The organism is Cupriavidus sp. GW823-FHT06D04 (assembly GCF_058795055.1).
In genome coordinates, this window is sequence record NZ_JBXAHL010000006.1 from 111,206 (window position 1) to 154,976 (window position 43,771).

Annotated in this window: 38 protein-coding genes and 1 pseudogene; 20 read left to right on the forward strand and 19 right to left on the reverse strand. The window is 67.6% G+C overall.

Annotation, left to right across the window (positions count from 1 at the left end):
- Positions 1 to 58: 58 nt before the first annotated feature.
- Entirely contained in the window at positions 59 to 163 is a 105-nt protein-coding gene (locus tag AC1Q7H_RS11280) for a hypothetical protein (protein WP_455423808.1), read from the forward strand.
- A 20-nt stretch (positions 164 to 183) separates the two neighbouring features.
- Positions 184 to 591 (forward strand): annotated as a pseudogene (locus AC1Q7H_RS11285) (DUF3158 family protein).
- Between the two features lie 780 nt (positions 592 to 1,371).
- Here AC1Q7H_RS11285 and AC1Q7H_RS11290 read toward each other — a convergent pair.
- Positions 1,372 to 2,388: an AraC family transcriptional regulator gene (locus AC1Q7H_RS11290; protein WP_013952827.1), complete on the reverse strand. Its 1,017-nt coding sequence runs from the start codon at positions 2,386 to 2,388 to the stop codon at positions 1,372 to 1,374.
- Positions 2,389 to 2,540: 152 nt separating this feature from the next.
- Here AC1Q7H_RS11290 and AC1Q7H_RS11295 point away from each other — a divergent pair, with 152 nt between their 5' ends.
- Genes AC1Q7H_RS11295 through AC1Q7H_RS11320 form a run of 6 tightly spaced genes read left to right on the forward strand, consistent with a single transcriptional unit; the run spans position 2,541 to position 8,776 of the window.
- Positions 2,541 to 3,674 (forward strand): acyl-CoA dehydrogenase family protein, encoded by a 1,134-nt coding sequence (locus AC1Q7H_RS11295; protein ID WP_010814121.1) that lies wholly within the window; start codon positions 2,541 to 2,543, stop codon positions 3,672 to 3,674.
- Between the two features lie 45 nt (positions 3,675 to 3,719).
- Positions 3,720 to 5,243, forward strand: a complete 1,524-nt coding sequence (locus tag AC1Q7H_RS11300; protein ID WP_013952826.1) for a CoA-acylating methylmalonate-semialdehyde dehydrogenase — start codon at positions 3,720 to 3,722, stop codon at positions 5,241 to 5,243.
- A 37-nt stretch (positions 5,244 to 5,280) separates the two neighbouring features.
- Positions 5,281 to 6,186 (forward strand): 3-hydroxyisobutyrate dehydrogenase, encoded by a 906-nt coding sequence (mmsB, locus tag AC1Q7H_RS11305; protein ID WP_492377988.1) that lies wholly within the window; start codon positions 5,281 to 5,283, stop codon positions 6,184 to 6,186.
- The gene (locus AC1Q7H_RS11310) at positions 6,183 to 6,953 is read left to right on the forward strand and encodes an enoyl-CoA hydratase (protein ID WP_492381313.1); all 771 of its coding nucleotides are present in this window, start codon (positions 6,183 to 6,185) and stop codon (positions 6,951 to 6,953) included. The genes mmsB and AC1Q7H_RS11310 overlap by 4 nt, the downstream gene beginning before the upstream one ends.
- Before the next feature lie 9 nt (positions 6,954 to 6,962).
- Positions 6,963 to 8,096, forward strand: coding sequence for an enoyl-CoA hydratase/isomerase family protein (locus tag AC1Q7H_RS11315; RefSeq protein WP_492377990.1), 1,134 nt, complete (start codon positions 6,963 to 6,965; stop codon positions 8,094 to 8,096).
- A gap of 14 nt (positions 8,097 to 8,110) precedes the next feature.
- On the forward strand, positions 8,111 to 8,776 hold the full coding sequence (locus tag AC1Q7H_RS11320; protein WP_013952822.1) for a Crp/Fnr family transcriptional regulator: 666 nt from the start codon (positions 8,111 to 8,113) through the stop codon (positions 8,774 to 8,776).
- Positions 8,777 to 8,825: 49 nt separating this feature from the next.
- Here AC1Q7H_RS11320 and AC1Q7H_RS11325 read toward each other — a convergent pair whose 3' ends face one another.
- The 11 genes from AC1Q7H_RS11325 to AC1Q7H_RS11375 all read right to left on the reverse strand — a co-directional run bounded on the left by AC1Q7H_RS11325 (position 8,826) and on the right by AC1Q7H_RS11375 (position 22,061).
- Positions 8,826 to 10,775, reverse strand: a complete 1,950-nt coding sequence (locus AC1Q7H_RS11325) for a putative Ig domain-containing protein (RefSeq protein ID WP_492377991.1) — start codon at positions 10,773 to 10,775, stop codon at positions 8,826 to 8,828.
- Positions 10,776 to 10,922: 147 nt separating this feature from the next.
- Positions 10,923 to 12,131 carry an alanine transaminase gene (gene alaC, locus AC1Q7H_RS11330; protein WP_013952819.1) on the reverse strand — a complete coding sequence of 403 codons (1,209 nt, stop codon included), beginning with the start codon at positions 12,129 to 12,131 and terminating at the stop codon, positions 10,923 to 10,925.
- A 121-nt stretch (positions 12,132 to 12,252) separates the two neighbouring features.
- Positions 12,253 to 12,645, reverse strand: coding sequence for a hypothetical protein (locus AC1Q7H_RS11335; RefSeq protein WP_013952818.1), 393 nt, complete (start codon positions 12,643 to 12,645; stop codon positions 12,253 to 12,255).
- 78 nt (positions 12,646 to 12,723) lie between these two features.
- A complete protein-coding gene (locus AC1Q7H_RS11340; RefSeq protein WP_013952817.1) occupies positions 12,724 to 13,551 on the reverse strand; it encodes a siderophore-interacting protein in 828 nt (275 codons plus the stop codon).
- Positions 13,552 to 13,629: 78 nt separating this feature from the next.
- Entirely contained in the window at positions 13,630 to 14,337 is a 708-nt protein-coding gene (locus tag AC1Q7H_RS11345; protein ID WP_013952816.1) for a PadR family transcriptional regulator, read from the reverse strand.
- A gap of 91 nt (positions 14,338 to 14,428) precedes the next feature.
- A complete protein-coding gene (locus tag AC1Q7H_RS11350) occupies positions 14,429 to 15,517 on the reverse strand; it encodes an MBL fold metallo-hydrolase (protein WP_013952815.1) in 1,089 nt (362 codons plus the stop codon).
- 156 nt (positions 15,518 to 15,673) lie between these two features.
- Positions 15,674 to 17,119 carry an FAD-binding oxidoreductase gene (locus tag AC1Q7H_RS11355; RefSeq protein WP_013952814.1) on the reverse strand — a complete coding sequence of 482 codons (1,446 nt, stop codon included), beginning with the start codon at positions 17,117 to 17,119 and terminating at the stop codon, positions 15,674 to 15,676.
- A 25-nt stretch (positions 17,120 to 17,144) separates the two neighbouring features.
- Entirely contained in the window at positions 17,145 to 17,954 is an 810-nt protein-coding gene (hpaI, locus tag AC1Q7H_RS11360; protein ID WP_013952813.1) for a 4-hydroxy-2-oxoheptanedioate aldolase, read from the reverse strand.
- A gap of 37 nt (positions 17,955 to 17,991) precedes the next feature.
- Positions 17,992 to 19,464: an NAD-dependent succinate-semialdehyde dehydrogenase gene (locus tag AC1Q7H_RS11365; protein ID WP_013952812.1), complete on the reverse strand. Its 1,473-nt coding sequence runs from the start codon at positions 19,462 to 19,464 to the stop codon at positions 17,992 to 17,994.
- A gap of 33 nt (positions 19,465 to 19,497) precedes the next feature.
- Positions 19,498 to 21,021, reverse strand: a complete 1,524-nt coding sequence (locus AC1Q7H_RS11370; RefSeq protein WP_013952811.1) for a UxaA family hydrolase — start codon at positions 21,019 to 21,021, stop codon at positions 19,498 to 19,500.
- 23 nt (positions 21,022 to 21,044) lie between these two features.
- Positions 21,045 to 22,061, reverse strand: coding sequence for a tripartite tricarboxylate transporter substrate binding protein (locus AC1Q7H_RS11375; protein WP_153953906.1), 1,017 nt, complete (start codon positions 22,059 to 22,061; stop codon positions 21,045 to 21,047).
- Between the two features lie 144 nt (positions 22,062 to 22,205).
- Between AC1Q7H_RS11375 and AC1Q7H_RS11380 the strand changes: the two genes are divergently transcribed.
- Entirely contained in the window at positions 22,206 to 23,147 is a 942-nt protein-coding gene (locus AC1Q7H_RS11380) for a LysR substrate-binding domain-containing protein (protein ID WP_211981267.1), read from the forward strand.
- Here the strand turns inward: AC1Q7H_RS11380 and AC1Q7H_RS11385 are convergent.
- A complete protein-coding gene (locus AC1Q7H_RS11385; RefSeq protein ID WP_211981266.1) occupies positions 23,144 to 23,899 on the reverse strand; it encodes a sulfite exporter TauE/SafE family protein in 756 nt (251 codons plus the stop codon). The two genes, AC1Q7H_RS11380 and AC1Q7H_RS11385, sit on opposite strands and share 4 nt — an antisense overlap.
- A 424-nt stretch (positions 23,900 to 24,323) precedes the next feature.
- Between AC1Q7H_RS11385 and AC1Q7H_RS11390 the strand changes: the two genes are divergently transcribed.
- From AC1Q7H_RS11390 to AC1Q7H_RS11400, 3 genes are read left to right on the forward strand one after another with little or no spacing between them, the layout of a single operon-like run.
- Complete coding sequence (locus AC1Q7H_RS11390) at positions 24,324 to 25,757, forward strand: cytochrome ubiquinol oxidase subunit I (protein ID WP_211981265.1); 1,434 nt, start codon at positions 24,324 to 24,326, stop codon at positions 25,755 to 25,757.
- A 4-nt stretch (positions 25,758 to 25,761) separates the two neighbouring features.
- A complete protein-coding gene (gene cydB / locus AC1Q7H_RS11395; RefSeq protein ID WP_035816234.1) occupies positions 25,762 to 26,769 on the forward strand; it encodes a cytochrome d ubiquinol oxidase subunit II in 1,008 nt (335 codons plus the stop codon).
- Positions 26,769 to 26,930, forward strand: coding sequence for a DUF2474 domain-containing protein (locus AC1Q7H_RS11400; protein ID WP_211981264.1), 162 nt, complete (start codon positions 26,769 to 26,771; stop codon positions 26,928 to 26,930). Before cydB ends, AC1Q7H_RS11400 begins: the two co-directional genes overlap by 1 nt.
- A gap of 25 nt (positions 26,931 to 26,955) precedes the next feature.
- On the opposite strand, the gene AC1Q7H_RS11405 is transcribed toward AC1Q7H_RS11400, so the two are convergent.
- The 5 genes from AC1Q7H_RS11405 to AC1Q7H_RS11425 form a co-directional block, all read right to left on the reverse strand.
- Entirely contained in the window at positions 26,956 to 27,720 is a 765-nt protein-coding gene (locus tag AC1Q7H_RS11405) for a fumarylacetoacetate hydrolase family protein (RefSeq protein WP_211981262.1), read from the reverse strand.
- A 92-nt stretch (positions 27,721 to 27,812) separates the two neighbouring features.
- Positions 27,813 to 29,261, reverse strand: coding sequence for an MFS transporter (locus AC1Q7H_RS11410; protein WP_211981254.1), 1,449 nt, complete (start codon positions 29,259 to 29,261; stop codon positions 27,813 to 27,815).
- 109 nt (positions 29,262 to 29,370) lie between these two features.
- Positions 29,371 to 30,897 carry an amidase family protein gene (locus tag AC1Q7H_RS11415; RefSeq protein WP_211981251.1) on the reverse strand — a complete coding sequence of 509 codons (1,527 nt, stop codon included), beginning with the start codon at positions 30,895 to 30,897 and terminating at the stop codon, positions 29,371 to 29,373.
- 93 nt (positions 30,898 to 30,990) lie between these two features.
- Positions 30,991 to 32,295, reverse strand: a complete 1,305-nt coding sequence (locus AC1Q7H_RS11420; protein WP_211981249.1) for an MFS transporter — start codon at positions 32,293 to 32,295, stop codon at positions 30,991 to 30,993.
- Positions 32,296 to 32,414: 119 nt separating this feature from the next.
- Positions 32,415 to 33,635 carry a pyridoxal-phosphate-dependent aminotransferase family protein gene (locus tag AC1Q7H_RS11425; protein WP_211981247.1) on the reverse strand — a complete coding sequence of 407 codons (1,221 nt, stop codon included), beginning with the start codon at positions 33,633 to 33,635 and terminating at the stop codon, positions 32,415 to 32,417.
- Between the two features lie 180 nt (positions 33,636 to 33,815).
- Here AC1Q7H_RS11425 and AC1Q7H_RS11430 point away from each other — a divergent pair, with 180 nt between their 5' ends.
- The 8 genes from AC1Q7H_RS11430 (at position 33,816) to AC1Q7H_RS11465 (ending at position 42,928) form a co-directional block, all read left to right on the forward strand.
- Positions 33,816 to 34,535: a GntR family transcriptional regulator gene (locus tag AC1Q7H_RS11430; protein ID WP_153953911.1), complete on the forward strand. Its 720-nt coding sequence runs from the start codon at positions 33,816 to 33,818 to the stop codon at positions 34,533 to 34,535.
- 177 nt (positions 34,536 to 34,712) lie between these two features.
- Positions 34,713 to 36,764 carry a hypothetical protein gene (locus AC1Q7H_RS11435; protein WP_492377993.1) on the forward strand — a complete coding sequence of 684 codons (2,052 nt, stop codon included), beginning with the start codon at positions 34,713 to 34,715 and terminating at the stop codon, positions 36,762 to 36,764.
- 83 nt (positions 36,765 to 36,847) lie between these two features.
- Positions 36,848 to 37,081: a hypothetical protein gene (locus AC1Q7H_RS11440; protein ID WP_211981243.1), complete on the forward strand. Its 234-nt coding sequence runs from the start codon at positions 36,848 to 36,850 to the stop codon at positions 37,079 to 37,081.
- Between the two features lie 50 nt (positions 37,082 to 37,131).
- Positions 37,132 to 39,288 carry a phosphocholine-specific phospholipase C gene (locus AC1Q7H_RS11445; RefSeq protein WP_211981242.1) on the forward strand — a complete coding sequence of 719 codons (2,157 nt, stop codon included), beginning with the start codon at positions 37,132 to 37,134 and terminating at the stop codon, positions 39,286 to 39,288.
- Positions 39,289 to 39,435: 147 nt separating this feature from the next.
- Positions 39,436 to 40,323, forward strand: a complete 888-nt coding sequence (locus AC1Q7H_RS11450) for a LysR substrate-binding domain-containing protein (RefSeq protein WP_013952795.1) — start codon at positions 39,436 to 39,438, stop codon at positions 40,321 to 40,323.
- Between the two features lie 124 nt (positions 40,324 to 40,447).
- Entirely contained in the window at positions 40,448 to 41,149 is a 702-nt protein-coding gene (locus AC1Q7H_RS11455; protein WP_211981241.1) for an HAD family hydrolase, read from the forward strand.
- A 4-nt stretch (positions 41,150 to 41,153) separates the two neighbouring features.
- Positions 41,154 to 42,176 (forward strand): M14 family zinc carboxypeptidase, encoded by a 1,023-nt coding sequence (locus tag AC1Q7H_RS11460; RefSeq protein WP_153953916.1) that lies wholly within the window; start codon positions 41,154 to 41,156, stop codon positions 42,174 to 42,176.
- On the forward strand, positions 42,173 to 42,928 hold the full coding sequence (locus tag AC1Q7H_RS11465) for an alpha/beta fold hydrolase (protein ID WP_153953917.1): 756 nt from the start codon (positions 42,173 to 42,175) through the stop codon (positions 42,926 to 42,928). The genes AC1Q7H_RS11460 and AC1Q7H_RS11465 overlap by 4 nt, the downstream gene beginning before the upstream one ends.
- Here AC1Q7H_RS11465 and AC1Q7H_RS11470 read toward each other — a convergent pair.
- Positions 42,914 to 43,501 (reverse strand): TetR/AcrR family transcriptional regulator, encoded by a 588-nt coding sequence (locus tag AC1Q7H_RS11470; RefSeq protein ID WP_492381314.1) that lies wholly within the window; start codon positions 43,499 to 43,501, stop codon positions 42,914 to 42,916. The two genes, AC1Q7H_RS11465 and AC1Q7H_RS11470, sit on opposite strands and share 15 nt — an antisense overlap.
- Between the last annotated feature and the right edge of the window lie 270 nt (positions 43,502 to 43,771).

A 43,771-nucleotide genomic window follows, 5' to 3' on the forward strand; every position in this document is an offset into this window, starting at 1 on the left:
TAGCCGAACACTGCCAGCTATCCCCAGGGGATAGCTGGCACAGCCGGCCTTCCAACGGCTGGAACACGTAGCCTACCTAAAAGGCCTTTTACAACCTTTTAAAGGTAAGGGAGAGTCTGGAGGCCTTGACCAGCCAATGACTTGGCGCTGCGCGCCAGCTTGATCGTCCTGGCACAGCGGCGCGTGCTGCCCCAGGCAAGCGCCTACCCATTTGACCTGCTCGATGTGCAACTGGCCACGAAAACCATTGGCGCAGGGACGACTCTCCTGCGCTGGCGCTATATTGACTGCTCATCCATGGGCGTGGCCTTGTGGGAGTCGCTGCTCGGCCGCCTCGTAATACCGGACTCGCTGATCGACGACGACCTGTATGTGATGTAGCTGTGGCGCATCGCGCTCAACATGCAGATAAGCCTGACCCACAGCATCGCCCGCCACGCCAAGGAATGCACTAGCAACATGGCACGGGCCGAGGCGATTCACCTGTGGCGTATCCTGGGCATCCCCTTGGGGGTAGTCTTACTGCGGTCCCACCGGGTTCCACCCGCCCTCGTGAGGCGAGTTTCTCGCCCCGCAGGCTGCCGCCATTGACGCTACCACTGCGGCAACCGTTTCCCATCGATCATAAGTCGGTATCCATGCCGTCCAGCTTTCTTGCTGCCGGTCTCATCCAAGGCATTCATGCTGTTGTGCATCCGATGAACTGCACATTTGCAAGAAGGCTTCATGCCCAGAGAAACCCACGCTGAAGATCTCGGAGAGGCAGCGCGGCACGTCGCGCAGGCGGCGTGCATCTTGCAGGTCATCATGACAGGTCACGCTGACGCCCACGAACCCGCGCCACGCCGGCTGTATTCGACGGCGGAGCCAAGCTCCCGCATCCCGCGGGATACGCCAGCGCATGTCACCTTCTGCAACGGTGCGCGCCTCGCGGTGCTGTCATGGACATGCGAGGCCAGAAGGCCAGCGGATGTGTGCCCACGGATGTCGACCCCAGCCACGATACGGGTCGAGTGCAACTGCTGGAGCAAACAGCTTTGACGACAGCCAAGGATTGCTACAGCCCACAGGTGGTGCCTTCGTCCAAGGCTGAGGGCTTCATGCTTTAGGCCTGTTGTTTTCTTGCCGGATAAGAAAGCGGCGCCGCGCCGGCGCAAGGCGGTACGGACACGATGCGGTTTGGCACGCGATCAGCGAGTTGCAGCGAAGTAATGAGCTTGGGCCGCACCGCGCTTGGACGTGTGGCGGACTGCGCTCGATCACCAGAGCCTCATCGGCCGAGACCACCCCAGCCCCGGCCCGCAGCAGGACCTTCAATCCCTCGAGGCCAAAGCCAGTTTAGCCCCGTCCACTTTGACCGATCGGCCGCGGTCAGGCTTCGTCCGCAAACTTACGGTAAGCGCCGGGGCGCGATCCGGTCCAGCGCCGGAATGCCCGGTGGAACGCGCCCGGCTCGGCAAATCCGAGTTCCGCCGCAATATCCGCCACGGGGCGCCCGGAGTGGCTCAACGCCTCGATGGCAAGGTCGCGCCGCAGCCCGTCCTTCAGGTCCTGGTAGCTCACGCCCTCGTCCATCAAGCGGCGCCGCAGCGATGAGGCCGACAGGTTCAGGCTGACCGCCAGCGCGTCGAAGGTGGGCCACAGCTCGGGCCGCTGGTTGCGCAGCAGCCGGCGCACCCGTGCGCCCACGCTGGCGCGGTCGGAGTACTTGACCACCACGTTGTGCGGCGCATCGCGCAGGAAGGCTTTCAGGCTGCGCTCGTCCTGGCGCACCGGCTGGTCCAGCAGCGCAGCGTCGAACACCAGCGCCGTGGCGGGCTGGTCGAAGGCCAGCTGGCGCGAGTACATCACGCGGTATTCGGCGCTGTACGGCGGCTCGTCGTAGTCGAAGGCCGCCAGCCGCACCGGCACGCGCCGCCGCAGCAGCCAGCTCATCAGGCCATGCAGCATGATCAGCATGGTTTCCTTGGCAAACACGCCGGGCTGCCGCCCCAGGTGCGCGCAGGGCGCGGTCAGCACCAGCGCGGCCTCATCGCCGTGGCGCTCCAGCCGCACGCCGATATCATCCAGCAGCAGCCGGAAGTACCGCGTGATGCGCTCCAGCCCCTGCGCAAGCGTGCGGCTACCGGCCACCGCGTGGCACAGCATGGCAAAGCTGCCGCATTTCATGCTGCGCGAATCCTGCCCGAAGAACTCATCGTCCAGCGCCGCCGCCACGGCCATCCACAGCTCACTGTAGCTGGCGGACGAGACGCGCGCCTGCGGCACCGCCAGTAGCGCCGGCGCAATGCCGGCGCTACGCAGCACCGGATCGGGGTCGATGCCACGCGCGCGCAGCCCCGCGATGGCGTGGTGGACGAAACAGATGGCGACACTGCCTTTTTCCATGGCGCTGGCGGGTGGCAAACGAGTTCAAGAAGATTGGCGGATTTTGGCATAGGAGCCCGCCCCCGGCGTTCCTACACTGCCCGCAGGTCAAACGCCAAGCGCGCATTCTGCCTGACTTGCCGCGCGGCTCAAAACGCCCACCCCTAACTGCCATGCACAGCGACTATACCGAAGAGCAAACCATGATCCGCGACAGCGCGCGCGCCTTTGCCAGCGAACGGCTGGCCGTGGGCGCCGCGCAATGGGACCGCGACGGCCGCCTGCCCGATGAAGTCGTCGCCGAAATGGGCGCGCTGGGGCTATTGGGCATGATCGTGCCCGAGGAATGGGGCGGCACCTATACCGACTACGTCGCCTATGCGCTGGCCATCGAAGAAATCGCCGCCGGCTGCGCCGCCTGCGCCACCATGATGAGCGTGCACAACTCGGTCGGCTGCGGGCCGGTCCTGCACTATGGCACCGATGCGCAGAAAGAACGCTACCTGGCGCGCCTGGCCAGCGGCGAGCTGATCGGCGCGTTCTGCCTGACCGAGCCGCAGGCCGGCTCCGAGGCGCACAACCTGCGCACGCGCGCCCGCTTCACCGACAACGGCTGGGTGCTCAACGGCAGCAAGCAGTTCGTCACCAACGGCCAGCGCGCCGGTGTCGCCGTAGTGTTCGCCTCGACCGAGCCCGAGCGCGGCAAGAAGGGCATCTCGGCCTTCCTGGTCCCCACAAACACCCCCGGCTTCATCGTCCACGCCCCCGAGAAGAAGCTGGGCATCCGAGCCTCGGACACCTGCGCGATCACGCTGGAAGACTGCACCGTACCGCACGACGCACTGCTGGGCGAGCCCGGCGAGGGCCTCCGCATCGCGCTGTCAAACCTGGAAGGCGGGCGCATCGGCATCGCCGCGCAGGCAATCGGCATTGCGCGCTCGGCCTTCGAGGCGGCGTGCCGCTATGCATCGGAACGCATCCAGTTCGGCCGCGCCCTGCGCGAACACCCGCCCATCGCCAACATGCTGGCCGACATGGCCACCGAGCTGAACGCCGCGCGCCTGCTGGTGCACCGCGCCGCGCGCATGCGCAGCGAAGGCGTGCCGTGCCTGTCCGAAGCCTCCCAGGCCAAACTGTATGCGTCGGAGCTGGCCGAGCGCGTGTGCTCCAAGGCGCTGCAGATCCACGGCGGCTACGGCTATCTCGAAGACTACCCGGTCGAGCGTCACTACCGCGACGCCCGCATCACCCAGATCTACGAAGGCACCAGCGAGATCCAGCGCATGCTGATCGCGCGCAGCCTGTAGTCCCACCATCCCTTGCCAACAGAACCAGACCTTCCGGAGACAACCATGACTGCCGTGCCCAAGACCGACAATGCCGTGCCGACCGTGCCGCTGCTGATCAATGGCGAATGGGTGGATTCGTCCGCCACCGAGTTCCGCAACGTGGTCAATCCCGCCACGCAGGAGGTGCTCGCACGCGTGCCGCTGGCCACAGCAAGCGAGGTCGCCGCTGCCGTGGGCGCCGCGCACCGCGCCTTTGCCACGTGGCGCCATACGCCCATCGGCGCGCGGCTGCGCGTCATGCTGCGCTTGCAGGCACTGATCCGCGAGCACAGCAAGCGTATCGCCGCCATCCTGACCGCCGAGCAGGGCAAGACCCTGGCCGATGCCGAGGGCGACATCTTCCGCGGGCTGGAGGTGGTGGAACACGCCTGTTCGATCGGCACCCTGCAGCAAGGCGGTTTTGCCGAGAACGTTGCCGCCACCGTCGACACCTACACGCTGCAGCAGCCGATCGGCGTCTGCGCGGGTATCACACCGTTCAACTTCCCGGCGATGATTCCGCTGTGGATGTTCCCGATGGCGATCGTCTGCGGCAATACCTTCGTGCTCAAGCCTTCGGAGCAGGACCCGCTGTCCACCGTGGAGCTGGTCAAGCTGGCGCTGGAAGCCGGCGTGCCGCCGGGCGTGCTGAACGTGGTGCACGGCGCCAAGGACGTGGTCGATGCGCTGTGCACGCACCCGGACATCAAGGCCGTGTCGTTCGTGGGCTCGACCGCCGTTGGCACCCACGTCTACAACCTGGCCGGCGCGCACGGCAAGCGCGTGCAGTCGATGATGGGCGCCAAGAACCATGCTGTCGTGCTGCCTGATGCGCACAAGGAGCAGACGCTGAACGCGCTGGCCGGTGCAGGCTTCGGCGCGGCCGGCCAGCGTTGCATGGCCACCTCGGTGATCGTGCTGGTGGGGGCGGCACGCGACTGGGTGCCCGACCTGGTCGAACGCGCCAAGACCCTGAAAGTCGGCGCCGGCGCCGAGGCTGGCACCGATGTCGGCCCCGTGGTATCGGTGGCGGCAAAAGAACGGATCCTCGGCCTCATCGCCGCCGGCGAGCGCGAAGGCGCGACGCTGGTGCTGGATGGCCGTGGCGTGGAGGTGCCGGGCTATCCGCAGGGCAACTTCATCGGCCCGACCATCTTTACCGATGTCCGGACCGACATGTCGATCTACACCGAAGAGATCTTCGGGCCGGTGCTGGTGGTGGTCGGCGTCGATACGCTTGACGAGGCCATCGCCCTGGTCAACCGCAACCCGTTTGGCAACGGCACCGGCGTGTTCACGCAGAGCGGCGCCGCGGCGCGCAAGTTCCAGAGCGAGATCGACGTGGGCCAGGTCGGCATCAACATCCCCATCCCGGTGCCGGTGCCCTACTTCAGCTTCACCGGATCGCGTGGCTCCAAGCTGGGCGACCTGGGTCCGTATGGCAAGCAGGTGGTGCAGTTCTATACGCAGACCAAGACGGTGACGGCGCGGTGGTTTGATGACGCGACGGTCAACGATGGGGTGAACACCACCATCAGCCTGAAGTAATCGGCCGACATTCAAGAACGACACGGAAGGAGACCCCATGCATATCGCCTTCATCGGCCTGGGCAACATGGGCGCGCCCATGGCGCGCAACCTGCTCAAGGCCGGCCATACGCTGACCGTATTCGACCTCAACGCTGCGGCGGTGGCGTCGCTGTGCGCCGAGGGCGCCGCCACCGCGGATTCCGCCCGCAAGGCGGTGGCCGAAGCGGACTTTGTCATCACCATGCTGCCCGCCGCCGCCCATGTGCGCAGCGCCTACCTGGGCCCGGAAGGCGTGCTGGCGGGCGTGCGCCCGGGCGTGCCGCTGGTGGACTCAAGCACCATCGACCCCGCCACCGTGCGCGAACTGGCCGCTGCCGCCGAGGCGCACGGCAATGCGCTGGCCGATGCACCGGTCTCCGGCGGCACCGTTGGCGCGCAGGCCGGCACGCTGACCTTCATGGTCGGCGCCTCCGAAGCGCTGTTCGCCCAGGTGCGCCCGGTGCTGGCCGGCATGGGGCGCAACCTGGTCCACTGCGGCGGCACCGGCACCGGCCAGGTCGCCAAGATCTGCAACAACCTGATCCTCGGCATCTCCATGATTGGCGTATCCGAGGCGATGGCGCTGGGCGTCAAGCTCGGCATCGACGCCAACGTGCTGGCCGGCATCGTCAATACCTCCACCGGCCGCTGCTGGGCCTCGGATACCTGCAACCCCTGGCCCGGCGTGATCGAGACCGCGCCGGCCGGGCGCGGCTACACCGGCGGCTTTGGCGCCGACCTGATGCTCAAGGACCTGGGCCTGGCCAACGACGCCGCGCGCAGCGTGAAGCAGCCGCTGTTCCTGGGCGCGCTGGCGCAGCAGGTCTACCAGGCCGTGAGCCATGCCGGCGACGGCCAGCTCGACTTCTCCGGCGTGATCCGCCAGTACCTGTCCGCCGCTGACAAGGAATCCAAGCAATGATCGAGTTCGCCCTGCAAGGCCACGTCGCCACGCTGACGTTGAGCCGCCCGCCCGCCAACGCCTTCACTGCAGAAGGCCTGCAGCAGCTGCGCGAGCTGGTGGCAAAGATCGACGCCAACCCCGAAGTGCGCGCCGTGGTGGTCACCGGTGCCGGCGCGAAGTTCTTCAGCGCCGGCGCGGACCTGAACGGCTTTGCCGAGGGCGACCGCGCCCATGCCCGCGTGATGGCGCAGCAGTTCGGCAGCGCCTTCGAGGCACTGCAGAACGCGCGGCCCGTGGTGATCGCCGCGATCAACGGCTATGCCATGGGCGGCGGCCTGGAATGCGCCCTGGCCTGCGATATCCGCATTGCCGAGGAACACGCGCAGATGGCCCTGCCCGAAGCCGCGGTCGGCCTGCTGCCGTGCGGCTGCGGCACGCAGACCCTGCCATGGCTGGTGGGCGAAGGCTGGGCCAAGCGCATGATCCTGACCAACGAGCGCGTGGATGCCGCCACGGCGTTGCGCATTGGCCTGGTGGAGGAAGTCGTGCCGCGCGACCAGGCCTTCGCCACCGCGCTGGCGATGGCTGAGCGCGCCTGCAACGTCAGTCCCCGGGCCGCCGCGCACAGCAAGCGGCTGGTACATCTGGCGCGCCAGGGCGTGCCGCGCCAGTCCGCGCTGGCACTCGAGCGCGAGCGCTTTGTCGACCTGTTCGACGATGCCGACCAGCGCGAAGGGGTCAACGCCTTCCTCGAGAAACGAACGCCGCAATGGCGCAACGCCTAGGAGTCCGCCATGCGCCTGACTGAAGAGACCAAGGCCGCCAACCTGGATGCCGCCGAGCCGGAGGTGCTGTTCCAGGTCGTCAACGGTGTCGGCGTTGCCACGCTGAACCGGCCGCGCCAGCTCAATGCCCTGTCGTACCCGATGATCGTCGCGCTCGGTGCGCAAATGGAAGCCTGGGCGCAGGATGATGCCGTCCGCGCAGTGGTGCTGCGCGGCGCCGGCCCCAAGGCCTTCTGCGCCGGCGGCGACATCCGCGCGCTGACCGACAGCTACCGCGACGGCACCCCACTGCACCAGCGCTTCTTTATCGACGAATACACGCTCGACTACAGCCTGCACCGCTACCCCAAACCGCTGGTGGCGCTGATGGACGGGATCGTCATGGGCGGCGGCATGGGCCTGGCGCAAGCCGCGCACCTGCGCCTCGTCACCGAACGCTCGCGCGTGGCCATGCCCGAAACCGGCATCGGCCTGGTGCCGGACGTGGGCGCCAGCCATTTCCTGTCGAAGCTGCCGGTGCAGCTGGCCCTGTACCTGGGGCTGACCGGGGTCACCATCGGCGCGGCCGATGCCCTGCTGTGCGGGCTGGCCGACGCCGCGGTCGACAGCGCCACGCTGGCTGGCCTGGAGCAGACCCTCGCCGGCATCGCCTGGGGCGATGACACGCTGTCAGACCTGCGCCATGCGCTGGTGCGCGAGCACGTCGCCAGCGCCGCCGGCGCGCCGCTCCTGCAAGTGCTGCCGGCCTTGCTGCGGCATTTCCCCGCGCATGCAACGCTGCCCGAGATCCTGGCCGGACTGGCCTGCCAGGACGACCCGGCCTACTCCGCCTGGGCCACCCGCACTATCGACGTGCTGCGCACCCGCTCGCCGCTGTCCGCCTGCGCCACGCGCGAGCTGCTGCTGCGCGGCCGCCGCATGGACCTGGCCGACTGCTTCCGCATGGAGCTGGCGGTGGTGGTCAGCACGTTTTCGCAGGGGGATTTCATCGAAGGCGTGCGTGCGCTGATCGTCGACAAGGACAACACGCCGCACTGGCGCATCACCAGCTATGACGCCGTCGATGACGCCGCCGTGCAGGCGCTGTTCCGGCCGTGGTGGGCGCCGGGCGAACAGCCGCTGCCCCTCGCCCTGCCCGCCTGAGCGGATGCGCCATTGTGAGCCTCGACGCGCTGCTGGCGTGCAGCCCCTGGGCGGCAGCACTGACCCCGGAACAACGCCAGCGCGTGCGCGCCGAACTGCGTGAACGTGCCGTGCCGCAAGGCGCCTATGTCAGCCGCAAGGGCGACCTGGCCGACAACTGGCTTGGCATCGCACAGGGCCTGGTCAAGGTGCATTGCGCATCGCCATCGGGCAAGCGCGCCACCCTGACCGGCGTGCCGGCCGGCGGCTGGCTTGGCGAAGGCTCCCTGCTCAAGCGCGAGGCGCTGCGCTATGACGTGGTCGCGCTGCGCGATTCAAGCATCGCCTGCATGCCTGCGGCGACGTTCCGCTGGCTGCAGGAGACCAGCCTGCCCTTCAACCGCTATCTGCTAGACCAGCTCAACGAACGGCTGGGCTTGTTCATCGCCACCGTCGAGCATGAGCGGCTGCACGGCATCGAAGGCCGCGTGGCCCGGGCGCTGGCCACGTTATTCCATCCCGTGTTATGTCCTGGGCTGGGTCCGGCGTTGCATCTGACACAGGAGGAAGTCGGCCTGCTGGCGGGCATCTCGCGCCAGCGGGCCAATGCCGCGCTCAAGGTGCTGGAGCAGCATGGGCTGGTGCGCGTCGACTATGGCGTCGTGCACGTGCTGGAGCTGGAAGGATTGCGGCGGTATTGAGCGCCGGGGCTGTCCGGCATCGCTACGCGCCGCCAACGGGCGAACGTTGCTAGGGCAGATATAGCTCCGTGGCATCGGACTCAACACCGCCATCGGCGCCACCTGTCACCAGCACCCGCCCGTCCGGCAACAGGGCGGCGGCGACCCCGCTGAGCGGAACGGACACGGAGGCTGCTGCGGTCCAGGCATTGGCATCCGGGTGATAGATCTCCGCACTTGCCGGGAGGCTTCCCCCCACTGCCAGCACCCTGCCATCGGCCAGCAGAATCAGGGCAGGCAACAGACGCCGGGCGTTCATGGTGCTGCCGGTCCAGCCTGACGTTGCGGGACCGTACACCCAGGCCTGCGGGGCACCGGCAAAGTCCCCCACGACCAGTACCTTCCCACTGCCCAGCAGGACGGACTGCACGACGTTGTGCGACCCGCCGGGGAACGGCACTGTCACGCTGGCGCCACTGCCGCTCGCGGGGAACAACTCGGCTGACAGGACCGCTCCCGTGCTGTTGAGACCACCGACCACGAGCACGGTGGCGCCATCCGGCAGCAGTGTCGCGGCATGCTGGGTGCGCGGCGTTGTCAGAGTCATACTTGCCACGGTCCAGGCGCCGAGGGCGGGATCGTACAGTTCAGCGGTACTCAGGGGCGCCACCCCTGACTGATTGCCACCGATGACCAGGACTCTTCCATCCGGCAACAGCGTGGCCGTGTGCCTGACGCGAGCCGCTGCCAGGCTGCCGGTCGGGGTCCAGGTTCCGGTAGCCGGATCGAACAGCTCTGCCGAAGCCAGTGGCGTCGAGATACCCGATGCACCGCCAGCAACCAGGACCTTGCCATTCAGCAGGCGCGTGGCGGTGTGCTCATACCGGGGCATGCCAAGGCTTCCGGTCGCAGACCAGGCATTTACGCTGGAGTCATAGAGCGCAGCGCCTGTTGTCACGCCCCCCGCACCAATGCCGCCAGCGGTCAACACCTTGCCGTCGGCGAGCAGGGTTGCCGTGTGGTAGTGCTTCGCTTGCGGCATGGGTGCGGCAGCCACCCAACTGCCACGCGCCGTCACAGATATCCGCACCTGCGCTTGCACACTGCCCGCGCGATTGCTTGCGGTGATGGTGTAGCTGGCCTGCATCTGCACGGACTGTGGCGTACCGGCGATCACGCCGGTCTGTGTGTTCAGGCTCAGCCCGCCCGGTAACGCGGGCGCAACGGAGAAGCTGGCGACAGCGCCGCCGGTGACTTGCGGCGGGTTGGGAACGATGACCTCCCCCACCACGTACAGGGCTGCTGTATTGCCGTACTGGAGGCTGGCGGGCGGCGCGACCGCGGCCTGCACCTCCATGCGGAGTTCCGTCGTGGTACTGCCCGCCGAATTTGTGCCCGTGATGATGTAGAGCGCCTGCGCGGCCGCAGCGGCGGGCGTCCCGCTGATGACACCCGTTTGCGCATCGAAGGCAAGTCCGGCAGGCAGCGCGGGCGCAATGCTGTAGTGCGTGATCGCGCCACCGCTGCTGGTGGGGCCGCTGGCGGCAACAGGATCGCCAACGGTAAAGATGACGGCCAACGCCTGATACGCCAGGCCAGTCGGCGCCACCGTGCCGTCGCGCACCTCGATCTGCACGCGGGCAGTCGCCGAACCTGCGCTGTTCGTGCCGGTCACAACGTGGATCGTGGCAGCCGTGGTGGTTGTCGGCGTCCCGGCGATGACACCCGTGCCCTCATCGAGGCTCAGCCCCGCCGGCAACGGCGGCGCCACCATATACCGGGCGATCGCACCGCCGCTGGCGCTGGGACGATTCGGCACGATCGCCTCGCCTTGCACGTAGCTGGCGGATGGCATGCTGTAGTTGAGGCCTGCTGGCGGCTCGATTGCTGCATCTTCCTCGGCAACGCATCCGGACAGCATGGCTGCCCACAGCAAGGCCAGGACAACGAGGCAAGACTGGAGGAAGTGCCGCCAAGCAGGATACGTGGACGCGTGCGCACGGCTGGCAAGGGAGATCATGACAGAAGGACCCGGAAGTTATAGTTTTCCGGCGACCTTCTTGTCGGGCCGCCGCGATGCGCAAACATTAAAGCATCGCATCGCGGCACACCACATGACCCGTTCGGGGGAAATGAAAGGCCGGAATTAGGCCCCGCTCGCAGCCCCTCAGCCCTTCACGAGCCCGTCGGCCCGGAACATCGCCTTGATGCCCCGCACCGCCTGCCGGATGCGCGATTCGTTTTCGATCAGGGCAAAGCGCACATACTCGTCGCCATAGTCGCCAAAGCCGATGCCCGGCGAGACCGATACCTTGGCCTTGGCCAGCAGCTGCTTGGAGAATTCCAGCGAGCCCAGCGCGCGGTACGGCTCGGGAATCCGCGCCCAGATATACATCGACGCCTTCGGGATCTCCACCGGCCAGCCCGCTTCGATCAGCCCGCGCGCCAGCACGTCGCGGCGCGACTGGTACTGCGCGGCGATCTCGCTGACGCATTGCTGGTCGCCCTCCAGCGCGGCAATGGCCGCGATCTGCAGCGGCGTGAAGGTGCCGTAGTCGTGATAGCTCTTGATGCGCGTCAGCGCCGCCACCAGGTCCGGGTTGCCCACCATGAAGCCCACGCGCCAGCCCGCCATGTTGTAGCTCTTGGACAGCGTGAAGAACTCCACCGCGATGTCCTTGGCGCCCGGCACCTGCATGATCGACGGCGCCTTCCAGCCATCGAAGACGATGTCGGCATAGGCCAGGTCGTGCACCACGAAGATATCGTGCTTGCGTGCCAGCGCAATGACGCGCTCGAAGAAGTCAAGCTCCACGCATTGCGCGGTGGGGTTGGACGGAAAGCCCAGCACGATCATCTTCGGCTTGGGATAGCTGCCGCGGATGGCGCGCTCCAGCTCGGCAAAGAAATCGATGCCCGGCACCAGCGGCACCGAGCGAATATCCGCGCCGGCAATGACCGCGCCGTAGATATGGATGGGGTAGCTGGGATCGGGCACCAGCACCGTGTCGCCGCGGTCCAGCGTGGCCAGCATCAGGTGCGCCAGGCCTTCCTTGGAACCGATGGTGACGATGGCCTCGGTATCCGGGTCGATCTCCACGTCATAGCGTTCGCGGTACCAGTGCGCGATCGCGCGGCGCAGCCGCGGGATGCCCTTGGAGGCCGAGTAGCCGTGCGTATCGGGCCGCTGCGCCGCTTCAGTCAGCTTGGCCACGATATGCGCCGGCGTGGCGCCATCGGGGTTGCCCATGCTCATGTCGATGATGTCCTCGCCACGGCGGCGGGCGGCCATCTTCAGCTCGGCGGTGATATTGAAAACGTACGGGGGAAGGCGATCGATGCGCGCAAAGCGGCGCTTGCCAGAAGCGGCAGTCATGGAGGGAGTCCTTTACGTAAGCGCCCGGAACCGTCCGAGCGACGTCGGCAGCCGTTGTCTCGGCTGCCGGGACTCATGTTAGCGGGGATGCGGCCATTGCACAACCGGCGTGCGCAGATGCCTAGAGCCTGCCCCCCGGCAGACCGGTCGGCCGGTTCGCGGGCAGATGGCGCACGATGCAGTCCAGCGCGGGAGAATCGGAGCGCCCGCCCAGCGCCGCGCTGACCGAATCGCGGTACTGCTGCGCAGAGATGCGCTGGTAGTACAGGCGCGACGTCTGGTCCAGCCAGTAGACGTAGTCGTCGTCGCTGCGGCTGCCGCTGGTGCGCAGCCAGTCGCTGATATTGTTCGTCCCGACGATCATGTTCGGGCACGCGGTCCGCAGCGAATCGAGATAGGCATTGAAGTCGGTCGCCTGGCGATTGCGCACGGCGTCCGGCGCACAGGCGGCCAGGATGGCAACGGATGCCGCGGCGGCGGCGATGATGCGCAACGGCTTGGATGCAGGCAACACGGCAGTCCTCCCGGCGGTGACGTTGCCTGCCATCTTATGGCAACGCCGCGCCCTCGTACACCATATCGCCGCCGTGGCTCAGTCGTCCAGCGTCTCGTGCACCGCCGCGTCGCCGCGCTTCCAGTAGGCCGATGCGCGGATGCGCTTCTTGTCGATGCCGCGCTCGCTGACCAGATACTGGCGCACGGCCTTCATCGCCGCCGCTTCACCAGCGGCCCACGCATAGCCCTCGCCGCGCGGCAGCGTGAGCTTGCGCAGCGCCCCTTCCAGCAGGCTGCCTTCCAGCCCATCGCCACGATTCAGCCAATGCACATCGCATTGCGCGGACGTCGGCAGCGGAATCTGCGCCGCGGCATCGCCTACTTCCACCACCACGATGGCGCGCGTATCGGCCCCGAGCTCTTCCAGGCGCCGGGCGATTGCCGGCAGCGCGGTATCGTCGCCGATCAGCAGGTGCCAGTCGAACGCCGTGGGCACCACGAACGAGCCGCGCGGCCCGCCCATGCCCAGGTACTGGCCCGGCTGCGCCTGGGCAGCCCAGGTCGAGGCGGGACCATCGCCATGCAGCACGAACTCGATATCCAGTTCCTGCTTCGCCGCGTCGTAGCGGCGCGGCGTGTAGTCGCGCGCGGCCGGCCGCGGCTGGCCTTCGGGGAAGGTGATGCCGTCCGGGGTGACCTGCGGCAACACCGGCTTGTCTGCGCCATCAACCGGGAAGAAGACCTTGACGTGGTCGTCGAACGACGCCGAGACAAAGTCCTGCAGATCAGCGCCGCCCAGCGTGACGCGCAGCAGCTGCGGTGACACCTGCGTGGTGCGCACCACCTGCAGCAGGCGCATCTTGAGCGGATGGCGCACGCGCTGCACAGTCAAGTCGCGTGCGGAGGCTTGGTTGTTCTCACTCATATTGGAAATCCTTGGGATTAAACCCGGCGCCTGCCGGGTCAGGTTGCCGATGGCCGCAGCCAGCGTCAGTGCCACGCGTCAGGCCTTGCGGACCGCTTCGATCTCAGCCGCCGCGCGCAGCAGGATTTCTGCGATGCGGCGCTGCTCGTCGGCGCCCGCATCGCTGCGCAGCGCAATGGCTCGCTTGATCGCGGCACGGGCCTGCATCAGCTCGGGCAGCCAGCCGCCCTGCTCCGGCTCAGCCTGCGGCTCGCCGCTCATGGCGCGCCGCATCCACTCCACCTTGCGCGCCACGTGGCGCAGCTTGGCAATCATCACCTCGACCCGCTCGCGGTTGGCCGCCAGGTGGGCCTTGCCGGGCTCGGACAGCTGGTAGCGCTTCTTGTTGCCTTCCGTATCGACGGTGGCGTAGCCGACTTCCTCTAGGTAAGTCAGGGCCGGGTAGACCACGCCGGGACTCGGCTTGTAGAAACCGTTGGTACGGGTCTCGATCGCCTTGATCAGTTCGTAGCCGTGGCTCGGCTTCTCTTCGAGCATGGCGAGCAGCAGCAACTGCAGGTCATCGGCGCTGAACTTGCGGCCCCGGCGCCAGCCTTCGCCGTCGAAGCTGCCGGGACCATCGGCGCCGCCCGGGCCGAAGCCGTCGTCATGGCCGCCGCCCCAGAAGCCGCCGCCGTGGCGGCCCATGGCGTGGTGGGCGAAGTGGCGCTCAAAGTGCGGCACAAGGCGCATCAACAGGTGACGGCCGCGGCCTGAGAAGCCCAAAGGGTGGGAATGATGGCGCATGATTACCTCCGATATGTCGTAAAACATATCTTACGATATATATCGTACGATCGGAAGTCAAGGCGACGCGGCAGTTCCCGCCGCCCCGGGATTACCTCATGCGGTACCAGTGGCAGCCATCGGAACCGGTCTCGCGCACCGCCTCGCCCCGCTCCAGCAGGTAGTTCAGGTGCGCAATGCTTTCGCCGGTAGCCATCCCCAGCAGCCCGCCGCTTCCGGTGATGGGGCGCGAGAACAACTCACCAAACACATCCACCGCCCGCTTCGGCGTCCCCAACGCCCCACGCAACCGGTCCAGCGCCTGCATCTGGCTCGCCCGCAAATAATCGATGCGCGCATGCAGCCCACGGAACGGCTCGTTATGCGCCGGCAGCACCAGCACATCGTCCGGCACGGCGGCGCGTACCTTGTCGAGCGAGGCCAGCCAGTCCTGCATCGGATCGGCATCGGGCTCGGTCGGGAACACCGAGACATTGGAAGAAATGCGCGGCAGCACCTGGTCGCCGGACACCAGCAGCTTCAACGCCGGGCAGTACAGGCAGGCATGTTCGGGCGAGTGGCCGGTGCCGACGATGACCTGCCAGTCGTGCGCGCCGATGCGCACGGTGTCGCCATCGGACAGCCGGTGGAAGCTCTCGGGCAAGGCGTGGACATATTTGCCGAAGCCGCCGAAGCGGGTGCGGTACACCTCGATCGCTTCGTCGTCCCAGCCGGCCTTGCGATAGAAATCGGTCGCGTCATCCGGCGCCGCTCGTCCCGTATCCGCTGCCAGCACGCGGCACATCAGGTATTCCAGCCGCGTCATCCACAGCTGGCAATCGAACTTGCCGGTCAGCCACCCGGCCATGCCGATGTGGTCGGGGTGCATATGGGTCACGAACAGGCGCGTCAGGCCGCCGGCGAGCGGCCCGCTTTCGGCGAACAGCGCGCGCCAGGCCTGGGCGGTTTCCGGCGTCTGCAGCCCGGCGTCGACGGCGGCCCAGCCATTGCCGTCGCGGATGGCCCACAGGTTGATGTGGTTCAGGCCCAGCGGCATCGGCATGCGCAGCCACAGTACACCGGGCGCTACCTCGCAGGCGCGGCCGGGTTCGGGGGCGTCACCGCAGGGGTAGTCGAGTTCGGGCTTTTCGAGGGAGATGGGGGCAGCTGCGAGGGCGATGTCGGGAGAATGGGCGCTCATCGGTATCTGGGCCGGTGGGCCGGCCGTGCTGTGCGCAGTGGCCGGTGCGGCAATGCCCCGGCTCCGCGCGTTCTGGATAGCAGATACCTTAGCCCAGATGGGCGATTCATGCTACGCGCGCCCTGCCCGCGTTCCGTGGTGTGGAATAGCCGTGAGCTATCGGGCCGGCGCCGGCAGCACCTTGCCCGGATTAAGCAGGTTCAACGGATCAAGCGCCTGCTTCACCTGCCACATCAGCTCCAGCTCCACCTGGGACTTGTAGCGCGTCAGGTCATCGCGCTTGGCCACGCCGATGCCATGCTCGGCCGAGATCGAGCCGTTTTCCGCGTGGGCCATGCCGTCGACCAGCGCCGAGACCCGCTCATACCACTGAGCCAGGAACGCTTTGCCTGGCTGATCCCTGGGCCGCAGCGGGTTGAAGTGCACATTGCCGTCGCCCATATGGCCGTAGATCACCATGCGCGCGTCCGGCACCAGTTCCAGCACCTTGACCGAGGCTTCCTCGACAAACGCGGCGATGCGCGACAGCGGCACCGAGACATCGCACTTGATGCTGCCGCCGGTGCGGGTCTGGGCGTCGGAGATCTCTTCGCGGATGCGCCAGAAGGTCTGGGCATCGGACAGGCTGGCGGCCACGGCGGCGTCCTGCACCAGGCCCTGGCTGAAGCCGGATTCGAGGATTTCCATCAGCGTAGCGTTCAGGCTTTCCGCATCGGTGCCGGAGGTGAGCTCGATCAGCACCATCCAGTCGTGCTTGTCCTGCAGCGGGGAAGCCACGTTACCAAGATACTCAAGCACCAGTTCCAGCGCGGGCCGCGAGATCAGCTCGAACGCGGTCACGGCCTGGCCGGACAGGCGCTTGGCTTCGCCCAGCAAGGCCACGGCCGCGGCGGGGTCCTGCACGGCGACAAAGGCCACGGCGCTGCTGCGCGGCTGCGGCATCAGCTTGAGCACGGCGCCGGTGATGATGCCCAGCGTGCCTTCCGCGCCGACGAACAGGTGCTTGAGGTCGTAGCCGGTGTTGTCCTTGCGCAGGCCACGCAGCGACGAGTAGATGCGGCCATCGGGCAGCACTACTTCGATGCCGAGCACCAGGTCGCGCATATTGCCGTAGCGCAGCACCGCGGTGCCGCCGGCATTGGTCGACAGGTTGCCGCCGATTTGGCACGAGCCTTCGGAGCCGATGCGCAGCGGGAACAGGCGCTGCCGGGCCTCGGCGGCGCCGCGTGCCGCGCTCAGTGTGACGCCGGCCTGCACGGTCATGGTGTCGTTGATGGTGTCGATGTCCAGCACCCGGTTCATGCGGCTGAGGTTGACCACCACGGCGGTGCCGCTGTCGTCCGGTACGGCGCCGCCCATCAGCGAGGTATTGCCGCCCTGCGGCACCACCGGCACGCGCTGGGCGTGGCACCACTGCAGCACCTGGCTGACCTCTTCCGTCGATGACGGCAGCACCACTACCTGGGCCTGGCCGCGGTAGATGCCGCGGTAGTCGGTCACATAGGCCTGCGTGTCGGCGTCGCCGCTGCGGCAGGCGTTGGCGCCGACGATGGCATGCATCGCGCGCAAGGTGGTGTCTGGGGTCGGGAGGTCAGCTGGCATGTGTGTAAGGCCTAGGAAATACAGGTCAGTACGCGGCGGAGGGCTTGTCTGCAGCGGGAGCGTCCGCGGGCTGCGCACGGAACGATGCGGCAAGCTTGCGCGCGGCGTTGGCGTACAACATCACGTCCACGCCCGTGGCCACGAAGGTGCAGCCCAGGTCGAAGTAGCGGCGTGCCAGTGCCGGGTCCGACGTTAGCGTGCCGGCGGCCTTGCCGCTGGCGATGATGGTACGCATCGCGCCTTCGATGGCGGCCTGCACCTCCGGGTGTCCGGGGCGGCCGCGGTGGCCCATCGACGCAGCCAGGTCGGCCGGGCCGATAAAGACGCCGTCGATGCCATCCACCGCACAGATTGCTTCCAGGTTCTGCAATGCGGTGACGGTTTCGGCCTGCACCAGCAGGCAGACTTCATCGTCGGCCACATCGAGGTAGTCGGTGCGGGCGCTCCACTGCGAGGCGCGCGCAATCGCGCTGCCCACGCCGCGGATGCCTTGTGGCGGGTAGCGCGTGGCGCTGACCACCATGCGGGCCTGTTCTGCCGTATCCACCATCGGCACCAGCAGGCTGCGCGCGCCGATGTCGAGCAACTGCTTGATCAGCGGCACTTCGCCGGCGACGGCACGCACCACGGGCTGGACCGGGTATGGTGCCACGGCCTGCAGCGCGTGCAGTGTCGAGCGCAGGTCGTTGGGGGCGTGTTCGCCGTCGATCAGCAGCCAGTCAAAGCCTGCGGTGGCCGACACTTCGGCCAGGTACGGCGTTGCCATCGACAGCCACAGGCCGATCTGCGCCTGGCGGGCGGCCAGCGCGGTCTTGAAGGGATTGTTTGCGGGCATGGTGTGTTCCGGTTCGATGATCGCTGGGCCCGGCGCTTCAGCCGAGCTGGCCCTGGCAAAGGTACTTGGTATGCATATAGTCGTCCAGCCCGTGGCGCGAGCCCTCGCGCCCGTAGCCGGATTCCTTGACGCCGCCAAACGGCGCCGCCTCGGCCGCGATCGCGCCCTCGTTGATGCCGACCATGCCGGTTTCCAGCGCCTGCGCCACGCGCCAGATGCGGCGGATGTCGTTGGAGTAGAAGTACGCGGCGAGGCCGAACGGGGTGTCGTTGGCGTCGAGGATCACCTCGGCTTCATCGCGGAAGCGGAAGATTGGCGCGACCGGGCCGAAGGTCTCTTCGCACGACAGCTCCATCGCGGGGGTCGCATCGGCCAGCACCGTTGGTGCGTAGTAGTGCGGGCCATCGGCGGTGCGCACGCGCTTGCCGCCGGTGACCACGCGCGCGCCCCGGGCGACGGCGTCTTCCACATGGCGTGCGATCTTGTCGACGGCGCGGGCATTGATCATGGGACCGATCTGCGCGGCCTCTTCCGTGGCCGGACCGACATGCAGCGCGCCAACGCGCTGTGCCAGGCGCTCGACAAAGGCGTCGTGCACGGCGTCGTGCACATAGACGCGGTTCGGGCACACGCAGGTCTGGCCACCGTTGCGGAACTTGGACGCCATCAGGCCATCGATCGCGGCATCGAGATCGGCGTCCTCAAAGACGATGAAGGGCGCATTGCCGCCCAGCTCCAGCGACAGCTTCTTCAGCGTGGCCGCCGATTCGCGCGCGAGGTGCTTGCCCACGGGCGTGGAGCCGGTAAAGGTGATCTTGCGCACGCGGCTGTCGGCCAGCCAGGCGTCGACCACGCCCGGCGTGTGCTCGCGCGATGCGGTGACGATGTTGAGCACGCCCGCGGGCATGCCGGCCTGCTGCGCCAGCCATACCAGCGCCAGCGCGGTCAGCGGCGTGTCCTCGGCGGGCTTGGCCACCACCGTGCAGCCGGCGGCCAGCGCCGGGGCGATCTTGCGGGCAATCATCGCCAGCGGGAAGTTCCACGGCGTGATCGCCGCGACCACGCCCACCGGTTCCTTCAGCACCAGCAGTTTGCGGCCCGGCACGGCTTCGGCGACGATATCGCCGCAGATGCGGGTGGCCTCTTCGGCAAACCACTCGACATACGACGCGCCGTACTGCACCTCGCCGCGTGCCTCTTTCAGGGGCTTGCCCTGCTCCGTCGAGATGATGCGCGCCAGGTCTTCCTGGTGCGCGAGGATCAGCGCATGCCAGCGCTTGAGCAACTGGGCGCGTTCGCGCGCGGGCCGGCGGCTCCACGCCGGGAAGGCGGCGGCAGCGGCATCGACGGCAAGGCGGGCATCGCCGGCATCGCTGTCTGGCACGTTGGCAAAGGTCTCACCGGTGGCCGGGTCGGCGACCGGCAGGCGGGCGCCAAGGCCGGCATCGCACCACCGGTCGTCAATCAGGTTCTGGCTGCGCAGCAGCGCTTGCTCGGAAAGCGTCAGCATAAGTGTGTGGGAGAGAGATTTGCAGGAGGCCGCTCAGCTGACGATGCCGAGGTGCCAGGGCACGAACTCGTTGTCGCCCAGGCCCAGTGCCTCGCTCTTAGTCGGCTCGCCAGAGGCCGCGCGCAGGATATGTTCGAAAATCCGCTGGCCCATCTGCGGCACGGTCAGCTCGCCGTCGAGCACCAGCCCGCAGTTGATGTCCATGTCTTCCTCCAGGCGGTTATACATCGCCGAGTTGGATGCGAGCTTGATCGTCGGCGCGGGCTTGGAGCCGAACATCGAACCGCGGCCCGTGGTAAAGCAGATCAGGTTGGCGCCGCTGGCGATCTGGCCGGTGACGGCCACCGGGTCATAGCCGGGCGAGTCCATGAACACAAAGCCGGCCTGGTCGATCGGCTCGGCGTATTCGTACACCGCCTGCAGCGGCGTGGTGCCGCCCTTCATGGCCGAGCCCAGCGATTTCTCGAAGATATTGGCCAGGCCGCCCTGCTGGTTGCCGTGGCCGACCACGCCGTTGAACTGGGCGTTGTGGCCGGCGGTGTAGCGCTCCCACCAGGCCAGGCGGTCCAGCAGCTTCTGGCCGACCTCGGGGGTTACCGCGCGGCGCGTCAGCATGAACTCAACGCCATGGATTTCCGGGGTCTCGGACAGGATGGCGGTGCCGCCATGGCGCACCAGGATATCCATCGCCGCGCCCAGCGCCGGGTTGGCGCTGATACCGGAAAAGCCGTCCGAGCCTCCGCATTCCAGCCCGATCTTCAGATGGCTGGCCGATACCGGCTGGCGGACCGCGGCATTGGCCGCGGGCAGCATCGATTCGATCGCGCGAATGCCTGCGGCAATGGTGGCACGCGTGCCGCCGGCATCCTGCATCACCAGCGTGTGCACCGCGGGGCCAGGCTCCAGCCCCTGCGATTCCACCAGTGAGGCCACCTGGTTGCGCTCGCAGCCCAGGCCGACGATCAGCACGCCGGCCAGGTTGGGATGGCGCGCGTAGCCGGCCAGCGTGCGGCGCAACACGTCGAAGTGCTCGCTCGGCGACGACATGCCACAGCCGCTGGTCTGCGCGAAGGCGACCACGCCATCGACATTCGGATACGCTGCCAGCCGCTCCGCTGTGAAATGCGCGGCAATCTGGCGGATCACGGTGGACGAGCAATTGACCGACGACAGGATGCCGATGAAATTGCGCGTGCCCACGCGCCCGTCCGGTCGCACAAAGCCGTTGAAGGTGGCGCGCCGGGCCTCGGGCACATAGTCCACCGGCCGCACGTCCTGGCAGAACGCCGGGTCGCGGTAGAAATCGACCAGGGTCAGGTTGTGCGAATGCACGTGGTCGCCCTGGGCGATATCGCGCGCGGCCACGCCGATGACGGTATCGAACTTGCGCACCGGCGTGCCGGCCGCGATGGCGCAGGCAGCGATCTTGTGGCCGGCCGGCACCTGTGCGCGCACGCGCACGGCGGGGTCGGCCAGCTGCTGGCCAAGGCTGAGGTCGCTGCGGGCGACCAGCACGTTGTCGTTGGCGTGCAGGCGGATGACCGGATTGGGATTCACTTGGACTTGGCCTTTGACGGCAATCAGCCTTGCTGCAGCAGTTCTTTGAGCTTGAGGCGCTGGATCAGCTGGGTTTCCTGGTCATAGACGCTGGCCACGTACTTCTTGTAGTCAGGACCGTCCAGGTACATCACGGGCGCATCCAGGCGCGCCGCCACCTGCTTGAACTCGTTGCTGGCCACCGCGGCGCGGAAGACGTCGCGCAGCTTCTTTTCCACGGCGGGCGGCAGGCCCTTCGGGGCGCCGATGCCGTTGGGCGCTTCCACCACCACGTTGTAGCCCAGCTCCTTGAGCGTCGGCGTGTCCTTGAAGCGGGTCGCGCGCTGTTCGCCCCAGGTGGCCAGCAGGCGCAGCTTGCCGGCTTCCACGTGCGGCGCCCACGAGCTGGAATCGGCCAGCAGGTCCACCTGCCCGGCCAGCACGTCCTGCAGCGCGGCGGCACCGCCCTTGTAGGCGATCGCATTGAACTGGATGCCCGCGGCCAGCGCGAACTGCTCCATGCCGACGTGGGTGGCGCCGCCGATGCCGGCGTGCGCATAGGTGATCTTGCCGGGGCTGGCCTTGGCGGCGGCCACCACGTCCTGCAGCGTCTTGTAGCGCGAATTGGCCGGCACGGCGATGCCGAAGGTCTGGCCCGAGGTGCGCGCCAGGTAGGTCAGCTCGCTGCGCGGATCCAGCTGCAGCATGCCGAGCTGCGCGAAACGCGTCACCGAGATCGGGATCTGGCCGATGGTGTAGCCATCCGGATTGGCGCGCGCCAGGGCCTTGGTGCCGATCATGCCGGAGGCGCCGGCGCGGTTCTCGACCACGATCGACTGCTTGAGAATGCCGCCGGCCACCTGGCACAGCGCGCGCATCGACTGGTCAGCGGTGCCGCCCACCGGCCAGGGACAGATAAAGGTGATGGGACGCTCGGGATACTCGGCGGCCAGCGCCCGTGCAGCAGGCAGCAGCACGCCGGCGGCGCCCGCGGCAGCACCCGCTGCGGCTCCGATGAGCAGGCGGCGGCGCTTGGAATCGATGGTGAAGCCTTGAGTCATTTGCGGGTGTCTCCGATGTTTTCATTATCGGCGGGACCGGCGCAGCCAGTCTCGTCATGCCCGCATTCTGTCGCGCCTCAACATAACAATCCAATCAAAAAATGGCATTGCTTCATAACCTTAAGGTTAGATAGACTGGCGGGCATGGTCCAGATCGATCGCGCGCTGCGCTCCAATATCAAGCTGCGCCACCTGCAATTGCTGGTGGCGCTGGATGAGTTCCGCCACCTCGGCCGCACCGCGGAGTTCCTGTCCGTAAGCCAGCCGGCGGTGTCCAAGGTGCTGACCGAAGTCGAAAGGATGCTGGGTCTGTCGCTGTTCACGCGCTCCACCCGCGGCACCGAGCCCACCCCCGCCGGGGAATCGCTGGTGCGCTTTGCGCGCTCGGTGCTGGCCCAGTACGAGCAGACCCGCGACGAGATCGCCGCGGTGCAGAGCGGCGCTTCCGGCCGCATCCGCGTGGGCTCGATGGGGGCGGCGCTGCCGGTGCTGCTGGCGCAGTCCGTGGGCATGCTCAAGGACCGCCACGCGCGCGCTACCGTGCTGGTGGAGGAAGGCGACCTGACCCACCTCTTGCCCAAGCTGCGCCTGCGCGAGCTGGACCTGATCGTGGGCCGGCTGGAGCCGGGTTATGCGGCGCCGGACCTGTTGACCGAAGCTCTCTATGAAGAACCGATGGTGGTGGTTGTCCGGCGCGGCCACAAGCTGGCGCGCAAGGCCCGCCCCAGTTGGGCCGACCTGGCGGCGATGCCCTGCGTGCTGCCACCGCCGTGGGCCTCGCTGCGCGTGAAGATCGAGCAGGCCTTCTATCGCCACGGCCTGCACCCGCCGCAGGATGTCATCGAGACCTCGTCCTACCTGGCGCAGGCGACCTTTGTCGGCCAGCGCGGCGCAGCCGGCTTCATGGCTGAGTCGGTGGCGCTGTCGTTGCAGGAGGAAGGGCAGTTGCACGTGCTGAAGATGGCCGTGCCGGTCGACCTGCCCCCGGTCGGCATCATCACGCTGCGCGAACGGGCGCCGTCGCTCGGCACCGACCAGCTGGTCGAATGCCTGCGCGAGGCTGCGGCGCAGATCAGGACCGTCTAGCCCGCACGCGCCATCAACACGGGCACCGAGGTGGCCAGCAGCGCTACGCCGGATACAGTCAGCAGCGTCAGCACGACCTTGCGGAAGGTGGCCTCGCTGATGCCCAGGTAAAGCCGCGTGCCCAGCAGCGTGGGGACCAGCATCGCGGGCGCCACCACCAGGAACATCGGCAGCATCTCGCGCGTGACGATGCCCTTGCCCACATAGGCGGCCATGGTCATGGCCAGCGTGGCGAGGTTGAAGTTCTGGATCACCGCGCGCTGCTCGTCCTTGTCGAAGCCGCGCAGCGTGCACCACAGTGTCGGGATCACGCCAGTGAAACCACCGATGCCGCCCATCATGCCGCCGGCCGCACCGGCAACGCCATCGGCCACGCGCCCGCCCACTCCGATATGTGGCAGCTTGCGCACCATTAGCATCACCGGGCACCACAGGGTCAGGAAGCCGCCCAGCACGACCTTGAACCACTGCGCGTCCAGCATCGGCAGGATCGCCACGCCCAGGGGGATGCCGGCCACGCCACCGGCCACGAACGGCCACAGCCGCCGCCACGACAGCCCGCGACGCACCGACGCCGCCGCCAGCAGCTGGCCGGTAAGCGCGCCGAACACGGTCATGGCCGAGGCCAGACGCGGCTCGATCGCCCAGGCCCAGAACGACATCGCCACCATGCCGAAGGCAAAGCCCGACAGCCCCTGGACAAAGCCGGCCACGGCGGCGCCGGCGATCACGATCAGCAAGGTGGAATCCATGGCAGGCGGGGCCGCGTCAGGCAGTGGCGGACGCGAGGTTCAAAGGCTTCTAGGAAGCGCATGACTATGCACTTCTTTGCCCTGCTTGTCAGCCGCTGCCTCTGCTGCGCCGCGCAAAACTGATACGGTATTTTTTCAATGAGGTGATGCTGTTCTGTTCATCCCGGCTCCGTTAGCATGGTCGCCATCAATAAGGGCACCGGGCCGCGTGTAGCGGCGCCGGCGGCACCGGGTGCGGCGATATGTCACCCGTACGACACCGGCAGCAACGGTGCCCTTTGCTGCGCGCGCGGCGTACACTACGCTTTACCGCACGCGCCTACGGCCCGCGCCCCGGCGCGCCCTGCCGACCGGCCCCGGCCTGCCAGACGGCAGTGCCGCGCCCGTCACAGGCGTGCGCCAGGCCAGCGCCACGGAGAACAACATGTTTGGTTTGACCGCGCTAGACCTCGCCCGCACGCAGTTTGCGTTCACGATTTCCTTCCACATCATTTTCCCGGCGATCACCATCGGCCTGGCCGCCTACCTGGCGGTGCTGGAAGGCTGCTGGCTGCGCACGCAGCGCACGCATTACCGCGACCTCTACCACTTCTGGTCCAAGATCTTTGCCGTCAATTTCGGCATGGGGGTGGTGTCCGGGCTGGTGATGGCCTACCAGTTCGGCACCAACTGGAGCTTCTTCTCGGAGTTCGCGGGTAGCATCACCGGGCCATTGCTGACCTATGAGGTGCTGACCGCCTTCTTCCTGGAAGCAGGCTTCCTGGGCGTGATGCTGTTCGGCTGGAACCGCGTCGGGCCGGGGCTGCATTTCTTTGCCACGGTGATGGTGGCGCTCGGCACGCTGATCTCCGCCACCTGGATCCTGGCATCCAACAGCTGGATGCAGACGCCGGCGGGCTTCGAGATCATCAACGGCCGCGTGGTGCCGACCAACTGGTTCGAAGTCATCTTCAACCCGTCGTTCCCCTACCGACTGGTGCATATGAGCGTGGCGGCGTTCCTGGCCACGGCGCTGTTCGTCGGCGCGTCCGCCGCCTGGCACCTGCTGCGCGGGCGCGACAACCCCGCCATCCGCAAGATGCTGTCGATGGCGATGTGGATGCTGCTGATCGTCGCGCCGATCCAGGCCGTGATCGGCGACATGCACGGCCTGAACACGCTCAAGCACCAGCCCGCCAAGATCGCCGCGCTGGAAGGCCACTGGGAGAACAAGGGCAATGAAGGCCTGCCGCTGCTGCTGTTCGGCTGGCCCGACATGGCGCGCGAAGAGACACGCTTCGCGGTCGAGGTGCCGCGCCTGGGCAGCCTGATCCTGACCCATACCTGGGACGGGCAGATCAAGGGCCTGAAGGAGTTCGCGCCGCAGGACCGGCCCAATTCCACCATCCTGTTCTGGTCGTTCCGCGTGATGGTGGGGCTGGGGCTGCTGATGATCCTGCTGGGCGTGTGGAGCCTGCTGCTGCGCCGGGGCGAGCGCATATACCGCTCGCGCGGCTTCCTGCATATGGCGCTGTGGATGGGGCCCACCGGCCTGATCGCCATCCTGGCCGGCTGGTTCACCACCGAAGTCGGGCGTCAGCCGTGGGTGGTCTACGGGCTGCAGCGCACCGCCGACGCGGTGTCGCCGCACGGCGTGCCCGAGCTGGCGGCGACGCTGGCGATCTTCGTGGTGGCGTACTTCTTCGTGTTCGGCGTGGGCATCGCCTACATGATGCGGCTGGTGCGCAAGGGTCCGGCGCTGGAAGAAGCCAAGCCGGAAGGCGGCCCCGGACGCGGGCATACGCCGGCACGGCCATTGTCAGCGGTGGATGACGACGAAGCGCTCGCCCCCGCCACCACTGCACGCACCCGGAGCTGACACCATGGGCATCGACCTCTCGCTTCTCTGGATCGTCATCATCTTCTTCGGCGTGATGATGTACGTGGTGATGGACGGCTTCGACCTGGGCATCGGCATGCTTTACCCGTTCGTGCCGGACCGGCATGACCGCGATGTCATGATGAACACGGTGGCGCCGGTCTGGGACGGCAACGAGACCTGGCTGGTGCTCGGCGGCGCCGGGCTGCTGGCGGCGTTCCCGCTGGCGTATTCGGTGGTGCTGAGCGCGCTCTACCTGCCGCTGATGCTGATGTTGCTGGGCCTGATTTTCCGCGGCGTGGCGTTCGAGTTCCGCTTCAAGGCCAACGACCGCGAGCGCCCGGTGTGGGATGCCGCCTTTATCCTGGGCTCGGCCACGGCCAGTTTCTTCCAGGGCGTGGCGCTGGGCGCCTATATCGACGGCATCAAGCTGGAGGGCCACCGCTTTGCCGGCGGCCCGCTGGACTGGCTCACGCCCTTCCCGCTGTTCTGCGGCGTGGGGCTTATGGTGGCCTACACGGTGCTCGGCAGCACCTGGCTGATCATGAAGACAGAGGGCGAGCTGCAGCAGCGCATGATCAAGCTGACCGGCACGCTGGCGTGGCTGCTGCTGGCGGTGATCGCCGTGATCAGCCTGTGGACGCCGCTGACGCATCCCGAGATTGCCGAGCGCTGGTTCAGCCTGCCCAACCTGTTCTGGTTCTCGCCGGTGCCGATCCTGGTGGCGCTGTGCATGTTCATGCTCATGCGCGCGCTGCGGCACGAGCCGGATATCTCGCCGTTCATGTATGCGCTGGGGCTGGTGTTCCTGGGCTACAGCGGGCTGGCGATCAGTGTCTGGCCCAATATCATCCCGCCGGGCATCTCGATCTGGGATGCCGCCGCACCGCCGCAAAGCCAGGGCTTTGCGCTGGTGGGGGCGCTGTTCATCATTCCCTTCATCCTGATGTACACGGTGTGGGCCTACTACGTGTTCCGCGGCAAGGTGCGCCACGGCGAGGGCTACCACTGATGGATATGGATACACAGCGCCCGAGGACAGGGACGGGCAGCGGCACCTGGCTGCGCCGCATCGGCTGGCTGGTGCTGATCTGGGCCGCCAGCGTGGCGGCACTGGGCGTGGCCGCGTGGGTGCTGCGGATCATCATGCAGGGCGTCGGCTTGCGCAGCTGACGCCCCGTGCCCCGGTCAGTTGGCCTCAGAGCTGGACCGAGGCCTCGCCGATGCCATCGAACTCCGCAGTCACCAGGTCGCCAGCCGATGCATCCAGGATGCCGACCCAGGTGCCGGTGGTGACGACCGTGCCGGCCTCTACGCGTCGCCCGTCGCGCGTGGCGTGGCGCAGCCAGGCGACCAGCCCATAGGCCGGATCGCCCAGCGCGTGGGTGCCGCGGCGCTCGGTCGTTTGCGTGCCGATCCGCACCCGGCAATGCTGTGCCGCCCAGTCCCGCGCCGCATAGTCACGCCATTCGCCAAGCACCAGTGCGCCGTGGGACTGCAGGTCGGCCAGCTTCAGCAGCGCGGGCGCGGCGAGATACTGCCGCCAGCGCGAATCGACGACTTCAATCGACACCGCCATCGCATCGATCAGCCCGGCAGCGCCGGCGTAGTCGAGGGCGGCAGCCTGCGCGGCGTCAACGCCCTGCCCCAGCCGCAACGCAATCTCCGCCTCGATGCCGCGCCATGTGAAAGGCCAGTCGCCGGCATGCGCGGGGCTGGTCCAGACCCCGGCCGGCGGCAGTTGGGCATGCGTCAGCACCGCCTCGCGCGAGGCACCGCCGGATTTCCAGTAGCCGGCGCCTGTCGCTTGCCAGCCTAGCGCGCGGGCCACGGCCGACTGTACGGCGTAGGCCTGTTCCGCATTCTCAAGCGCGGTGGCAAATTGCCCTGCATCGGCGCAACCCTGTTCGCTACGCGCGCTGAGCAGGGCCTGCGCGACCCGATCGATATTGGAAGATGTCATGCCTTGGGTATGTCCTTGAATGAGGGATGAATATTGCCCGGTATCCCGCTCCCGGCAAGCGCGCGCAGCACGCTGCCGGGAGCGGGCCGGTCTCAGGAACCGCTGGCGCTGGGCGCGGTCCCACTGACGGCAGGCCCGTTTTCGTCGTCGGCGGCGGTCTCGCCCATGGCGCGACCGAAGGTTTCCGGCGCGAACTGCACGGCCAGCGCAAACACTGCGTACATCGCCGCGAGCATGCTGAACATGCCGCCAACGCCGTAGGTTTGGAACACGCGCCCGCTGATCAGCGGCGTCAGCGCCCCGGCCAGGGTGCCGAGCGCCAGGATCAGCGAGGTGCCGAATGCGCGCACGTGGGTGGGATACTGCTCCGGCGCGAAGATCCAGATCGACGTGTTCAGCAACACCACGCAGAACGTGAAGGCGGCGCCAAACAGCAGCACCAGGCCCACGTTATACGTCAGGAAGCCGAAGCACAACCCGGCCGCGCAGGCCAGCCCGGCGCCTATCGTCAGCACCCGCTTGCGCGGGAAGTGATAGCCGCAGTACGACGCCGCGAGCGCGCCGAACAGGCTGCCGCTCTGCATCACCATGGTGAAGAGAAAGCTCTTGGAGATGGTGTATCCCTGCGACATCAGGATGGTCGGCATCAGCGTCAGCACCGAGATCTGCGCGCCGTACGTCATGGACACCGCAATCCCCAGCGCGATCGTGCGCCGTCCCAGGCGGCCCTTGAAGATGTCGCTCAGGCGCACCCTGGTGCGCGGCGCCTCGTCCTGGATCGCGGCCTTGATATAGGGCGTCGGCTCGCCGTCGAGCTTGCCCAGGCGGCCGGATGCGAGCACCGACAGCACCAGGTTGGCCTCGTCCACGCGCCCCTTGGACAGCAGGAAGCGCGGCGTCTCCGGAATAAAGCGCCGGTAGAACACGACGAAGAATGCCGGCAGCACCAGGCAGGCAAACAGCCAGCGCCAGCTGTCCGGACCCGGGAACATGGCGAATACAGCCAGGCCGAAGGCCGGCGCCAGCATATTGCCCAGGCCGCCGCTGCCCACGCTGACTAGGCCCACCGCGGTACCGCGGAAGCGCGTCGAGCACAGCTCGGCCAGCATGGTCACGGCGATCGAGATCTCCCCGCCCAGGCCGATGCCGACGATAAAGCGGCCCGCCGCCAGCACGCCATAGTTCGGCGCCAGCGCGCAGATGATGGCGCCCAGCGTGAACAGCAGCAGGTTGGCGCTCAGCATCGTGCGCCTGCCGTAGCGGTCCGCGATATAGCCGGAGCCGATGCGTCCCAGCGCGGCGGCACTGAAGGTCAGCGTATTGAGAAAGCCGATCTCCGCCACCGAGATGCCCCACTGCTCGCGCAGCATGGGGCCGATCAGGCCGACGGCGTTCTGCTCGAAGACATCGAACATCACCCCGAGCATGATCATGAAGATGATCTTCTTGTGCGACGCCGTCACCCCGATGCCATCCATGGCCCGGTCGAGCTCATGCTGCTGTGGGGAATTCGGCGATTGAACTACAGTTTCTGCGCCCATCTTTGTCTCCTCCTCGTTTCGAGGTTGTCGCGGTGTGTCCGCGACCTTGTCGCCGCCGTGTCCGGCTGGCGTTTGTAGAGCAGCGATAAAACTTCGTTCCGGCGCGCGCCTATTCCAGCGCGGGCGTCGAGTGCGGCGGCCGGCGCGCGCGCAAGGCCTGCTCGGCCGCATAGGCCAGCCGTATCAACACGGGTTCGGTGAAGGGCAAGCCAAAGAACTCCAGCCCGACCGGCACGCCCTGGGGGGCATTGCCGTCCGGCGCCGAAAATCCGGCCGGAATCACGATGGCCGGAAATCCGGTGGCCGACGCGAGCACGCCGTTGCGCTCTGCCTGGGTCTCGCCGACCGGCACCACCAGGCGCCGCTGGTGCGGAAATGCCAGCGCGTCAAGCCGATGCCGCGCCATCAGGTCCTGCAGCCGCTGGCGCAATGCCTGCTGGCGCTGCAGGCGTTCGCGGTACTCTCCTTCCCGCTCGCTCAGCGCCGCTGCGGTGGCGAGGGTTCCCGCCACGCTTGGATGGACAGAACCGGCAGCGATGATGTCCTGCATCGATCGCACCGCGACGCCGGGGGGCAGCCCCGCCAGGTAGGCATCGAGATCGCGCTCCATCTCGTAGTGGTGCACAAGCGTGGACGCCAGCAGCTCATCCGGGCTGATGGCGTCGTCAAGGGCGACCAATTCGGCGCCTTGTGCAGCGATGGTGGCCAGCGCTGCCTGCATCACGGCGTTGACGGGACGGTGCACATCCTGGTCGCCGAAGAAATGGCGCAGCACGCCGATGCGCGCGCCCCTGAGTCCGTCGCGGTCAAGGCTGGCGGCATAGCTCGCCGGGATGTGAGGTGCACCCTGGCTGGTGACCGGGTCTGCCGGGTCATAGCCGGCGATGACATCGAGCAGCAGCGCCGTATCGGCAACGGTGCGGGTGATCGGGCCGATGGTGTCCTGCGTCAGCCCGCATGGGACCAGCCCGGCCCGGCTGATCAGGCCCATGGTCGGGCGCAGGCCGACCAGGTTGTTTGCCGAGGCCGGCGAGCGGATGGAATTGACCCCGTCGGTGCCGATGCCAAGCAGGCCGAAGCTGGCTGCGATGCCGGCGCCGGTCCCGCCGCTTGAACCGCCGGGCGTGCGCGTCAGGTCATAGGGATTAAGGGTCTGGCCAGACAAGGTGCTGACCGTCTCGCCGCCGGAGGCAAGCTCGTGCAGGTTGGTCTTGGCCAGCACAATGGCTCCCGCCTCGCGCAGCCGGCGGATCACGAAGGCATCGCCGGTGGACAGGTTGCCGCGCAGGCAGGCGGCGCCGGCGGTGGTTTCCATGCCGCCGCATTCGATGTTGTCCTTGACCAGCACCGGGATGCCATGCAGCGGCGCCAGCACCTGCGACGGGTTGCGCCCGGCCATGGCGTCGATGTGTCCGGCCTCTTCCAGCGCCTGCGGGTTGCGCTGCAGGATGCTGCGCAGGGCGGGACCGTCCTGGTCATAGGCCGAGATGCGCGCCAGGCATGCGCTGGCCAGTTGGCGCGCCGTCAGCCTGCCGTCGCGCATCGCGGCATGCGCGCTGGCGACGGTGGCTTCCACCACGCTGAACGGCGCGTGATGGCCGGGGTCGTCCGGCACCGGTTGGTACGAGTTTGTCATGAGAGCCTTCCATGCGCCGGCAAGGGCGCGAAGTGTTTGCGACGTGATGGGCAGGCGGGGCAGCGGCACGGTGCCGCACCCCGCTTTGTCTCGCTATCGGTTGACCAGGCGGGCAGGTATTGTCCAGATGCAGAACGCACCCAGCATCAGCATCCCGGCAATCATGTAGTAAGCACTGTTGCCGCTCTGGGTCACGTCGCGCAGGTAGCCGATCATGTAGCCGCTGGTAAAGCCGGCAAGGTTGCCGATCGAGTTGCTCATGGCGATGGCCGTGGCCAACGCCGCGCCGCTGAGGAAAGCCGTCGGCAGGGACCAGAACAGCGGCGTGCAGGTCAGGATGCCGGCTGCGGCGATCGACAGGAACACCAGGGACAGCGCGGTGTTGTGCATGACCCAGGGCAACGCCAGGAAGCCGATCGCGCCCATCATGCACGGGATGATCAGGTGCCAGCGCCGCTCGCGGTGCTTGTCGGCGCTGCGCCCGAAGAAGTACATCGCGACAATGGCCGCCATATACGGGATCGCGCTCAGCAGGCCGATATGGAGCGGGTCGCTGACACCGGTCGACCTGATGAACGTGGGCAGCCAGAGCGTGATGCCGTACTGGCCCGTGACATAGCAGAAGCAGATCAGGCTGATCAGCCAGACGCGCGGATCGGTAAACACCTTGCCGACGCGTGCCTGCGGGTCCACCGCCTTGACGTCTTCCGACTTGGCCAGTTCAAGGATCTGCTTCTCCGCGCTGGTCAGCCATTTGGCCTTGGCAATGGAGTTGTCCAGGTAGTAGAAGCAGAAGCACCCCAGCAGCACCGCCGGCACCGCCTCGATGAAGAACATCCATTGCCAGCCGCCCAGGCCAGCCACGCCGGCCATGCTGCCCATCAGGTAGCCGGACAGCGGATTGCCGATGATGCCGGACAGCGGCGAACCCATGCAGTAGATGGCCATGATCTTGGCACGCCGGTGCGACGGGTACCAGCACGACAGGTAGTACACGATGCCTGGCGTGAAGCCGGCTTCGGCCAGCCCCAGCAGGAAGCGCAGCGTGTAGAACTGGGTTGGCGTCTGCACGAACGCAAAGCACGCGGAGAGTAGCCCCCACGTGATCATGATCCGGCCGATCCACACCTTGGCGCCAAACTTGTGCAATGCCAGGTTGCTCGGCACCTCGAACAGGAAGTAGCCGATAAAGAAAATCCCGGCGCCCAGCCCGTAGACGGTCTCGCTGAAGCCCAGTTGCTGCGACATCTGGAGCTTGGCAAAACCTACGTTGACACGATCGAGATAAGCGATCAGGAAGCAGACCATCAGGAATGGCACCAGCCTCCAGCTCACCTTGCGATAGGTCGCATCCTCGAACGTCCTGATCTTTGTTCCCGCCTGCAGGGTTGTATCCACAGCGTCTCCTCTGTTTTTTGTCAGGTACGGCAGTGCTGCGCTGATCCGTTGCGATCAGTCCGGCGGGGGCGTTGTGCACGCGCGGCGCCCGCCCCCGTCTCGGATGGCAGAGGCTCTCGTCAGGCGGCAGCCTTGAGCGACAGCGGCGTGGCGTGCGCGGCGAGATAGTCCATCGCGGCAACGGTGCCGCTGCCCGCGAGCGGCACGCCCGAGATCTTCAGGCCCATCTCGCAGCCGGCCAGCGTGGCCATCAGCGTGAGGTCGTTGCAGTCGCCCAGATGGCCGATGCGGAACATGCGGCCCTTGACCTTGCCCAGGCCGGCGCCGAGCGACATGTTGAAGCGGTCATAGATGTTCCTGCGCACCACGTCCGCGTCTATCCCCTCGGGCATCATCACGCCGGTCAGCACCGGGCTGTAGACGGCGGGGTCCGCGCACTGGATCTCCAGGCCCCAGGCCTTGACCGCGCGGCGGCAGGCTTCGGCCAGGCGCTGGTGGCGGGCGAAGACGTTGTCCAGCCCTTCCTCAAGGATCATGTCGAGGGCTTCGGACAGGCCATAGAGCAGGTTCGTGCTGGGGGTGTAGGGCCAGTAGCCGGTCCGGTTCATCTCGATGATTTCATCCCAGCCCCAGAAGCTGCGCGGCAGCCGGGCCGTGCGGGAGGCTGCGATGGCCTTGGGCGACACCGCATTGAAGCTGATGCCAGGCGGCAGCATCAGGCCCTTCTGCGAGCCGGACACTGTTACGTCCACGCCCCACTCGTCATGCCGGTAATCGGCGGACGCCAGCCCGGAAATGGTGTCGACCAGCAGCAGCGCCGGGTGCCCGGCCGCATCGATGGCGCGGCGCACGGCGGCGATATCCGAGGTCACGCCGGTCGAGGTCTCGTTGTGCACCACGCACACCGCCTTGATCGCATGCGCGCTGTCGGCACGCAGGCGGGCCTCGATCATGTCGGCCTGCACCCCGTGGCGCCAGCCCTCTAGGCCCGGGAGGCCGAGGAATTCGGGCTTGATTCCCAGGTTCTCGGCCATCTTCTTCCACAGCGTGGAGAAGTGGCCGGTTTCGAACATCAGCACCGTGTCGCCGGGGCTCAGCGTGTTCGACAGCGCCGCTTCCCAGGCGCCAGTGCCCGAAGCCGGATAGATCACCACCGGCTGCTCGGTCTTGAAGATCTTCTTGATGCCGTCCAGCACCTTGAGGCCCAGCGCGCCGAATTCCGGGCCGCGATGGTCGATGGTCGGATAGCTGATGGCGCGCAGGATGCGATCGGGAACCGGGCTCGGTCCGGGGATCTGCAGGAAGTGGCGGCCGGCGGGATGGAAGTTGAGATTCAGCATTTGACTCCTCCTGTTGAGTTTTGAATGCAAAATACTTTATCAGAGGAGTGACGGAAAAACAGGGGAGATTGCGCGGAAATCATCTAGCGTTTACCCCGCATAACAAGGGTTTACCTGCGTTTTTGAGTTCCAGTTGAGAGTCTGCTAAAATTGAATTCAATCACGTGATAGGAATTTTGAATGCAAATTTCCGCCACTTCCGGCTCGGATTCGCCGGCCCCGGTACTACCCAGGCTCGAACGGCAACGCTTGCACGACACCGTGGTGGCCCACCTGCGCACGTTCATTGTCGAGGGCACCCTGGAACCGGGCAGGAAGCTCAATGAGCGCGAACTGTGCGAGACCCTGGGCATCTCCCGCACGCCACTGCGCGAGGCCCTGAAGGTGCTGGCGGCAGAGGGGCTGATCGATATCTCGCCCAACCGCGGGGCGACCGTATCGCGCCTGTCCGGCGCGGAGATCCAGGACACGTTTGAGCTGATGAGCGGGCTGGAAGCCTTTTCCGGCGAACTGGCCTGCGAACGCATCACGGCCGTCGAACTGGCCGAGATCAAGGCCCTGCACTATGCGATGCTGGCCTGCCGGGCAAATGACGACCTCCCCGGCTATTACCGCATCAATCACCAGATCCATGACCGCATCAACCTGGCGGCCCGCAATTCGGCGCTGCGCCAGACCTATCTGTCGGTGAACCGGCGGCTGCAGGCGCTGCGCTTCCGCTCCAACTATCAGAAGCCGAAGTGGGACAGCGCCATCCGCGACCACGAAGAGATGCTGCAGGCACTTGAAGCGCGCGATGGCAAGCGCCTTGCCGCCATCCTGCGCCAGCACCTGCTGGACAAGCGCGACGCGGTGCTGCTGATCCAGGCAAGCGATGCCGGCGGCATGCCGCAAGCATAGGACGCTGGCGCCACCCTCACCTCAAGAATCCGAATAGCCCCATCAGCATTCTTTGCCCCGCTGTCACCATGGTGACAACCCCGGTTCTTACTCTGCGAGCGCATTGCGGCAAACGCAATCGGCCACGCGGCACCTGCCGCCGGCACACAACAACGCAGACGAACAGGGGAATCAAAGATGGCAGGGAACCTTGCACCGGGCAGCCTGGCGGGGATGGCGCGCGGCCGTGTGCTGGCCGGCACCGTGATCGCCGCACTGGCAGCAACACTGGCGGGCTGCGGCGGCGGCGATGACGCCGCGCCGGCAGCCGCACCGAACGACACCACCATCAAGACCCCGCCGCCAGCCGGTGCCGGCGGCCCGCGCGTGCTGCTGGTGGGCGTGGACGGTGCCACCTATGCCCAGGTGCAGGGCGCACTCCTGCGGCGTGAGCTGCCCAACCTGGCCCAGCTGAACCTGGTGCCCACCGCTACCGGGGGCATGCCCGGCACCATCACCGCGCAGCCGCCGCTGGACGCGCCCAGCTGGGCCACGGTGCTGACCGGCGCCTGGGCCAACCGCCACGGCATCGAAGACGATACCGGCAGCACCGCACTGCAGGCCCCCACCGTATTCCGCTACCTGCGCGCGGCCGGCAAACCCGGCCTGCAGCAGGGCGCATCCACCAGTTCGGGGGCGCTGCCTGGCCTGCTCAAGGCCGAGCAGGAAGCTGGCATGCTCGATACGCTGGTTGACTGCGCCGGGGTCGACAGCTGCGTCACGCAGAACGCCGTACGGCAAGTGCAGTCCGGCTATGGCGTGGTGTTTGCGCAATACAGCGCGCCGGCACAGGCGGCGGAAGCCGGCGGCTTCGGCAACGGCGCCTATGCCACGGCCCTCGCGGGCATCGACAAGGCGCTGGGCGAACTGCTCGGCGCCGTCGCCGCGCGCCACCAGGGGCAGCCGGCCGAAGACTGGCTGGTGATGGTCACCACCAGCCACGGCCTGGATGCCACCGGCGCCACCACCACGGTGCCGACGGTGGAGAACCGCACCGCCTTCCTCGCCACCAACAAGACGCTCAACGGCGCGCTGGCCAGACCTGGCGCAGCAGCGCCGGACACCCCGGCGGACCTGTCCGCGCTGCCGACCGAAGCCGACATCGTCCCCACCCTGCTGGCCCATGCCGGCGTGGCGCTTGACCCGGCCACCACGCGGCTGGACGGTTCGGCGTTGACCACCGCCACCGCAGGCGTGCGCGCCATCGGCGCCAGCATCAGCCAGTACAACGACGCCATCACGCTGAGCTGGCAGAACCCGACCGAAGCCTTCGGCGTCACCCGCGTGCTGCGCGACGGCGTGCAGATCGCCTCGCTGGGACCGGAGGTGCGGCAGTTCACCGACAAGGCCTTCAACATGGCCACGGGCCTGTACCAGTTCAACTACACGCTGGTGCGCAATGACGTGCCGGTGTCGTACCTGGCGCAGATCCACTACGTCAAGCCGGTCACGCTGGCGCCGACGCTGCTCAATGGCCTGGCCACGTACTTCAGCCTCGACAGCAAGCCGTTCGCCGACGCGAAGAACGCCGCCACGCTCGGCCCGTGGGTGGCAAGCCTTGATGGCGGCACGCTGGCTGCCGACAACTTCAGCGGCCAGTCGCTGCAGCTGGACTCGCGTGTCGACAGCTACAAGCTGGCTTACAACGCTGCCGATATCGCGCAAAGCCCGCAGTTCACCATCGGCTTCTGGTTCCGCACCGACTGCACCCAGGGCAACGGCACCGGCGAGCCCATCCTGTCCAACAAGAACTACATCTCGGGCGCCAACCCCGGCATTGCCGTCGCGCTGTTCGGCAGCTGCGAGATCCGCTTCAACCTTGGCAGCGGCAGCGGCAAGCGCGACGACATCAACGGCATGAAGGTGTCGGCCAACCAGTGGGCCTACCTGGCGCTGTCGGTCGATGCGGCAGCCAAACGCTTCAGCGCTTATGTCATCGATCCGGTGCTGGGCGTGCAGAAGACCGAGAACAAGGCAATCGCCAACACCGACGTGACCAAGCTGGCCGGGCTCGGCACCGGCTGGGGCGTGAACGACGATGCCACGCACAACTACGTGGGCAACAACCCCGGCGCGCTCAAGGGCGTGATGGGCTTCAACGACCTGGCGATGTGGACGCGAGTGCTGTCGCTGGACGAGTTGAAGGCCGTCACCGGCGCACGCCAGCCGCTGTCCACGCTGAATCCATAAATCCGGCCGGAACCCGTTTCGTCATGGAACGGGTTCCTCACCGACCCTTACCCCCGCCCGATCCCCTGCAGGAGATTGACACCATGACTTTCCGACCTTCCACCCTGGCGCGGCCGCACTGGCTCGCCGCCCTGCTGATGTGCGCAGCACTCGCCGCCTGCGGCGGCGACTCCGGCGAAAGCCCCACCGGCTCGCCCAACGCGGCACCAACCACGCCGGGTGCCCCGGGCACCGGCGGCAACCCCGGCCAGGGGAATGGCAGCGACCGGCCGGGCGAGACGCCCGCCGTGAAGCCGCAACTGCGCTGCGCGCCCTGAAGCCGGGCCTGGCCCGTCTCCCCCTCCAGAAACCACCCGGCACAGAATCCATGAACCCGCAAAGCAGACGCAACTTCCTCAAGCTCGCCGGCGGCAGCGCCGCCGCCACCGCCGCGCTGGCGGCCTTCCCGCCGTCCATCCGCCGCGCGCTGGCGATCCCGGCCAACAACGCCACCGGCACCATCCGCGACGTCGAGCACGTGGTCATCCTGATGCAGGAAAACCGCTCGTTCGACAATTACTTCGGCACGCTGCGTGGCGTGCGCGGCTTTGGCGACCGCTTCCCGATCCCGCTGGCGGGCGGCCTGAATGTGTGGCAGCAGACCTATACTAACGGCAGCACCACCCGCACCGTGCTGCCTTACCACCTCGACAGCAGTTCCGGCAATGCGCAGCGCGTCAGCGGCACGCCGCACTCGTACCCGGATGCGCAGAACGCCTGGGACCTGGGCCGCATGAACAAGTGGCCGACCTACAAGCAGACCCAGTCGATGGGCTACTACACCGAAGCCGAACTGGACTTCCAGGTGGCCCTGGCCAATGCCTTCACCCTCTGCGACGCCTATCACTGCAGCTTCCATGGCGGCACCAACTCCAACCGCCTGTTCCACTGGACCGGCACCAATGACCCCAGCGGCGCCAACGGCGGGCCGGTGATCGACAACAGCGGCGACTCGTTCACGGGGTCGGCCCCGCCCTACACCTGGAAGACCTACCCGGAGCGCCTGGAAGCCGCCGGCGTGAGCTGGAAGGTCTACCAGAACATGCCGGACAACTTCACCGACAACCCGCTGGCGGGCTTCAAGCAATACCGCGACGCCAACGCCGCGCGCGGCAACCAGGCCAACGGCAGCCCCTACCCGGCATACACCAGCGCCGACGAAGCCATCAGCCCGCTGCTCAAGGGCGTGGCCAACACCATGCCTGACGGCGGCTTCCTGCAATCGCTGCGCGACGACGTTGCCGCGGGCAAGCTGCCGCAGGTGTCGTGGATCGTGGCGCCGGCGACGTACTCGGAGCACCCCGGGCCTTCCAGCCCGGTGCAGGGCGCCTGGTATACGCAAGAGGTGCTGAATGCCCTGACCGCCAACCCGGCGGTGTGGAGCAAGACCGTGCTGCTGATCAACTTCGACGAGAACGACGGCTACTTTGACCACGTGCCGCCGCCGTGCGCGCCCGCCTACGACGGCGACACGCTGGCCGGCGCCACCACGCTCGACCCACAACAGGTCAGGCCGGAATACCACGTCGACAAGCACCCCTACGGCCCCGGCCCGCGCGTGCCGATGTACGTGGTCTCGCCATGGAGCCGCGGCGGCTGGGTCAACTCGCAGGTGTCCGACCACACCTCGGTGCTGCGCTTCCTGGAAGCCCGCTTTGGCGTGGCCGAGACCAATATCAGCAGCTTCCGCCGCGCGGTGGCGGGCGACCTGACCTCGGCCTTCAACTTCGTCAGCCCAAACACCAACCCGCTGCCCACGCTGCCCAGCCGCGACAAGGCCAGCGCCGATGCCATCCGCACCGCGCAAGGCGTGCTGCCGCAAGTACCGCTGCCATCGGCCAGCAGCCAGCAGATGCCGCAGCAGGAGACCGGCACGCGCCCGTCGCGCGCCCTGCCCTATGAGCTGCACGTGAGCGCCCGAGAAGACGCCCGCGACCAGCGCGCGGTGTGGCTGCTGTTCAGCAACACCGGCACGGCGGCGGCGGTGTTCCACGTCTACGACCGCCTGCACCTGGACCGCGTGCCGCGCCGCTACATGGTCGAACCGGGCAAGGAACTGCATGGCAGCTGGGACGTCTTTGCCAGCGACGACGGCAAGTACGACCTGTGGGTGCTTGGCCCCAACGGCTTCCACCGCGCCTTCCGCGGCAATGCGGGGGCCGTGACCGCGGCGGGTGCCAGCGCCCCGGAGATCCGCGTCTGCTATGACATCGCCAATGCCGCGGTGTACGTGGACATGATCAACACCGGCAGCGCCCCCTGCACCTTCACCGTGCAGCCCAACGCCTACCGCACCGACGGTCCCTGGACCTACGAGGTGCCGGCCGGCATGCAGCTGCAGCAGCACTGGCCCGTGGCCCGCCAGGGCAACTGGTACGACTTCACCGTCACCACCGCGCAAGGCGGCTTCACGCGCCGCTTCGCCGGGCGCATCGAGACCGGCAAGGACAGCGTGTCCGATCCGGCGATGGGCCTCAACGGCTGACGCGCACGTCGCCTGACGGGCAGCGCTACGCCCGCCCCCGGCCGCTCCGGCCGCGGGCGGGCGTCGCCGTTTTGTCATATTGGCCCGCTAGACTGCGCGGTCGTCCGGGCCTGTCCGGGCTGTCCCCCAACTTTCCTGCGGATAACCATGCTTGGCGACCTGCTGATGACCTTTTTCGAAGTGGCGCGCCAGGGCAGCATCACCATGGCGGCGAGGCAGTTGCACATCAGCCAGCCCACCGTCACCGGCCGCATCCGCCAGCTTGAAGAGACCTACGGCGTGGAACTGTTCCACCGCCGCGCCAGCCGCGTCGACCTGAGCGACGTGGGCGTGGCGCTGATGCCGGTGGTCGAGCAATTGATGCAGCAGGAAGGCAATGCCGACTACCTGCTGCGCAACGCCGGCAACCTGCGCTTCGGCAACCTGCGCATCGGCGCCACCGGCCCCTACTACATCCTGCGCGCGGTGGCGGCGTTCCGCCAGCGCTACCCGGCGATCGACGTGAGCCTGGACATCGGCAATTCGCAGCAGATGCTGGAGGCGCTGTTCGAGTACCGCATCGACGCCGCGGTGTCGTCGCACCCGGTGGACGACGACCGGCTTGCCTGCATCCGGCTGGCGTCGGACCCGATGGTGCTGGTGGTCCATCCGGACCATGCGCTGGCGCGGCTGCCGCAGGTCGAGCTGCCGCAACTGCGCGGCTGCCACCTGCTGGTGCGCGAGCACGGCTCGATGACGCGCAAGGCCACCGAGACGGCGCTGGCCGCGTGCGGGCTGGAGCTGCCGCCGCACACCGTGATCGGCAGCCGCGAGGCCATCTACGAGGCCATCCGCCAGGGCCTGGGCGCCAGCGTGGTGCCGCTGGGCGAGGTTCCGCGCGACCCGCTGCTGCGCGTGGTGCCGTTCGCGCAAGGCGCGCCGGTGCTGCATGAATACCTATACTGCCTGCAGAGCCGGCGCGAGACTCGGCTGGTCGGCGCCTTCCTGGACTGCGTGGCGCTGGACGAGCCGACCGCCGCCACCCACGCCGCTTGACACCCGCATGCTTGCCGCGGCAGATAAAGCGCCAATGCCGGTATCGGAAAACTTGGGTCCTTCATCACCGCGCGGTCACCACGCCGCGCCAAGCTTGCCGGTTTCGCCAACTGAGCTATCGCGCATGCCCGCTGCCCCCCGCCTCGCCCTGTTTGACCTCGACCACACCCTGCTGCCGCTGGACAGCGAGTATGAATGGGCTCGCTACCTCGTCGCCGTGGGCGGCGCCGAGGCCGCCGAGATCGATGCGCACAATGCGCGCTGGCTGGCCGCCTACCAGGCCGGGCGCCTGGACTTTGCCGCCCATGCCCGCTTTGCCCTGGGCCTGCTGGCACGCCACCCGCGCCAACGCCTCACGCAATGGCGCGCGGACTTCATGCGTGAGGTGATCATGCCCGCGATCCGGCCCGATGCGCTCGACCTGCTGGCACGCCACCTCACCGCCGGCGACCTGTGCTGCATCGTCACCGCCACCTGCCGCTTTGTCACCGAGCCGATCGCGCGCCAGCTAGGCGTGCCGCACCTGCTGGCGGTAGAAGCCGAACACGACGCGCATGGCGAATTCACCGGCGCGCTGGCGGGCGTACCGGCCTTCGGCCCCGGCAAGGTGCTGCGGGTGCTGGCGTGGCTCGACACGCTGGGCATTACGCACACGGCGCTCGCGCAGGCCACCTTCTACAGCGACTCCCGCAACGACCTGCCGCTGCTCGAAAGCGTTGGCCACCCGGTCGCCGTCAATCCGGATTCAACGCTGCGAGACACGGCCGAGGCACGCGGGTGGCCGGTCTTGCACCTGTTCGGCACGGCCGGCGTGCCCACCGCCTGAGCCCATGCACCCGCACGCCGGCTTCCCCGAGTACGACCAGCTGCTGGCCTTGCTGGATACGGGCAGCCACGTGCTGGATACGCGGGTGGTCTGCGAAACCATGGTGCAGGGCCGTCGCTTCGGCGTCCATGCCGCCACGCTCGGCAGCCGCGATCCGGGCGCGCCCGCGATCGGCATCTTCGGCGGCATCCACGGGCTGGAGCGCATCGGCACGCAACTGGTGCTGGACTACCTGCGCTCGGTGCTGAGCCGGCTGGCGTGGGACGAGTTGCTGCACCGCGAGCTGCAGTCGGTGCGGCTGGTATTCATGCCGATCGTCAACCCCGGTGGCATGTGGGCCGGCACCCGCGCCAACCCAAACGGCGTCGACCTGATGCGCAACGGCCCGCAGGACGCCGATGCGCGCGTGCCCTTCCTGGCCGGCGGCCAGCGCATCGGCGCCTGGCTGCCCTGGTACCGCGGCCCGGCGGGCGCGCCGATGGAAGCGGAAAGCCGCGCGCTGCTGCGCGTGGTGCAGGAAGAACTGCTGCCGCGCCCGCTCAGCTTTGCGGTGGACTGCCATTCAGGCTACGGCTGGCGCGACAGCATCTGGTTTCCGTACGCGGGCACGCGCCGGCCGATGGCGCACCTGCCCGAGATGTACCTGCTCAAGACGCTGTTCGAGCAGGCCCACCCGCACCACGGCTACACCTTCGAGCCGCAAAGCCACCAGTACCTGCTGCACGGCGACCTGTGGGACCATGCCTATGACCTGACGCCGCACGGCAACCTGTTCCTGCCGATGACGCTGGAACTGGGCTCGTGGCTGTGGATCAAGAAAAACCCGCGCCAGCTGTTCTCGCGCGAGGGCATCTTCAACCCGATCAAGGCGCACCGCACCGCACGCGTGCTGCGCCGACATGTGAGCCTGTTCGACTTCCTGGGCCGCGTGGCCTTTGCACCAGATCGCTGGCTGCCGCGCGGCGCGCAGCGCGACGACCTGCTGCTGCAGGCACGCGCACACTGGCAGACGGAGGCGCCGCCATGAGCCGATGGGTATTCTTGCGGGGACTGACGCGGGAATCGCGCCACTGGGGAAGCTTGCCGGCGCGCTGGGAAGCGGCCGGGCTGGGGCGGCCACTGCTGCCCGACCTGCCCGGCAACGGCGCGCTGTCCGCGCAGCCGGCGCCGTGGAGCGTGCCTGAGATGGTCACCGCGGTGCGGCGCCAGTTGTCTGCCGCCGGCGCGCCCGGACCATACCGCGTGCTGGCGATGTCGCTCGGCGCGATGGCCGCGACCGAGTGGGCCAGCGCCTATCCGGACGAAGTCGGCGGCCTGGTGCTGGTCAATACCAGCATGCGGCCGTTCTGCACGCCGGCGCAGCGCCTGCGGCCGCGCAACTGGGGCAAGCTGCTGCGCGTGGCGCAGCGCTGGCAAGACCGCGCATACTGCGAGCGGACTATCCATGCCATCACCTGTGCGCGCACCGATACGCTGGCGCGCGACATCGAGACCTGGCAGGCCATTGCCGCCGACGCACCGGTGAGCCGCCAATCCGCGCTGGCACAGTTGCTGGCCGCAGCCCGCTATCGTGCCCCGGCCAGTGCGCCGCGCTGTCCGGCGCTGCTGCTTGCCTCGGCGGCCGACCGCCTGGTCAACCCGGTGTGCTCGGCGCGCATCGCGCAAGCCTGGGACGCCCAGTTGCTGACACACCACTGGGCCGGGCATGACCTGCCCCACGATGACCCGCAGTGGCTGTGCAATGCCGTCGCCGGCTCGGTGGTGCTAAGCCGCGGCTAAGGCCTGCTCCGCCGGCATGGCACTTGTCAGCAGCGCCGCCGCGGCATCCAGCCGGTCCGGCGTGCCAAACAGCCGTGCACTGGTCAAGCCGTTCTGCAACGCCCCGAACACCACCTGCGCCAGCTGCTGCGGCGGCGCCGGATAGGGCGCCTTGCGCTGCGCGGCGGCGCGCTCGAACAAACGGGCCAGCCATTGCTCATTGAGGCGGATAAAGTCCTGCATCGCGGCGCGCACCGCGTCTGGCAGCATCAGCACGTCGGCCGACAGCATGCCCACCAGGCAAGCCTGGTCGGTGCCGGCACCCGCGAGCAAAGGTGCAAGGTATTGCCGCGCCTGCTCGGCAGGAGGCAGGCCGGCGTCGATCGCATCCAGGCGCGCCCGCCTGCGGGTGCCGTATTCGCGCACCGCTTCCAGCACCAGGTCGTCCTTGGACGGGAAGTAATAATGGATGCTCGAGGTCTTGACCCCGACCAGGTCGGCCAGGTCGCGGTAGCTGAAGCCGTTGAACCCCCTGCGGCGGATCACCACCAGCGCATGTTCGACCAGTTGCTCGCGTACGGATCGGGTGTTCATGGCATCAACTCCATCGTCTTGCTGCCGCGCCGTTCAGGCCGGCAGCGTTTGTGCGATCAGCGTGATGAGGGACCCGCTTGCGAAGCAAAGCCCTACCCATCCGCCAAGGATCAGCGCAGTGTCACGCCAACGCATGATCAACTCCTGAAGACGGGCCGCACGCTGGCGGCCCGGCGGGTTTCAATGGCCGGCATCACACCGGCCGGCTCTCAGGCGATGGCGCCGTCGGTATAGGGGTCAGCCTTGCCCACGCGCGCACCGTCGGTGTAC

Coding starts and splice junctions, on each gene's coding strand:
- AC1Q7H_RS11290 (WP_013952827.1), bottom strand. CDS start 2,388: ATGGAAAAAGGCAGTGTCGCCATCTGTTTCGTCCACCACGCCATCGCG.
- AC1Q7H_RS11295 (WP_010814121.1), top strand. CDS start 2,541: ATGCACAGCGACTATACCGAAGAGCAAACCATGATCCGCGACAGCGCG.
- AC1Q7H_RS11300 (WP_013952826.1), top strand. CDS start 3,720: ATGACTGCCGTGCCCAAGACCGACAATGCCGTGCCGACCGTGCCGCTG.
- mmsB (WP_492377988.1), top strand. CDS start 5,281: ATGCATATCGCCTTCATCGGCCTGGGCAACATGGGCGCGCCCATGGCG.
- AC1Q7H_RS11310 (WP_492381313.1), top strand. CDS start 6,183: ATGATCGAGTTCGCCCTGCAAGGCCACGTCGCCACGCTGACGTTGAGC.
- AC1Q7H_RS11315 (WP_492377990.1), top strand. CDS start 6,963: ATGCGCCTGACTGAAGAGACCAAGGCCGCCAACCTGGATGCCGCCGAG.
- AC1Q7H_RS11325 (WP_492377991.1), bottom strand. CDS start 10,775: ATGATCTCCCTTGCCAGCCGTGCGCACGCGTCCACGTATCCTGCTTGG.
- alaC (WP_013952819.1), bottom strand. CDS start 12,131: ATGACTGCCGCTTCTGGCAAGCGCCGCTTTGCGCGCATCGATCGCCTT.
- AC1Q7H_RS11340 (WP_013952817.1), bottom strand. CDS start 13,551: ATGAGTGAGAACAACCAAGCCTCCGCACGCGACTTGACTGTGCAGCGC.
- AC1Q7H_RS11345 (WP_013952816.1), bottom strand. CDS start 14,337: ATGCGCCATCATTCCCACCCTTTGGGCTTCTCAGGCCGCGGCCGTCAC.
- AC1Q7H_RS11350 (WP_013952815.1), bottom strand. CDS start 15,517: ATGAGCGCCCATTCTCCCGACATCGCCCTCGCAGCTGCCCCCATCTCC.
- AC1Q7H_RS11355 (WP_013952814.1), bottom strand. CDS start 17,119: ATGCCAGCTGACCTCCCGACCCCAGACACCACCTTGCGCGCGATGCAT.
- hpaI (WP_013952813.1), bottom strand. CDS start 17,954: ATGCCCGCAAACAATCCCTTCAAGACCGCGCTGGCCGCCCGCCAGGCG.
- AC1Q7H_RS11365 (WP_013952812.1), bottom strand. CDS start 19,464: ATGCTGACGCTTTCCGAGCAAGCGCTGCTGCGCAGCCAGAACCTGATT.
- AC1Q7H_RS11375 (WP_153953906.1), bottom strand. CDS start 22,061: ATGACTCAAGGCTTCACCATCGATTCCAAGCGCCGCCGCCTGCTCATC.
- AC1Q7H_RS11380 (WP_211981267.1), top strand. CDS start 22,206: ATGGTCCAGATCGATCGCGCGCTGCGCTCCAATATCAAGCTGCGCCAC.
- AC1Q7H_RS11385 (WP_211981266.1), bottom strand. CDS start 23,899: ATGGATTCCACCTTGCTGATCGTGATCGCCGGCGCCGCCGTGGCCGGC.
- AC1Q7H_RS11390 (WP_211981265.1), top strand. CDS start 24,324: ATGTTTGGTTTGACCGCGCTAGACCTCGCCCGCACGCAGTTTGCGTTC.
- cydB (WP_035816234.1), top strand. CDS start 25,762: ATGGGCATCGACCTCTCGCTTCTCTGGATCGTCATCATCTTCTTCGGC.
- AC1Q7H_RS11400 (WP_211981264.1), top strand. CDS start 26,769: ATGGATATGGATACACAGCGCCCGAGGACAGGGACGGGCAGCGGCACC.
- AC1Q7H_RS11405 (WP_211981262.1), bottom strand. CDS start 27,720: ATGACATCTTCCAATATCGATCGGGTCGCGCAGGCCCTGCTCAGCGCG.
- AC1Q7H_RS11410 (WP_211981254.1), bottom strand. CDS start 29,261: ATGGGCGCAGAAACTGTAGTTCAATCGCCGAATTCCCCACAGCAGCAT.
- AC1Q7H_RS11415 (WP_211981251.1), bottom strand. CDS start 30,897: ATGACAAACTCGTACCAACCGGTGCCGGACGACCCCGGCCATCACGCG.
- AC1Q7H_RS11425 (WP_211981247.1), bottom strand. CDS start 33,635: ATGCTGAATCTCAACTTCCATCCCGCCGGCCGCCACTTCCTGCAGATC.
- AC1Q7H_RS11430 (WP_153953911.1), top strand. CDS start 33,816: ATGCAAATTTCCGCCACTTCCGGCTCGGATTCGCCGGCCCCGGTACTA.
- AC1Q7H_RS11435 (WP_492377993.1), top strand. CDS start 34,713: ATGGCAGGGAACCTTGCACCGGGCAGCCTGGCGGGGATGGCGCGCGGC.
- AC1Q7H_RS11440 (WP_211981243.1), top strand. CDS start 36,848: ATGACTTTCCGACCTTCCACCCTGGCGCGGCCGCACTGGCTCGCCGCC.
- AC1Q7H_RS11445 (WP_211981242.1), top strand. CDS start 37,132: ATGAACCCGCAAAGCAGACGCAACTTCCTCAAGCTCGCCGGCGGCAGC.
- AC1Q7H_RS11450 (WP_013952795.1), top strand. CDS start 39,436: ATGCTTGGCGACCTGCTGATGACCTTTTTCGAAGTGGCGCGCCAGGGC.
- AC1Q7H_RS11455 (WP_211981241.1), top strand. CDS start 40,448: ATGCCCGCTGCCCCCCGCCTCGCCCTGTTTGACCTCGACCACACCCTG.
- AC1Q7H_RS11460 (WP_153953916.1), top strand. CDS start 41,154: ATGCACCCGCACGCCGGCTTCCCCGAGTACGACCAGCTGCTGGCCTTG.
- AC1Q7H_RS11465 (WP_153953917.1), top strand. CDS start 42,173: ATGAGCCGATGGGTATTCTTGCGGGGACTGACGCGGGAATCGCGCCAC.
- AC1Q7H_RS11470 (WP_492381314.1), bottom strand. CDS start 43,501: ATGAACACCCGATCCGTACGCGAGCAACTGGTCGAACATGCGCTGGTG.